Source organism: Streptomyces sp. NPDC029164 (assembly GCF_055563995.1).
Window position 1 is genome coordinate 57499 of record NZ_JBVHWW010000022.1, and the last position, 54523, is coordinate 112021.

Here is a 54523-nt window from a genome sequence, read left to right on the forward strand (position 1 = left end):
CGCGGCCTCCCCCGCGCCCTGGACCCCGTGGTCGCGGCGGCGGGCCGGCTGCTCTTCGGGCGGGTCCTCGCCCGGCTGCTGCGCCCTTGAGGACACGGGCTAGGGTGCCGTGATCACCGCGCCGGTGATCACCACGCGACCGAGGAGAATCCCCGTGGCCACTCCGCCACCGCCGCAGCAGGGCGCCGGAGGCCCGTACAGCCCGGCGGGCCCCCACGTACCGCAGCAGCCGACCGGGGCCGGCGGCCCCGCGTTCACCGGACCGCAGCAGCCGTACGGTGCGTACGCCGCCCACCCGCAGCCGGGCCGGTACGGCTGCACCCTGTGCGGGGCCTGGCCGGCCGCGCCCGCGACCGTACGCGGCCACCAGGGCCTGATCGTGCTGATGCGGTTCCTGAGCCTGCGCGGTCCGTTCTGCCGCGACTGCGGACTCGCCACCTACCGCCGCATGTCCTCGGACACCCTGTGGCAGGGCTGGTGGGGCCCGCTGTCCTTCTTCATCACGCCGGTGACCCTGCTGATGAACCTCGGCCCGCGGGCGGCCTTCCGCAGGCTCGGGCCCCCGGCGGGCGGCTACCGCCCGCCGCTCGACCCGGGCAGGCCGCTGTGGCGCCGGCCCCCGGCGCTGCTCTTCCTCGCACCGGTCCTGCTCGTCTTCCTGGCCGTCCAGGCGCTGCTCGTGATCGGCCTGGTGGTCGACGGCCCGGAGCGGCTCTCCGTGGGGCAGTGCGTACGCAACGAGGGCAGTTGGACCGACCAGGACCTGGAGGTCGTGTCCTGCGGCTCGTCCCGGGCCCAGTACAAGGTCACCGCGCTGCTGGACACCCCCGGCGCGCACTGCGCCCCGCTGGACTACATCGCCGACCCGAAGTACGGCCCCGACGAGTTCACCAGCGCCTGCCTCACGTCGCTGCGCTGAGCCCCTTGCCGGGGGTGCGGGGGCCGGCCCCGCACCCCCGGCCGAGGCCGGCGGCTAGCGGATCGGCATGCCGGAGATCGTGCGGGCGATCACCAGCCGCTGGATCTCACTGGTGCCCTCGAAGATGGTGTAGATGGCGCTGTCCCGGTGCATGCGCTCCACCGGGTACTCGCGGGTGAAGCCGTTGCCGCCGAGGATCTGGACCGCCTGCGCGGTGACCTTCTTGGCGACCTCGCTCGCGAAGAGCTTCGACATCGAGCCCTCGGCCGAGTCGAACGGCCGGCCCGCGACCGCCATCCAGGAGGCCCGCCACACCAGCAGCCGGGCCGCGTCGATCTGCGTGCGCATGTCGGCGAGCTGGAAGGCCACGCCCTGGTTGTCGATGATCGGGCGGCCGAACTGCGTGCGGGTCTTCGCGTAGTCGAGGGCGACCTCGTACGCGGCGCGCGCGGTGCCCACGGCCATCGCGCCGACCGCCGGCCGGGAGGCCTCGAAGGTGGCCATGGCCGCGTTCTTCACGCGCTCCCCGCCGCCGCTGCGGGCGCGCTCGTGGGCCCGCGCGAGGCGCTCGTCCAGCTTCTCCTTGCCGCCGAGCAGGCAGGAACCGGGGATCCGTACGTCCTCCAACACCACCTCGGCGGTGTGCGAGGCGCGGATGCCGTGCTTCTTGAACTTCTGGCCCTGCGACAGCCCGGGGGTGTTCGGCGGCACGATGAAGGAGGCGTGCCCCTTGGTGCCGAGCTCGGGGTCGACGACGGCCACGACGATGTGGACGTTGGCGATGCCGCCGTTGGTCGCCCAGGTCTTGGTGCCGTTGAGCACCCACTCGTCGTTGGCCTGGTCGTAGACCGCGCGGGTGCGCATCGAGCCCACGTCGGAGCCGGCGTCCGGCTCGGAGGAGCAGAAGGCGGCGACCTTCACGTCGTCGGGGGTGCCGTACATCTGCGGGATCCAGGTGCCGATCTGCTCCTCGGTGCCGTTGGCGACGACGCCGATGGCCGCGAGTCCGGTGCCGACGATGGACAGGGCGATGCCCGCGTCCCCCCAGAACAGCTCTTCCATCGCCATCGGGATGCCGAGGCCCGTCGGGTCGAAGAACTGCTGGGCGTAGAAGTCCAGCGAGTAGATGCCGACCTTCGCGGCCTCCTGGATGACGGGCCAGGGAGTCTCTTCGCGCTCGTCCCATTCGGCGGCCGCGGGGCGCATCACATCGGCGGCGAAGCCGTGGATCCAGTCCCGTACCTGCTTCTGGTCGTCGTTCAGCTCCATGGTGAACTCCGCCATGTCCCCTCCACCTGTCTGTACTCGTCCCTGCGGAGGTTACTAGCGGTAACCACCACGAAGCCACAGTCTGTTACCGGCGAGTAAGGCCTGTCAAGCACGGAAGATTCCGACAGCGGCGGCCGCCGATTCGATCCCCGGGGTGTACCGGGTGTTACGTTGCGTGGGCGTCACGCACATCGCAAGGGCGGGGAGAGAAACACGTCATGGAGACCACTCAGCAGACCGGCGAACCGGGAGCGGCCGAACGCCGCAGGCGGGAACTGCTCGAAGCCGCGGACCGGGTCGTGCTCAGGGACGGCCCCAAGGCCTCCATGAACGCCATCGCGGCCGAGGCCGGCATCACCAAGCCCATCCTGTACCGGCACTTCGGGGACAAGGCGGGCCTCTACCAGGCACTCGCCGTACGGCACACGGACGCGCTGCTCGACTCGCTGCGGGCCGCGCTCGACGCCCCCGCAGAGCGGCGCCGCCGGGTGGAGGCGACCCTCGACACGTACCTCGCCGCCATCGAGGCCCGCCCGCAGGTCTACCGCTTCCTCATGCACCCGGCCGAGGACTCCCACAGCGCGGAGCGCGGCTTCGACGTGGGCCTGCACTCGGCGCCGCTGCTGCGCAGGCTCGGCGAGGAACTGGCCAAGGTGATCGGCGAGCGGGTGGACCTCGGCCCCGGCGGCGAACGCCTGGCCCGGGTCTGGGGCCACGGCATCGTCGGCATGATGCACGCGGCCGGCGACTGGTGGCTCGGCGAACGCCCCTGCGAGCGCGCGGAGCTCGTCGCCGGCCTCACCGACCTCCTCTGGGGCCGCCTCTCCTCCGCCGGCAACCGCGTAGACGGCCCGGGCTTCTAGCTGTCAGCCTCGCCAGGCCCCTTTGGGCCTCGGCCGGGCCAATCCAGCCCCTCCGGCGTTTGAGGAGCGGGGTCTGGGGCGGAGCCCCAGGAACCCGGCTCCGCCGGGCACCGGCCTCTGCCCGCCCCTCCCCCAGACTCCGTCCGGGGGGACCCCCCCAAACACCGGCGAGGCTGGGTTTGGCGCAGCCGAAAGGGAGGCGGGGGTGGCGGCTAGCCGGGCGAGGACCAGGGGGCCCTGCGGATGGCGCGCCGCAGGCGACGGGCCCTCAGTCCCGTCACGCGGTCCGCGTACACGGTCCCGTCGAGGTGGTCGCACTCGTGCTGCAGGCAGCGCGCGAAGAACCCCGTACCGACGATCCGCACGGGCGCCCCGCCCGAGGTGACCCCCTCGACGACCGCCCGGTCGAACCGCGGCGTCCCCGCCTCCAGCCCCGGCAGGGACAGGCAGCCCTCGGGCCCGAGGAACTCGTCCCCGTCGGCCTCGACCAGCCTCGGGTTGACGATGTGCCCGACGTGGCGGACGTCCTCGTCGTCGGGGCAGTCGTAGACGAAGACCCGCTGTCCGACGCCAATCTGGTTCGCGGCGAGGCCGACGCCCTCCGCGGCGTACATCGTCGCGAACATGTCCTCGATGAGCCGGTCGAGCTCCGGACCGAATTCGGTGACTTCCGCGCAGGCCGAGTGGAGCACCGGAGTACCCAGCAGGCTCATGGTGCGGACGAGTCCGGTGGTACCGGGAATGGGGCGCTGTCGCATGGCCGTAAGCGTACGACGGGCGACTATATGAGGAGATCCGCGGCGGGGCGGGGGGCGCCGCGGTCAAGGCTGCGGCCTGTACTGGATAGGCTGGGGCCGACCGACGCAAGGAGGACAAGGGACGATGGCAGGCAACACGGAGCCGCTTTCGCCGCGGGCCAAGCTGGCCGTGACGGCGGGCAAGGCCGCGGCGGCGGTGTCGCGGGCCGCGGGACGCGGAAGCGGATCGGTGATCGGTGGCAAGGTCGCACTCAAACTCGACCCCGATCTTCTCGGCGCGCTGGCGCAACACCTCGACGTCGTCCTCGTCTCCGCGACGAACGGCAAGACCACGACGACCCGGCTGATCGCGGAGGCCCTGCGGGCCAGCGGTCCGGTCGTCTCCAACGCCCTCGGCGCCAACATGCCGGCCGGCATCACCTCGGCCCTGGCAGGCGGCTCGGACGCCAAGTACGGCGTCATCGAGGTCGACGAGAAGTACCTGGCCGGAGTGGCCCGGGACGTCACCCCCAAGGTGATCGCCCTGCTCAACCTCTCCCGCGACCAGCTGGACCGCGCCGCCGAGACCCGCATGCTCGCGGAGAAGTGGCGCGAGGGCCTCCAGGGCTCGAAGGCGGTCATCGTCGCGAACTGCGACGACCCGCTGATCGTGTGGTCCGCCTCCTCCTCACAGAACGTGGTGTGGGTCGCGGCCGGCCAGGAGTGGAAGGACGACGCCTGGTCGTGCCCCTCCTGCGGCGGTGTCATGCAGCGCCCGGGCGACGACTGGTTCTGCGGCGAGTGCGGCTTCCGCCGCCCGACGCCGACCTGGGTGCTCTCCGGGGACCACGTGCTGGACCCGCACGGCTCGGCCTGGCCGATCCACCTCCAGCTGCCCGGCCGCGCCAACAAGGCCAACGCCGCCACCTCGGCCGCCGTCGCCGCCGTCTTCGGCGTGCCGCCTCAGGTCGCGCTGGAGCGGATGTACCAGGTGCAGGCCGTCGCCGGCCGCTACGACGTCGTGAGCTTCCAGGGCCGTGAGCTGCGGCTGCTGCTCGCGAAGAACCCGGCGGGCTGGCTCGAAACGTTTTCGCTGATCGACCCGCCGCCGACCCCGGTGATCCTCTCGGTGAACGCGCGCGGCGCCGACGGCACGGACACCTCCTGGCTGTGGGACGTGGACTACCCGCGCCTGGCCGGCCACCCGATCTTCGTGATCGGCGACCGCAAGCTGGACCTCGCGGTCCGCCTCGAGGTCGCGGGCCTGGACTTCCGGGTGTGCGAGACCCTCGACGAGGCCGTGCAGCTCGCGCCGCCCGGCCAGATCGAGCTGATCGCCAACTACACCGCCTTCCAGGACGTCCGCCGCCGCGTCGGCAACTAGGCCCGTCAGAAACGCAGAGGACAAGAGCATGAGCGACAACAGCCTGCGTCTGGTGTGGGTCTACCCCGACCTGCTCAGCACGTACGGAGACCAGGGCAACGCCCTCGTCGTGGAGCGCCGGGCCCGCCAGCGCGGCCTGGACGTGCAGCGCGTGGACGTGCGCAGCGACCAGCCGATCCCCACCTCGGGCGACATCTACCTGATCGGCGGCGGCGAGGACCGGCCGCAGCGCCTCGCCGCGGAGCGGCTGCTGCGCGACGGCGGTCTGGAGCGCGCCGTCTCGAACGGGGCGATCGTCTTCTCCGTCTGCGCCGGGTACCAGATCCTCGGCAAGGAGTTCGTCAACGACCAGGGCCAGCGCCAGGAGGGCCTCGGCCTGCTGGACGTGGTCACCCTGCGCGGTGAGGGCGAGCGGTGCGTCGGCGACGTCCTCGCCGACATCGACCCGCGCCTGGGTCTGCCGCAGCTGACGGGCTTCGAGAACCACCAGGGCGTCACGCACCTCGGCCCGACGGCCAGGCCGTTCGCCCGGGTCACGATGGGCCGCGGCAACGGCACCGGCGACGGCACCGAAGGCGCGTACAACGACACGGTGTTCGGCACCTACATGCACGGTCCCGTGATGGCCCGCAACCCGCAGATCGCGGACCTTCTGCTGAAGCTGGCCCTCGACGTGAACGCCCTGCCGGCCATAGACGACCGGTGGTACGAGGCGCTGCGCGCGGAGCGCATCGCCGCCGCGACGCAGCCCGCGTAGCGCCTGGCGGACCGCTCATCGGGGCGGCCCCGTCATCATGTGTTCGGCCCGGTTTTCCCTAGGGGGAACCGGGCCGACGTGGTTTCGTACGACGAGTACGACCAGCATGTGGAGGATGGTTCAGCCCACTGCTCCACCGCTTGTAGGGTGGCCGTAGTTCCCACCGGACGACGTGGTCCGGTCGTCGGCCCACGTTGCAAAGGTCTCTCCCTGCCATGCGCATTGGTGTGCTCACTTCCGGTGGCGACTGCCCCGGCCTCAACGCCGTCATCCGCTCCGTCGTGCACCGCGCCGTCGTCGACCACGGCGACGAGGTGATCGGCTTCCTCGACGGCTGGAAGGGCCTGCTGGAGGCGGACTACCGCAAGCTCGACCTCGACGCCGTCGCCGGCATCCTGGCCCGCGGTGGCACCATCCTCGGCTCCTCCCGGGTCCAGCCGGCGCACCTGCGCGACGGCGTGGAGCGTGCCCGCGGGCACGTCGCCGACCTCGGCCTCGACGCGATCATCCCGATCGGCGGCGAGGGCACCCTGAAGGCCGCGAACCTGCTGTCGCAGGCCGGACTGCCGATCGTCGGTGTCCCGAAGACCATCGACAACGACATCGCCTCCACCGACGTCACCTTCGGCTTCGACACCGCCGTCGGCGTGGCCACGGAGGCCCTGGACCGGCTGAAGACCACCGCCGAGTCCCACCAGCGCGTGATGGTCGTGGAGGTCATGGGCCGCCACACCGGCTGGATCGCCCTGCACTCGGGCATGGCGGCGGGCGCGCACGCGATCGTCGTACCGGAGCGCCCCTTCGACATCGAGGAGCTGACGGCGATCGTCGGCGAGCGCTTCTCCGCGGGCAAGCGCTTCGCGATCGTCGTGGTCGCCGAGGGCGCCAAGCCGCGCCCCGGGTCGATGGACCTGGAGGAGGGCGGCGTCGACATGTACGGCCACGAGCGGTTCGCCGGCATCGGCAACCGGCTCGCCGTCGAGCTGGAGCACCGCCTGGGCAAGGAGGCCCGGCCGGTGATCCTGGGCCACGTCCAGCGCGGCGGCACGCCCACCGCGTACGACCGGGTCCTCGCCACCCGCTTCGGCTGGCACGCCGTGGAGGCCGCGCACCGCGGCGAGTTCGGCATGCTGACCGCGCTGCGCGGCACGGACATCGAGATGGTGCCGCTCGCCGAGGCGACCTCGACCCTCAAGACGGTGCCGGCCGACCGCTACGACGAGGCCCAGACGGTTCTGTGACCGTATGCCCGTTACGGCCGCCCCCGCGCGCAGGCGCGTGCGGGGGCGGCACTACTGTGGTGGGGCGCCACGGTCAAGGGAGTGAAGAGATGGATCACAGCGGGCACGGCATGGACATGAACATGGACCTGCCGCCCTTCACTCTCGGACGCGGGCTGGAGTTCTCCTTCGACGCCTTCTTCCTGATCGGCTCGCTGGCGGGACTCGCCCTGTACGGGTGGGGGGTGCTGCGGCTGCGCCGGCGCGGGGACGCCTGGCCGCCGGGCCGGACGATCGCCTTCACCGCGGGCGTGCTGACCGTGGTCCTGGTGATGTGCACCAAGCTGAACGACTACGGCATGGTCATGTTCAGCGTGCACATGGTCCAGCACATGGTGATCAGCATGATCACCCCGATCCTGTTGCTGCTGGGCGCCCCGGTGACCCTGGCGCTGCGCGCGCTGCCGCCCGCCCCACGCGGCCACAAGGGCCCGCGCGAGCTGCTGCTGGCGCTGCTGCACAGCCGGTACATGCGGGTGATCACCCACCCCGCCTTCACCATCCCCCTGTTCATCGCGAGCCTCTACGCCCTGTACTTCACCCCGCTCTTCGACTTCCTGATGGGGAGCCGCACCGGGCACATCGCGATGATGGTCCACTTCCTCGCCGTCGGCCTCGTCTTCTTCTGGCCGATCATGGGCGTCGACCCGGGTCCGCACCGTCCCGGGTACGTGATGCGGATGCTGGAGCTCTTCGCCGGCATGCCCTTCCACGCCTTCTTCGGCATCGCCCTGATGATGGCCGGCGAGCCGATGATCAAGACGTACGCGAACCCGGCGGCCTCCCTCGACATCGACCCGCTGCTCGACCAGCAGTGGGGCGGCGGCATCGCCTGGGCCTTCAGCGAGATCCCCTCGGTGCTGGTCCTGATCGCCCTGGTCTACCAGTGGTACCACTCCGAGCAGCGGGCGGCGAAGCGCTCCGACCGGGCCGAGGACCGCAACGGCGACAAGGAGCTGGAGGCGTACAACTCGTATCTCGCCTCGCTCCAAGCGCGTGGCCAGTAGCGGAACAGCCCTGTCGCGCGCGACCATGGGGCATGACCGGATCCGTTAAGGCGATGGCCGTCATGACCTTCGCCGCACTGGTGGCCGTTGCCGCGTACTCCGTGGCCCTCGGCAGCAACGGCTGGCTGTGGTTCGGCTGGGTGGTGCTGGGGCTGCTGACCGCCGGGATGGCCGCCTCGCGCAATGTCTGAGGTTGGTTCCCACCGCCCCCTCCAGCCCGTGACTCACCGTCCGTAAACTGACGGTGACAACGGGATATCGACGGGAGCGGCCTGGTGTTCTACCACTTGCTCAAGCACGTGCTGATCGGTCCTCTGCTGAGGCTGCTGTTCCGGCCCCGGATCGAGGGCCTGGAGAACATCCCGGCGGAGGGTGCCGCGATCGTCGCGGGCAACCACCTGTCCTTCTCCGACCACTTCCTGATGCCCGCGATCCTCAAGCGGCGGATCACCTTCCTCGCGAAGGCCGAGTACTTCACCGGTCCCGGCGTCAAGGGCCGGCTCACCGCCGCCTTCTTCCGCAGCGCCGGGCAGATCCCGGTGGACCGGTCCGGCAAGAACGCCGGGCAGGCGGCCCTGCGCGAGGGGCTGGCGGTGCTGGCCAAGGACGAGCTGCTCGGCATCTACCCCGAGGGGACGCGTTCGCACGACGGGCGGCTCTACAAGGGGAAGGTGGGCGTGGCCGCGATGGCCCTGGGCGCCGGGGTGCCCGTGATCCCCTGCGCGATGGTCGGCACCTTCGAGATCCAGCCGCCCGGGCAGAAGATCCCGAACATCCGCCGGGTGACGATCCGCTTCGGCCGGCCGCTGGACTTCTCCCGGTACGCCGGCATGGAGGGCGAGCGGGCGATCCTGCGCGCGGTCACCGACGAGATCATGTACGCCATCCTCGAACTGTCCGGCCAGGAGTACGTCGACCGGTACGCGGCCGAGGTGAAGGCCGAGGAGGAGGCCGAGCGCAAGAAGGACCAACGGAAGAAGGCCCGGCGCTCCGCGCGCTGAGCCTTCTCCCGTACGGACGGTCCGGTCTAGCGGACGGCCGGCAGCTCCTCACGGGTCGGCCACGCGCTGCCGGTTCCGTGGTCGAGCGACAGCGCGGCGGCCTGGGCCGGGGCGACGGGCGTGGCGTGCGGGGCGCACGTCACGTCCTGCGCGTCGACCTTGCCGGTCAGCAGGTAGGTGTCCACCCGCGTGTTGATGCAGGGGTTCAGCAGGCTGGTGACACCGTGCGAGCCGGCGTTCTGCTCGGTGATCAGACGCGAGCCGGCGAGGCGGCGGTGCAGCTCGACGGCGCCCTTGTACGGCGTGGCCGCGTCCCGCTCGGACTGGACGATCAGGATCGGCGGGACGCGCTTGGCGCCGACCGCGATCGGGGTGCTCTGCTTGGCCTTCCAGGTCGCGCAGGGCAGGTTCATCCAGGCGTTCGACCAGGTCAGGAACGGGTACTTCTCGTGGAGCTTGGAGTTGTCCCGGTCCCACTTGGCCCAGCTGGTGGGCCACTTGGCGTCGGCGCACTCGACCGCCGTGTAGACGGCGTTGCCGTTCTCCGAGGCCGCGTTGCCCTTGGTGTCCGTCATGTCCGGGGCGATGGCGTCGACGAGCGCCTGCTCGTCACCGGCGACGTAGGCGGCCCAGGTCCGGGCGACGGGCACCCAGGAGGAGTCGTAGTACGGGGCGCCCTGGAAGAAGCCGATGAGCTCGGCCGGTCCGACGATCCCGCCGATCGGGTTGGCCTTCGCCTTGTTGCGCAGCTCCTGCCACTTGGCCTCGACCTTGGCGCGGGTGTCGCCGAGGTGGAAGACCGCGTCGTTCTTGGCGACCCAGTCCTGCCAGTCGTTCCAGCGCATCTGGAAGGCGACGTCCTGGCCGAGGTTGGCCTCGTACCAGATGTTGTCCTGCGAGGGGTCGACCACGCTGTCCACGATCATGCGGCGCACGTGGGTCGGGAAGAGGCTCGCGTAGACCCCGCCGAGGTAGGTGCCGTAGGAGACGCCGAGGAAGTTCAGCCTCGCCTCGCCGAGGGCGGCGCGGATCACGTCCATGTCGCGCGCGCTGTTCGGCGTGGTCATGTGCGGCAGCATCTCGCCGCTGCGCTCCTTGCAGCCGTCCGCGTACTCGGCGGCGAGCTTGCGCTGGGCGAGCTTGTCGGCCTCGCCGTCCGGGACCGGGTCGGCCTTGGGGGCCTTCACGAACTCCTGCGGGTCGATGCAGGAGATGGGCGCGGAGTGGCCGACACCGCGGGGGTCGAAGCCGACGAAGTCGTACGCCTTGGAGGCGTTGACCCACAGCGGGCTCTTGGTGGTGACCCGGCGCGGGAAGCGCATGCCGGAACCGCCGGGGCCGCCGGGGTTGTAGACGAGCGCGCCCTGGCGCTCCTGCTGGGTGCCCGTGCTGCCGATCCGGTCGACGGCGATCTCGATGGTCTTGCCGTACGGCTTCGCGTAGTCGAGCGGGACCTTCACCCAGCCGCACTGGATGGGCTTCTCCAGGCCCCAGTCCGCGGGGCAGTCCTTCCAGTCGATCCCGGTACGGGCGGCGCGGGCGGCGGCGATCTGAACCCCCAGCACCTCCGGCAGCTTCGGGCCGTTGTCGGTCGCGGCCGCGGCGGCCGGCGGGGCCAGCAGCAGGCTCGCCGCCAGTGTGCCGGTGATCAGTGTGGCGGCGCTCCCCAGCGTCGCGTTGCGTATCACGTGGTTGTTCCCCCTGCGTCAGGTGCCGCCGTGGGCGGCCGGGTTGGTCGGGGTCGGTCGTCGGCGTGCAGGGGGATCCTGTCGTCTGATCCGGGACCGGCGACAGAGCTCGATCGACTTCTTTGCCAACCCGATAACCGGAAAGGCGTGTACCGCTGAGCGGTGCCTGATTCGTCCCCCGTTCACCCGTGGTACGTGCGGCAGGCCGCGTCGAGCACCTCGCGCAGCCGCAGGGCGTCCGGGGCCAGGGCCGTCACGAGGACCGCCGGCCCGGCCAGCGGCGTCACCACCGCGCACTCCCCCAGCACCCGGGCCGCGGGCGGGTCCCCGGCGAAGTCGGGGTCCACGACGAGGAGCTGGCCGAGCGCCCGGTGGCCGGCCAGTCCCGCCGGGCCGTCCCAGCCGCCGGGCGCACCGGGCCCGCAGGTGAGTTCCTGGTCCAGCAGCGGACGGCCGCCCCGGGTGACGGTGAGCCGGCTGCTCAGCAGGCCCGGGGCCTCCCCCGCGCGTCCGAGCACCTGCTCCTCGCGCAGCAGCAGCCGGGCGGTGGGGGCCAGCGCGACCCGGGTGCGCACCCGCAGTTCGCTGCCGCGCACCGAGACCAGAGGCTCGGGCAGCCACCGCACCGACGCCCCGTCCTCCAGGGTCAGGCGTACGTCGTACCGCGCGGGTTCGCCGCCCCGGCCGGGCAGTGCCAGGGTGGCCGCCGCCGAGGCGAGGGCGAGGCGCGCGCCGGGCCCGGCGGCGGCCTCGACGGTGAGGTGGTCCCCGCCCAGCGGCGCGCTCATCGCGCCGACCAGCATGACCCGGGCCTCGGCCCCGGACCCCCGGGTGCGGCGCAGCGCGAGCGGCCCCTCGCCGGCCAGCAGCGGCAGGGCGGTGCCGCCCCGCCCGTCGGCCACGGCGTGGATCCGGGCGGTGGCCCGGAGGCCCGACGCGGGCACGGGGACGGAGTGCGGGGGGACCCGCGGCGGGGAGAGCGGGGGTGCGCTGGTCACCGTACGGTCCAGGCGGCGAACCGCTCGCGCACCCAGGCGGCCACCGGGGCCACCCCTTCGGGTCCGCGGAGCGACTGGAAGGCGACGGGCAGTTCACCGCGCTGCTCGGCGGCGTCGCGTGCCATCCGGCCGAGGTCGGAGCCGACGTACGGGGCGAGGTCGGTCTTGTTGACGACGAGGAGGTCGGCGGTGGTGACGCCGGGGCCGCCCTTGCGGGGGATGTCGTCCCCGCCGGCCACGTCGATGACGAAGATCTGGGCGTCGACGAGACCGCGGGAGAAGGTGGCGGTGAGGTTGTCCCCGCCGGACTCGACGAGGATCAGGTCCAGTCGGCCGTGCTCCCGGAAGGTGTCCTCCAGTTCCTCGACGGCCTCCAGGTTGGCGGAGATGTCGTCGCGGATGGCGGTGTGCGGGCAGGCTCCGGTCTCGACGGCGGTGATCCGCTCGGGCGGCAGGACGGCCTCGCGGAGCAGGAACTCGGCGTCCTCGCGGGTGTAGATGTCGTTGGTGACGACGGCCATGGACAGTTCGGTGCGCAGCGCGCGGCACAGGGCCGCCACGGTGGCGGTCTTGCCGGAGCCGACGGGCCCGCCGAGTCCGATGCGCAGGGCGCGGCGGGTGCCGTCGGCGCGGAGCGGGGCGGCGCTGTGGGTGTGCCGGTGGGGGTAGGTCACGGCGTGGTCGAGGTGCATGGGGGGGGTGTCTCCTTCGGTGGGTCAGGAAGCGAACAGGCGTACCGGCCAGTCGGCATGGATCTCCGCCGAGATGTCCAGCAGCGGCGAGGAGGCCGCGGGCAGCGCCTCCGGCCCTTCGGTCCGGGCCCGCAGTGCGGCCCCGGCCGCCCGCGCGGAGACCGCGTCGAGTTCGGGGGCGAGCCGGGCCAGGACCCCGCTCGCCTCGAAGGGGTCCAGGCCCAGCAGCCGTACCGTCGCGGTCGCGGGTCCGCCGACGCTCTCGTACGCCGCCACGTGCGCGGCGTCGAGCGGCCCGAGCCCGGCCGCCCGGGCGGTGACGCCGAGCACCACGGGCTGGTGGGCGCCGCGCGGGAAGGCGGCGGCCAGCGCCTCCAGTTCGGGTGCGGGCCAGGTGGCCCGGGCGGCGCGCAGCAGCTGCCGGCCGAGCCTGCGGGCCGCGGTGCGCAGGGCGGGCGAGGGGGTCCGGGCGTCGGCGGCGGCGTCGAGTTCCGCCGGGTCGAGCCCGAGGGCGGCGGCCGCCGCCAGCGCGGCCGCGGTGAGTCCGGCGGTGTGCAGCCGGCCCCGGCAGAACTCCTCCAGGGTGGCGGCGTCGTGGATGCGGCCCGCCTTGCAGGCGGCCTCGGCCCCGCCGGAGTGGGCGTGCCCACCGGCGGGGAAGCGGCCGTCCGCGAGGACGAGCAGGGCGGCGAGGCTCACGGCAGGAGGCCTCTCGTCAGGCTGCACTCCATCAGAAGAGGAAGTACCGCTGGGCCATGGGCAGTTCCGCCGCGGGTGCGGGTTCGACGACCTCCCCGTCGATGGTGACCGTGAAGGTGTCGGCGTCGACCTTGACCCTCGGCATGGCGTCGTTGTTGCGCATGTCGGCCTTGCCGACCTTGCGGGTGCTCTCGATGGCGGTGAACTGCTTGCCGAGTCCGAGGCGTTCGGGCAGCCCGTTGTCGAGGGCGGCCTGTGCGGTGAAGTTCAGCGAGTTCAGGGCGGGGGCGCGCCCGTGGCTGCCGAACATCGGGCGGGGCATGACGGGCTGCGGGGTGGGGATGGAGGCGTTGGCGTCGCCCATCTGCGCGTAGGCGATCTGGCCGCCCTTGATGACGAGTTCGGGTTTGACGCCGAAGAAGGCCGGGTTCCACAGGACCAGGTCGGCGAGTTTGCCGGTCTCGACCGAGCCGATCTCGCGGGCGAGCCCCTGGGCCACGGCGGGGTTGATCGTGTACTTCGCGACGTAGCGGCGGGCCCGCTGGTTGTCGGCGGGTCCGTCGCCGGGGAGGAAGCCGCGCCGCTTCTTCATCACGTGGGCGGTCTGCCAGGTGCGCAGCACGACCTCGCCGACCCGGCCCATGGCCTGGGAGTCGGAGGAGATGATGGAGATGGCCCCGAGGTCGTGCAGGACGTCCTCGGCGGCGATGGTCGAGGGCCGGATGCGGGATTCGGCGAAGGCGAGGTCCTCGGGGACGGCCGGGTTGAGGTGGTGGCAGACCATCAGCATGTCGAGGTGTTCCTCGACGGTGTTGACGGTGTGCGGCCGGGTGGGGTTGGTGGAGCTCGGCAGGATGTTGGGCTCGGAGACCACGGTGATGATGTCGGGGGCGTGCCCGCCGCCCGCGCCTTCGGTGTGGTACGAGTGGATGGTCCGTCCCGCGATGGCCGCGAGGGTGTCGTCGACGAAGCCGGCCTCGTTGAGGGTGTCGGTGTGGATGGCGACCTGGGCGCCGGTCTCGTCGCAAACGCTCAGGCAGGCGTCGATGACGGCCGGGGTGGACCCCCAGTCCTCGTGGATCTTGAATCCAAGGGCGCCGCCGCGCAGTTGGGAGTGCATGGCCTCGCGGGACATGGTGTTGCCCTTGCCGAGGAGGCCGATGTTGACCGGGTAGGCCTCCAGTGCCGCGAACATCCGGGCCAGGTGCCAGGGTCCGGGCGTGACGGTGGTGGCCTTGGTGCCTTCGGCCGGTCCGGTGCCCCCGCCGACGAGGGTGGTGATCCCCGAGGCCAGCGCCGCGTCGATGACCGTCGGGGAGATGAAGTGCACGTGGGCGTCGACGGCGCCGGCGGTGACGATCTTCCCGTTGCCCGCGATGATCTCGGTCTCGGGGCCGATGACGAGTGCCGGGTCGACCCCGTCCATGGTGTCGGGGTTGCCGGCCTTGCCGATGCCGCAGATCCGGCCGTCGCGGATGCCGAGGTCGGCCTTGACGATGCCCCAGTGGTCGAGGACGACGACGCCGGTGATCACGGTGTCGGGGGCGCCCTCCGCCCGGGTGGTGCGGGCCTGGCCCATGGACTCGCGGATCACCTTGCCGCCGCCGAAGACGGCCTCGTCCCCGGCCCGGCCGGGTCCGCCGCTGAGGTCCTGCTCGATCTCGACGAAGAGCTCGGTGTCGGCGAGCCGGATCCGGTCTCCGGCGGTCGGCCCGAAGAGGTCGGCGTACACCTGGCGGGAGATCTCAGCCATCGAGCGGCCCTCCGGTCTGCCCGCGCAGTCCCGGTACGGTGCGCAGGCCCCCCAGCGGTACGAGTTCCACCGCGACCGGGATGCCCGGCTCGAAGCGGACGGCCGTACCGGCGGCGACGTTGAGGCGGAGCCCGCGGGCGGCGGCGCGGTCGAAGTCGAGGCCGGGATTGGCCTCGGCGAAGTGGTAGTGGGAGCCGACCTGGACCGGGCGGTCGGCGGCGTTGAGCACGGTGAGGCGGGTGACGGGGCGGCCCTCGTTGAGGCGCACCGGGCCGTCCCCGTAGGCGATCTCGCCGGGGATCATGCGGGCACTCCTGTTCAGACGATGGGGTCGTGGACGGTGACGAGCTTGGTGCCGTCCGGGAAGGTCGCCTCGACCTGGACGTCGTGGATCATCTCGGGGATCCCCTCCATGACGTCCTCGCGGCGCAGGACGGTGCGGCCTGAGGCCATCAGCTCGGCCACGGTCCGCCCGTCGCGGGCCCCTTCGAGGATGTGGGACGTGATCAGCGCGATCGCCTCGGGGTGGTTGAGCCGGACCCCGCGCGCCCTTCGCTTCTCGGCCACGTCCGCAGCCACGTGGATGAGCAGTCTTTCCTGCTCGTGCGGTGTCAGATGCACTCGTCATCACCAAGTTTCCGGGACAAGATCAACAGCGTGCCGGGGCGACCCTAGCCGCCTTCAACACTTCGTTGACCTGCGCATATCCGAGCCAAGCATGTCTTGCCCAACACAGGAGAAGGCTTTCCGTCCCGACCACCGCCGCTTTACCGGATCATGGGTGATCATTGGCGGTCGAACGTGGCCGCCACGCTAAGGCCCGCGCTTTTCCGCTGCGTTAACCCACGTTTCGGGCAGGCACCCGGTTCAACTCCGCTGCCTCAGGAACCCGGTTCCGTATACGGATTCGCATGCGCCTTCGGCTACGGAATCCCCACCGAGGAGACACATGTTCGTCAATCCCGTCCGGCACATCACCTTCGACGCCCTCGACCCCTACCGGGTCGCCGAGTTCTGGTCCGCGGTGACCGGCTTCCCCATCCACCCCGACGACGTGGAGGGGGACGACGAGATCCTGCTGGAGCCGGGGCGGCCCGGGGTGCCCGGCCTGCTGTTCATCCGGGTGCCGGACGCCAAGTCCGTCAAGAACCGGGTCCACTTGGACATCGAGCCGCCCACCGGCACCCAGGACGAGACCGTCGAGCGGCTGATCGGGCTCGGCGCGAAGCTCGTGGACGACCGCCGCGACGAGGACGGCGTCCTGGGCTGGGTCGTGCTCGCCGACCCCGAGGGCAACGAGCTGTGCATCGAGCGCAGCGCGGTGGAACGCGGCACCGCCTGAGCCCGGTCAGCAGCCGGTCGCGCTCCGCGCCGCCGTCGGCGCCCCGACGGCCCAGGGCAGCGCGATCCACACCGTCTTGCCCCCCTCCTCGGTCGGCGCGACCGAGAGCCGGCCGCCCGCCTCCGCGGCGAGCCAGCGGATGATGACCATGCCCCGGCCGTTGTCCTGCTGGACGGCGGCCGGGAGCCGCTTGGGCCAGCGCGGGTGGCTGTCGGTCACCCCGACGCGCAGCCACTCCTGCCGCTCCAGCCGGATGTCGACGGTGAAGGTGGGCGACTGGCCGAAAGTGTGCTGTACGGCGTTGGTGGCGAGCTCCGAGACGATCAGCCGGACGCTGTCCGCGGTCTCGGCGTCTTCGGGGAGTCCCCATTCGCTCAGCACGTCCGCCACGTAGCGGCGGGCGGCGGCGACCGAGGCGGGATCGCTCGGCAGAGTGACGGATGCTTCCTGGTGGTCTGCCATGGCGACGGTCCCTTTCCCACCGGGGCGGAACCGCCCCGGATCTGTGCTGGACGCCAGAGTGCCACCCATCGTGCCGCCACACCCGCCGTTCCCCCAAGATCTGCATATATCTGTCGCTCGATGCGGTGAACTCTGCTACGGAAGAGCGTATTTGGACGGCAGACTGGTGCGAGCTGTGCCGGTGGAAGGGAGGCGGGTGTGCAGCACGGTCCCGCGGTGCGTCGGCGCAAGCTCGGCGAGGAACTGCGTGCCCTGCGTGACCGGACCGGACTCACCAGTGGTGAGGCCGCCCGGATCATGGGCTGGCACCAGTCGAAAATCAGCCGCATCGAGACAGGCCGCAGCGGTGTGAAGCCGGAGGACATCCGGCTGCTCCTCGACGTCTACGGGGAGGTCGTGAGCCCGGAGCAGCGCGCCCTGCTGGAGGCCCTGTCGGCCTCGGCCGCCGGCCCCGGTCCGGCCGGTGACACCGGGCGGGGCCGCCAGTGGTGGCACGACTACCGGGGGCTGCTGCCGCAGGAGTACCGGGACTTCATCAGCCTGGAGGCGGGCGCCCGGTCGGCCCGCACGGTGGAACTGTCCGTGGTGCCCGGACTGCTGCAGACCTCCGGGTACGCGCGGGCGGTGACCCGGGCCGCGCTGGGCGGGCTGCCGGAGCCGAAGGTGGACGCGCTGGTCGACGTACGGCTGGCGCGGCAGTCGGTGCTGCGGGCCGATCCGCCGCTGGAGCTGAGCGCGGTCCTGGACGAGGCGGTGCTGCGCCGGCAGATCGGCGGGCCCGGGGTGATGGCCGAGCAGTTGCGGCACCTGGTGGAGGTGTCCCGGCTGCCCCAAGTGTGTCTGCAGGTCCTGCCGTTCAGCGTCGGCGGCCATCTCGGCCTGACAGGACCGTTCGTGATTTTTTCATTTCCGGACATCGCTGATCTGGATGTGGTGGTACTCGACCATTTGACGAGTAGCCTCTATCTGGAGCGGAAGGAAGACCTAGAGGCGTACAGCGCCGCGTTCCGCACCATCCAGGAACACGCCCTCCCGCCCCAGGACTCGTCGGATCTCATCAGCAGCCTTGCTGACGACGCGTAAGGAGGCACCCCCGTGTCCGCAACCCCCTTATCCAGCGGCGGACTTCTGATCAGCGCGCGGTGGCGGCGGAGCAGCCGCAGCACCGGAATGAACAACTGCGTGGAAGCGGCCGCCCTCGGCGGCGACCTGCTGGCCGTCCGCGACTCGAAGCGGGCGGACGGCCCGGCCGTGCTCTTCACCGGGCCGGCCTGGAACGGCTTCCTCGCCTCCGTACGGGCGGACGCGCGTAGCTCCGACTAACGGTCCGTGGCTCCGGCGGGCGCGGTCCGAAGGATCGTCCCGACCGCCCGGTTGATCTCCTCCCCCGTGAGATCGGCCCGGGCGGTCAACCGCAGCCGGGAGATGCCGTCCGGCACCGACGGCGGGCGGAAGCACCCCACGGACAGACCTGCCTCGCGGCAGTCGGCGGCCCAGCGCAGTGCCGCCGACGCCGACGGGGCCCGTACCGACACCACGGCCGCGTCCGGCCGGGCCGCGGTCAGGCCGGACGCGGTGAGCCGCCCGTACAGCCGGTCGGCCACCTCGCGGGCGCGGCCCGCCCGCTCCGGTTCCCTCCGGAGCAGGCGCAGGCTCGCCAGCGCCGCGCCCGCGGCGGCCGGGGCCAGCCCGGTGTCGAAGATGAAGGTGCGCGCCGTATTGACCAGGTGCCTGATCACCTTGGCCGGACCGAGTACGGCTCCGCCCTGGCTGCCCAGGGACTTCGAGAGGGTCAGCGTCGCGACCACGTAGGGCGCGCCCGCGAGCCCGGCGGCGTGCAGCGCGCCGCGGCCGCCCTCGCCGAGCACGCCCAGTCCGTGGGCGTCGTCCACGACCAGGGCCGCGCCCTCGTCGCGGCAGGCGGCGGCGTACCCGGCGAGCGGGGCGGCGTCCCCGTCCACGGAGAACACCGAGTCGCTGACCAGCAGCGCCCGTCCGTCGTGCGCGGCGAGCGTCTTGCGCGCGGTGTCCGGGTCGGAGTGCGGGATCACGGCGGTCTCGGCGCGCGAGAGCCGGCAGCCGTCGACGATCGAGGCGTGGTTGCCGGCGTCGGAGACGACCAGCGTCCCCCAGTCGCCCAGCGCGGTGACGGCGGCGAGGTTGGCCGCGTACCCGGAGGAGAGGACCAGCGCGGCCTCGAAACCGCAGAAGTCGGCGAGCTCGCGCTCCAGCTCCGCGTGCAGCTCCGTCGTACCCGTCACCAGACGGGAACCGGTGGCTCCGGCGCCCCAGCGCTCGGCCGCCTCCCGTGCCCCGCGGATCGTCTCGGGGTGCCGGGACAGGCCGAGGTAGTCGTTGCTCGCGAGGTCCAGGAGCGGCGACACCGGCGGCCGCGGGCGGAGCGTGCGCACCAGCCCGGCCTGTTCCCGCGCGCTCTCCGCGGCATCGATCCAGGCGAAGACATCCTCGGGCTCGGGGGTGTGCTGGGGCATCGGCATGTCCTCGTGTTTTGTCGGCAGTCCACAGACCTGCCCGACCCTAGCGGCCGTGACCAGTGCGCCAGGTGTGGTGATACACACACACCCATCCGGCCATGTTGTGCGATCTCTCCTTGGCCGGGATGGGTGCTGTGGTCCAGGATCGGGGGCATGGACCTGCTGAACACCCTGGTGGACAAGGGGCTGCGGCGCGAGCTGCCGACCCGCGAAGAAGCGCTCGCCGTACTGGCGACTTCTGACGACGAACTGCTCGACGTGGTGGCCGCGGCCGGCAAGGTGCGCCGCCAGTGGTTCGGGCGTCGGGTCAAGCTGAACTACCTGGTCAACCTGAAGTCCGGGCTGTGCCCGGAGGACTGCTCCTACTGCTCGCAGCGCCTCGGGTCGAAGGCCGAGATCCTCAAGTACACGTGGCTGAAGCCGGAAGAGGCCTCCCAGGCCGCCGCCGCCGGTGTCGCGGGCGGCGCGAAGCGGGTCTGCCTGGTCGCGAGCGGCCGCGGGCCGACGGACCGGGACGTGGACCGCGTCGGCAGGACCATCGAGGCGATCAAGGAGCAGAACGAGGGCGTCGAGGTCTGCGCGTGCCTCGGCCTGCTCTCGGACGGCCAGGCGGAGCGGCTGCGCGACGCGGGCGCGGATGCCTACAACCACAACCTCAACACGTCCGAGGCGACGTACGGGGCGATCACCAAGACCCACACCTACGCGGACCGGGTCGACACGGTACAGAAGGCGCACGCCGCCGGCCTGTCCGCGTGCTCCGGTCTGATCGCGGGCATGGGCGAGACCGACGAGGACCTGGTCGACGTCGTCTTCTCGCTGCGCGAGCTGGACGCGGACTCGGTCCCGGTCAACTTCCTGATCCCCTTCGAGGGCACCCCGCTGGCCAAGGAGTGGAACCTCACCCCGCAGCGCTGCCTGCGCATCCTGGCGATGGCGCGGTTCGTCTGCCCCGACGTCGAGGTCCGCCTCGCCGGCGGGCGCGAGGTGCACCTGCGCTCGCTGCAGCCGCTGGCCCTGCACGTGGTCAACTCGATCTTCCTGGGCGACTACCTGACCAGTGAGGGCCAGGCCGGCCAGGCCGACCTCGACATGATCGCGGACGCCGGTTTCGAGGTGGAGGGCGCCGGTACGTCGACCCTTCCCGCGCACCGTTCCGACGCGGCGGCCGCGGCCGCCGGCGGGGGCTGCGGCTCGAACGGCGGCGCCCCGGTCTGCGGTTCGGGCGCGGCCCCGGCCGACGACGCCACGGCGGCGGGCTGCGGCTCGGCGTGCGGCGGCTGCGCCGGGCACGGACCCGCCGAGGCGAAGCCCGTACCGGCCCAGGCCGAGGCCGGCGAGGTCCGGCCGGAGCTGGTGGCCGTACGCCGCCGCGGCGCGGGGACGGACATCGCTCCCAATGCCTGACCGGCCCGACCCGCTCGACGCGCCCTCGTCCGGCGCGGAACTGCTCGCACTGGACCGGCAGCACGTCTGGCACCCGTACGGTCCGATGCCCGGCCGGCAGGAGCCGCTGGTCATCGCCTCCGCCTCGGGGGTGCGGCTGCGCCTCGCCGAGCCCGCCCAGGGGGAGGGCCACGAGGAGCTCGTCGACGGCATGTCCTCCTGGTGGTCGGCCATCCACGGCTACAACCACCCGGTGCTCAACGAGGCCGTGACCACGCAGCTGGGCCGGATGTCACACGTGATGTTCGGCGGGCTCACCCATGAGCCCGCCGTCCGGCTCGCCGCGAAGCTCGTCGAGATCACCCCGCCGGGACTGGAACACGTCTTCCTCTGCGACTCGGGCTCGGTGTCCGTCGAGGTCGCGGTCAAGATGTGCCTGCAGTACTGGCGTTCGGTGGGCCGGACGGGCAAGACCCGGCTGCTGACCTGGCGCGGCGGGTACCACGGGGACACCTGGCAGCCGATGGCCGTCTGCGACCCCGAGGGCGGCATGCACGAGCTGTGGCAGGGTCACCTGCCGCGGCAGGTCTTCGCGGACGCGCCGCCCGGCGGTTTCGACACGCCCGTGGACCCGGCGTACGCCGACCACCTGCGGTCCCTGATCGCCGCGCACGCCGACGAACTGGCCGCCGTCATCGTGGAGCCGGTGGTACAGGGCGCGGGCGGGATGCGTTTCCACCACCCCGCCCACCTCCGGGTGCTGCGCGAGCTGTGCGACGAGTACGGCGTCCTCCTCATCCTGGACGAGATCGCGACGGGCTTCGGCCGGACCGGCGCGCTCTTCGCCGCCGACCACGCCGGGATCACCCCGGACGTGATGTGCCTGGGCAAGTCGCTGACCGGCGGCTACCTCACCCTCGCGGCGACCCTGTGCACGGAACGGGTCGCCGACGGGATCTCCCGCGGCGAGGTGCCCGTCCTCGCGCACGGGCCGACCTTCATGGGCAACCCGCTCGCCTCGGCGGTGGCGCTCGCCTCGATCGAACTCCTCCTCGGGCAGGACTGGGCGACCGACGTCAAGCGCATCGAGGCGGGGCTGCGCGAAGGCCTGGCGGCCGCGGCCGGGATCCCCGGCGTACGGGACGTACGCGTCCTCGGCGCCATCGGCGTGGTGCAGCTGGACCACGAGGTCGACGTGGCGGCCGCGACCCGGGCGGCGGTGCGCGAGGGCGTGTGGCTGCGCCCGTTCCGGGACCTGATCTATGTGATGCCGCCGTTCGTCACCGGCGAGGCGGACGTGACCCGTATCTGCCGTGCGGTGTGCGCGGCGGCGCAGGAAGGCTGAGATGTCCGTAGTGATGGTGTCCGGGACGGGCACCGAAATCGGCAAGACGGTGGTCACCTCGGCGATCGCGGCCGCCGCGCTCGCGGCCGGCCGCTCGGTGGCGGTACTCAAGCCCGCGCAGACGGGCGTCGGTCCGCAGGAGCCCGGGGACGCGGCGGAGGCGGTCCGCCTGGCCGGCTCCGCCGTCACCGCGGTGGAACTGGCCCGCTACCCGGAGCCCTTGTCCCCGCACAGGGCGGCCCGCCGCGCGGGGCTGCCGGCCCTCTCCCCGGCGGAGATCGCGGAGGCGGCGCGGCAGTTGTCCGAGACGCACGACCTGGTCCTGGTGGAGGGTGCGGGCGGGCTGCTGGTCCACTTCGACGATGAGGGCAACACCCTGGCCGACGCGGCCCGGCTGCTCGGCGCGCCGACCGTGATCGTCGCCCAGGCCGGCCTCGGAACCCTCAACTCCACCACCCTCACCGCGGAAGCCCTGCGGGCCCGCGACCTGACCCCGCTCGGCGTGGTCGTCGGCAGCTGGCCGCGGGACCCGGACCTGGCGGCCCGCTGCAACCTGGCGGACCTCCCGACGGCCTCGGCCCTGCCCCTCCTGGGCGCGGTCCCCGAGGGCTCGGGCACCCTCTCCCCCGACGAGTTCCGCGCATCGGCCCCCACCTGGCTGGCCCCACCCCTCTCGGGCACCTGGTCGGCGCAGTCCTTCCTCACCACCTGGTCCCCACCGGCCTACACCCTCACGAACGCCTGACCCCCGGGGCCCCGCCGCACAATCCAGCCCCGCCGGCGCAATCCAGCCCCGCCGGCGCTTGAGGCGCCGGGCCGGGGGCGGAACCCCAATCTTCGACCCCGCCGGCACAGTCCAGCCCCGCCGGCGCTTGAGGCGCCGGGCCGGGGGCGGAACCCCAATCTTCGACCCCGCCGGCACAGTCCAGCCCCGCCGGCGTTTGAGGCGCGGGGTCCGGGGCGGAGCCCCGTTCTTTCGGCCGCGCCGGCGTCGGCGGCGCGGGCCCGGGGCCGGCCGAGCCCCGGCATTCGGACCGCGAGGGATGAGGCCCTGCCGACCGGGCACGCTGGAGGTACCCGAACATCCGCCCCCGGGAGGTCCGTCATGCCGCGCCCCCGCCCCACCCCGCCCCACGACCCCGTCCACCACCCGGTCTTCGCCCGCTTCTACGCCCGCGCGAGCAAAGCCGCCGAGACCCGCGCCGGCATCGCCCCCCTCCGCCGCGAGCTGCTGCACGGCGTCTCCGGCCGCGTCATCGAGATCGGCGCCGGCAACGGCCTGAACTTCCCGCACTACCCCCGCGCCGTCTCCGAGGTCGTCGCCGTCGAACCGGAGCGCACCCTCCGCCGCCTCGCGTCCTCCGCCGCGCTCCGCTGCGAGGTCCCCGTGGACGTCGTACCCGGCGCCGCGGAGGCCCTCCCGGTCAAGAGCGAGGCCTTCGACGCCGCCGTCGCCTCGCTGGTGCTGTGCACCGTACGGGACCTGCCCCGCTCCCTCGCCGAACTGCACCGAGTCCTGCGCCCCGGCGCCGAGCTGCGCTTCTTCGAGCACGGCCGCGCGCCCGGCCCCGCCATGGCGGCCGTCCAGCGCGCCCTGGACCGGACCGTCTGGCCCCACCTCTTCGGCGGCTGCCACACCGCGCGCGACCCGCTCGCCGCCATCGAGGCCGCCGGTTTCCGGATCGTCTCGCACCGCCGCCTGCGGCTGCCCGAGCGCGGTCCGGCCCTGCCGACCTCCTACTGCGTCATCGGGTCGGCCCGCCGAGCGGCTTGACCCAGCGCTTCCACTGGTCCTGGGGTCCGTAGCCCGCGGCCTCCCAGGCCAGGTGGGCGCGCGCGTTGCGGACGAGCACCATCGCGTCCGCCCGCCGCCCGCCGAGCGCCACGAAGCGCTCCTCGGCGGCGGCCAGCAGCGCGGTCCCGATCCCCTGGCGCCGGTGGCCGGGGTGCACCGCGAGCCGGTACAGGTGACAGCGCCAGCCGTCGAACCCCGCGATCACCGTGCCGACGAGCTCTCCGTCGCGCCGCGCGATCAGCAGCGACTGCGGATCGCGGTCGTGGAGGCGCTCGACCCCGGCGAGGTCGTCGCTGATACTCGTTCCCTCGGCGGCGGCCTTCCAGAAGTCCAGCACGGGGCCGAGGTCGGCGGCCGACGCGGGTCCGATCCGAAGATCACTCATGTCCGGATCCCATCATCCGCCCGCGCTCCGCCAAAAGAATGATCCGCTCTCTTTGCCCGTCCTTTACCATGTGGGAAAAGGTCCCTCTTGAGTGAAAGGTGTGAGCGTCCGCCCATGGGCGAGCCTCCCAGTCCCCGACACAAGCGTCCGCGACACCGCGCGGTCCCCCTCCTCCTGGCCGATCATGGGACGGAGGTGATCGACCGATGACCGAGGTGCTCCTGCTCGTCGTGGCACTGCTGCTCTGCGTCGCCTGCGGAGTCTTCGTCGCGGCCGAGTTCTCGCTGACGACCGTGGAACGGAGCGAGCTCGAGCGGGCCGTCGAGCGCGGTGAGCGCGGGGCCGACAGCGCCCTGGCCGCCGTCCGCACCCTGACGTTCCAGCTCTCCGGCGCCCAGCTCGGCATCACCGTGACCGGTCTGGTCATCGGCATGATCTCCAAGCCGTCCATCTCCACCCTGCTCAAGGGCCCGTTCGAGGCGATGGGCCTGTCCGCCGGCGCCGCCTCCTCCACCGCCCTGGTCCTCGGCACCGTCCTGTCGACCGTGGTGCTGATGGTCGTCGGCGAGCTGGTGCCCAAGAACTGGGCGATCTCCTCCCCGCTGGCGATCGCCAAGCGCGTGGCGACCGCGCAGCGCGTGTTCAGCCGGGCCTTCAAGCCCCTGATCAGCCACCTCAACACCACCGCGAACCACATGGTGCGCCGTCTCGGCATGGAGCCGGCCGAGGAGCTGGCCTCCGCGCGGACTCCGCAGGAGCTGGTCGCCCTGGCGCGCCACTCCGCGAAGCAGGGCGCCCTGGAGAAGGACACCGCCGAGCTGTTCGTGCGGACCCTGAACCTGGCCGACCTGACCGCGGAGAACGTGATGACCCCGCGCGTCCAGGTCACCGCCCTCGACGTGCAGGCCACCGCCGAGGACGTGGCGAACGCGACGCTCGCCACCGGCCTGTCCCGTTTCCCGGTCTACCGGGGAAGCCTCGACACCGTGGTCGGCACCGTCCACATCAAGGACGTGCTGGCGCTGCCTGCCGAGGAGCGCCGCCGCCGTCCGGTGTCGCAGCTGCTGCGCGAGCCCCTGCTCGTACCGGAGTCGCTGACGGTGGACCGGCTGCTGGACCGGCTGTCCGGCAAGCAGACGATGGCCGTGGTGATCGACGAGTACGGCGGCACGGCCGGTGTGGCCACGCTGGAGGACATCGTCGAGGAGGTCGTCGGCGAGGTCCGCGACGAGCACGACCCGCACGAGACCCCGGACCTGGCCCCGGCCGGTACGGACGACTCCGGGCGCCTCGTCTACTCCGCCGACGGAGCCGCGCGCACCGACCAGCTCCGGCGGATCGGCCTGCGGGTGCCGGACGGTCCGTACGAGACCCTGGCCGGTCTGATAGCGACCGAGCTGGGCCGGATCCCGGCCGTCGGCGACCAGCTGGACCTGGACGGCTGGCACCTGGACGTGGTGGACGCCGGCGGACGCCGGGCGGCGCGGGTGCTGCTGCACGCCCCGGCCGAGCGCGCCGGCGGAACGGAGGAGGCCCGATGACCGTCATCCAGCTGCTGATCGGGCTGGCGAGCCTGGTCGTCAACGCCTTCTTCGTCGGCGCGGAGTTCGCGCTGATCTCGGTCCGGCGCAGCCAGATCGAGCCGTACGCCGAGCAGGGCGACCGGCGTGCCCGCGCCGTCCTGTGGGGCCTGGAGCACGTGTCGGCGCTGATGGCGGCGGCGCAGCTGGGCATCACGCTGTGCACCCTGGTGCTGGGTGTGGTGGCCGAGCCGGCCATCGCGCACCTGCTGACCCCGCTGTTCGACCTCGTCGGGGTACCCGACGGGCTGACGCACGCGATCTCCTTCGCGGTGGCGCTGTCGCTGGCGACGTACCTGCACATGCTCTTCGGCGAAATGGTGCCGAAGAACGTGGCGCTGTCCGAGCCGGTGCGCACCGCGCTGCTGCTGGGACCGCCGCTGGTGACCCTCACCAGGGCGCTGCGGCCGGTGATCTTCGCGATCAACGCCTTCGCCAACGTCCTGCTGCGACTGCTGCGGGTGGAGGTGAGGGACGAGATCGCGGCGAGCTTCTCGGACGACGAGCTGGCACGGATGGTGAAGGACTCCAGTGACGCGGGTCTGCTCGACGACCGGGCGAGCGAGCGCCTGCACGACGCCCTGGAACTGGGCCGGCGGCCGGTGACGGATGTGGTGCTGCCGGCGGGCCAGGTGGTCTCGGCCCGCGTGGGCATCACCCCCGCCGGCCTGGAGCGACTGTCGGCCGAGTCCGGGTACTCCCGGTTCCCGGTGATCGACGAACAGGACGGGATCCTGGGCTACCTGCACGTGAAGGACGCCCTGGACGCGGACGGGGACGCACGGAACGAGCCGTTCCCGGTGTCGGTGCTGCGGCCGATCGCCCAGGTGCGGGCGGAGACCCCGCTGGACGACGTACTGACCGCCATGCGCCGCAGCCGTACGCACCTGGCGGCGGTGCTCGGGGCGGAGGGTGCCATGACGGGCCTGGTGACGATGGAGGACGTGCTGCGGGAGCTGTTCGGCAGGCCCGCGTCCGCCTGATCCGTGGGGGGGGTGTGGTCCCCGGCCCTGCGGGGCCGGGGTACCGCGCGGTAACATCACTCCGCCATGGAGATGAATGCCTCTTACACCAGTTTCGTCGCGATCGGCGACTCCTTCACCGAGGGCATGTCGGACCTGCTGCCGGACGGCTCCTACCGGGGCTGGGCCGATCTGCTGGCCGCCCGCCTCGCCGCGCGCGAGCCGGGCTTCCGCTACGCCAACCTCGCGGTCCGCGGGAAGCTGATCGGGCAGATCGCCGAGGACCAGGCCCCGGTGGCGGCGGCGATGGGCGCCGACGTGGTGACCCTGGTGGGCGGTCTGAACGACGCGCTGCGCCCCAAGGTGGACATGGGCCGGGTCCGCGGCCACCTGGAGGCGGCGGTGGACACCCTCGCGCCGTCCTGCAAGCACCTCGTCCTCATGCGTTCTCCGGGGCGCAACGGACCGGTGATGGAACGCTTCCGGCCCCGCATGGAGGAGCTCTTCATCATCATCGAGGAGCTCGCCGCCCGGCACGGCGCCCTGGTGGTCGACCTGTACGGGGCTTCCGTGCTCGGCGATCAGCGGATGTGGGACGTGGACCGGCTGCACCTGACGGCGGAGGGGCACCGCCGGGTGGCCGAGGCCGTCTGGCAGACCCTGGGCCTGCCCGCCGAGGAGGACTGGCGCACGGAACTGCCCGTGGCCGCGCCCCCCGGCTGGACCGTGCGCCGGTCCCAGGACATGAGCTTCGCCCGGCAGCACCTGATCCCCTGGATCGGCCGCCGTCTGACGGGCCGCTCCTCCGGGGACGGCCGCCCGGCCAAGCGCCCGGAGCTGCTGCCGTACGGGGACGCACCGCTCTCGTAGCAAGCCACAATCGCGAGCGGGGGCCCTACCTGCGTAAACGCACAGCGGCAGCCCAAGTAGAATCCCTCCACGTGACTGCCAAGCCCCGCATCCCCAATGTCCTGGCCGGCCGCTACGCCTCCGCGGAGCTCGCCGTCCTGTGGTCCCCCGAGTACAAGGTGACGCTGGAGCGGCGGCTGTGGCTCGCCGTGCTGCGCGCCCAGAAGGACCTCGGTATCGAGGTCCCCGACGCGGCCCTCGCCGACTACGAGCGCGTCCTGGAGACCGTCGACCTCGCCTCCATCGCCGAGCGCGAGAAGGTCACCCGGCACGACGTGAAGGCCCGCATCGAGGAGTTCAACGCCCTCGCCGGTCACGAGCACGTCCACAAGGGCATGACCTCGCGCGACCTCACCGAGAACGTCGAGCAGCTGCAGATCCGGCTCTCGCTGGAGCTGGCCCGCGACCGCACGGTGGCGGTCCTCGCCCGCCTCGGCAAGCTGGCCGGCGAGCACGCCGAGCTGGTCATGGCCGGCCGCTCCCACAACGTGGCCGCGCAGGCCACCACCCTGGGCAAGCGGTTCGCCACCGCGGCCGACGAGCTGCTCGTCGCCTACGACCGCCTGGAGAACCTCCTCGGCCGCTACCCGCTGCGCGGGATCAAGGGCCCGGTGGGCACCGCCCAGGACATGCTGGACCTGCTCGGCGGCGACGCCGCCAAGCTCGCCGACCTGGAGCAGCGGATCGCCGCCCACCTCGGCTTCGCCCAGGCCTTCACCTCGGTCGGCCAGGTCTACCCGCGCTCGCTCGACTACGACGTGGTCACCGCGCTCGTGCAGCTGGCCGCCGCCCCCTCGTCGATCGCCAAGACGATCCGCCTGATGGCCGGCCACGAGCTGGTCACCGAGGGCTTCAAGCCCGGCCAGGTCGGCTCTTCCGCGATGCCGCACAAGATGAACACCCGCTCTTGCGAGCGCGTGAACGGCCTGATGGTCATCCTGCGCGGCTACGCCTCGATGACCGGCGAGCTGGCCGGTGACCAGTGGAACGAGGGCGACGTCTCCTGCTCCGTGGTCCGCCGGGTCGCCCTGCCGGACGCGTTCTTCGCCTTCGACGGCCTGCTGGAGACCTTCCTGACGGTCCTTGACGAGTTCGGCGCCTTCCCGGCCGTCGTCGCCCGCGAACTGGACCGCTACCTGCCCTTCCTCGCGACCACCAAGGTCCTGATGGGCGCGGTGCGGGCCGGCGTCGGCCGCGAGGCCGCCCACGAGGTCATCAAGGAGCACGCGGTGGCCTCCGCGCTCGCCATGCGCGAGCAGGGCGCCGAGCGCAACGAGCTGCTGGACAAGCTGGCCGCCGACGAGCGGATGCCGCTGGACCGGGCCCAGCTCGACGCCCTCATGGCCGACAAGCTGTCCTTCACCGGCGCCGCCGGTGACCAGGTCGCGACCGTGGTCTCCCGGATCGAGGCGATCGCCAAGCAGCACCCGGAGGCCGCCGGGTACGCGCCGGGGTCGATCCTCTGACCCCCGAAGAGCTGACCGCCGCCCGTGACCGCGTCCTCCCGGACGTGGTCGCGGGCGGTCTGCGTGTGCTGTTCTGCGGGATCAACCCCGGCCTCCTCTCCGCCGCGACGGGCCACCACTTCGCCCGCCCCGGCAACCGCTTCTGGCCCGTCCTGCACCTCTCGGGCTTCACCCCCCGCCGGCTGGCTCCGGCGGAGCAGGAGGAACTCCTCACCTACCGCCTCGGCATCACCAACGTCGTGGCCCGGGCCACCGCCCGCGCGGACGAACTGAGCGCCGAGGAGTTCCGCGAGGGCGGCCGCATCCTGACGGCCAAGGTGGAACTCCTGCGCCCCCAGTGGCTGGCGGTGGTCGGAGTGACGGCCTACCGCACCGCCTTCGGCGAGCGGAAGGCGCAGATCGGTCCCCAGGAGCGAACCATCGGCTCCACCCGCATCTGGGCCCTCCCCAACCCGAGCGGCCTCAACGCCCACTGGACCGCCGAGTCCATGGCCCAGGAGTACGCCCGCCTCCGCGCCGCCGCCGAGACTCCCGAGTTCCCGGACCGCTAGGGCGGGTCGATCACGGTGACCCCTGCCATCAGCAGGTAGGGGTCCCCCTCGGCCCGCTGCGCCACGTAGGCCACCAGCCACTGCTCCCCGGCCCGCCACAGGTGCACGTGGTCGGTGCTGTTGCTCAGCTCGTCCCACGGCTCCGGTATCTCCTCCCCGTCGAGCCCCCGTCCCAGCAGCGACCCGACGCTGAAGACCTGCGGATCTCCCCACCGGTCGGAGAGCGACTGGGTGAGCGCCCCGTACTCGGCGTTGATCTGGTCGGCCGCCTCGGTACGGCCCGCACCGCCGTCCTCCCAGAAGTCCGCGGTTCTGCCGACCGGGACGAGGTGGTAACCCGGGCCGCTGCTCTGCCCGCCGGACCAGACCGGCTCGGTGGGGAACTCCCGCACCCGGAGCCGGTCGATCATGTCGAGATGCTCTGCCGTGGTCATACCGTCAGTATCCCGACCACCACTGACAACTGGCCTGGCGTCATGCGTCCCGGCGCCGCACCGAGACCCACCCGGCGACGACCGCGGCCGCCGCCCACAGCGCCATCACACCGAGTCCCGTCCAGGGCCCGACGAGGTCACCGGCCTCCATCCGCATCATCATCTGCCCGGCCCGGTCCGGCAGGAGCTGGGCCGCGCCCTCGGCACGGGCTCCGATGACGAAGGACACCAGCAGCACGAAGGGTATGAGCAGGCTGAGCACGACCGCCGCGCTCCGCAGGACGGCCGTCAGCCCAGCCGCGAACAGCGTCATGAGCGTCAGGTACATCCCGCAGCCGAACACGGACCGGAGAGTGCCCGGGTCGCCCAGCTCCATGGCGTACGGCCCCATGAACACCTGGCCGGCCACGAAGGTGAAGAAGGCGGTGATCTGCCCCATCACGCATGCGAGTGCCCCCACCATGGCCATCTTCGACAGGTAGAAGCGGGTGCGGTTCGGCACGGCGGCCAGCGAGGTGCGCAGGGCTCCGTTGTGGAACTCGGCGGACAGCGCGTTCGCCCCGAAGGCGATCGCCGCTATCTGGCCGAAGTTGAGCCCGTAGTAGGCCGCGAGCAGCCTGTCGTCACCCATGCTGCCCTCTTCGGACTGGCCTATCGCCGCGGCGGTGAGCGCCTGGATCCCGGCGGTGGCGACGAAGATGGCGAGGTAGGCCCCTATGGTGCCGCGGAGGGACCGCAGCTTGATCCATTCCGAGTGCAGGACGGGCAGGGTGGGCACAGCGGAGCTCATGGCGAACCTCCTGAGTGGGTAAGGGGAGGGAAGGATCAGCGGGTTGCGGTGAACTGGGCGTGGTCGGCGGTGAGGTCCAGGTAGGCCTGCTCCAGCGAGGCCCGGTCGTCGGCGAGTTCCAGCACGGGCACGCCTTCCCGGGCTGCCAGGCTGCCGACCTGGTCGGCCTGTATGCCCTCGACGGTCCACCGCCCGTTCTCCCCGGTCACCAGCTCGAAGCCGTCCCGGGCCAGCGCGGCCCGCAGCCGAACCGGGTCGGAGGTGCGCAGGCGCACCCTCGGGGTGCTGCGGGCGTCGATGAACTCCTCCATCGAGGTGTCGGCGAGCAGCCTGCCGTTGCCGAGCACGACCAGGTGGTCGGCGAGTGCCGAGGTCTCCGACATCAGATGACTGGAGACGAGGACGGTGCGTCCCTCGGCGGCCAGACCTCGCATCAGCTCGCGGATCCAGATGATGCCTTCGGGGTCGAGGCCGTTGGCCGGCTCGTCCAGCAGCAGCACCCCGGGGTCGCCCAGCAGCGCGGCGGCTATGCCCAGGCGCTGGCGCATGCCGAGCGAGAAGGACTTGACCCTCCGCCCGGCCACGGAGGCTATCCCGGCCTGCTCCAGGACCTCGTCGACCCTCCGCATCGGGATCCGGTCGGCCGCCGCGAGGAACCGCAGGTGGTTTCGGGCGGTGCGGCCGCCGTGGGCCGCCTGCGCGTCCAGCAGCGCGCCCACCCGGTGCAGCGGGTCGGGGAAGTCGGTGAACCGCCGCCCGCCGATGGTGGCCGTACCGGACGTGGCCCGGTCCAGGCCCAGCAGCAGGCGCATCGTGGTGGACTTGCCGGCGCCGTTGGGTCCGAGGAAGCCGGTGACCCGTCCGGGCAGGACGTCGAAAGTGAGGCCGTCCACCGCACGGTGGGTGCCGTATGCCTTGGTGAGTTCTCGGATCTCGATGCTGTTCATGGCTCAAGATTCGCCGCCGGCCCCACCCGCCTTCCTCCCCCATGCGAGGGTGCCGTCTCCCCCACGTGGGGGAGACGCCCGCGCGGCGCCGGCTGTCACGATGAATGCATGTACCGACTGCTCCGAGCCCCGCTCCAACCGGTGACCTACTCACGCTGGTTGCACCTCTGCGTGCCCATCCTGCTGGTGGCCCTCTGGATGTTCATAGGGCCGGAGAAGCCGTGGGTTCCGTTGCTCATCGCGATTCCGCTCGGGCTGGTCCCCTGGGTGCGGCTGGTCGAGGGGCTGCAGGCGCGGTTCCTGCTCACCCCGCACGACTGGGACCGCTCCGAGGGCACCATCAGCGCGGTCCCCTCCAAGCGGTGGAACGACCGGTGGCGGACCCTGCTCTGGCTGGAGGTGCGGCTCGTCCTCGCGGGAGGCGCCTGGGTCCCGACCGTGTGGCTCCCGGCCATGACGGTCGAGCTGGTCTCGATCGCGATCGGGCATCCGCTGGGCGGGGACCTCATGCTTCCCTTCGTGCCCCCTCGGTGGGCCGCCGCGTTGCTGGTGCCGGTGCCGCTGGTCCTGCTCATCGTCATAGTGGTCCTGCTCGGGGAGCTGATCACCGCGATCGCCCAGCGGCTGCTGGGGCCTTCGGCCGCCGAGCGGCTCACCGCGCTGGAGGCCCGGACGGAACAACTGCTGGAGCGGAACCGGATCGCACGCGAACTGCACGACTCCATCGGGCACGCGCTGACGGTGGCGGTGGTGCAGGCGGGAGCCGCCCGGGCGGCCGGCGACCCGGAGTTCACGGACCGGGCGCTGTGCGCGATCGAGGAGACGGGCCGGGCCGCGCTGGAGGATCTGGAACGGGTGCTGGGAGTCCTGCGGGAGTCGGGGCAGCCGCCGTCGCAGCGGCCGACGCTCGTGGAGGCGGACCGGCTGCTGGAGTCGGCCCGGGCCTCCGGGGCGGCGGTGGACGCGCAACTGACCGGCCCGCTGGACAAGTTGCCGGGTCCGGTCACCCGGGAGGGGTACCGGATCCTTCAGGAAGCGCTCACGAACGTCCTGCGTCACTGCGGTCCGGTGCCCGTCCGGGTGAGGATCGAGATGGCCGGGGGCCGGCTGGACCTGGAGGTGTCGAACCCGCTGCCGACGGGGCCGGCCCTGACGCAGGGCAGCGGGAGCGGGCTGCGCGGGATGCGGGAGCGGGCCGCGTTGCTCGGCGGGGAGGCCGAGACCGGTCCGTACGAGGGCAGTTGGAGGGTGCGCGCCCGGCTTCCGCTGGAGCGAATACGCTGACCGGATGCCGGTTACCGTACTGCTCGTCGATGACGAACCCCTGGTGCGCGCGGGTCTGCGCGCCGTCCTGGACTCCCAGCCCGACATCGAAGTGGTGGGCGAGGCCGCGGACGGGGCCTCCGTGGTCCCGCTCGTCCGGCAGCTCAGGCCGGACGTGGTGGCGATGGACGTGCGGATGCCGCTGCTCGACGGGATCGAGGCGACCCGTGCGGTCCTGCGGACGGTGGACTCCCCGCCGAAGATCCTCGTGGTCACCACCTTCGAGAACGACGAGTACGTCTACCAGGCGCTGCGGGCCGGAGCCGACGGGTTCCTGCTGAAGCGGGCCCGTCCCTCGGAGATCGTGCACGCGGTGCGGCTGGTGGCGGAGGGCGAGACGCTGCTCTTCCCGGCCGCGGTGCGGGCCCTGGCCGCGGAGTACGGGAACCGGAAGGCCCGGGCGGTGCTGGAGCGGGCCGCGCTGACCGAGCGGGAGGAGGCGGTGCTGCGGCTCATGGCGCGGGGGCTCACCAACGTGGAGATCGCGGCCGACCTGATCATCGGCACGGAGACGGTCAAGTCCCACGTCAGCGCGATCCTGGCGAAACTGGGGGCGCGGGACCGCACCCAGGCCGTGATCATGGCGTACGAGTCGGGGTTCGTCTCGCCGGCCTGAGGAAGAGCTGATTCCGGCCGATGGGGGGCCGCTTCTCGCCGCCGCACCGGGGGCGCAGTACGATCCGGCTGACAAGCTCGCTAGCTGGGAGGACACACGTTGGGGCAGCTGACCGGCGGGGACCCCTCTCTGCTCCGGCGGATCAATTCCGCCGTCGTGCTGCGCGCGCTGCGCACGGCCGGATCGCCGACCCTCACCGACCTCACACGGCTGACCGGGCTCTCCCGGCCGACCGTCGAAGGTGTCGTGGAGGGGCTGATCGGGACCGGGCTCGTCGTCGAGGCCGATGCGGAGGAAGGCGCGCGACGCCAAGGACGGCCGGCCAGGCGGTTCCGCTTCCGGGCCGAGGCGGGGCACCTGCTGGGCATCGAGATCGGTTCGCACCGGATCGCGGTGCTGCTGTCCGGACTGGACGGCCGCGTCATCGGCGCGGGCACCAAGGAGGTCGCGGAGGACGCGTCCGCGGACGAACGGCTCGAGCGGGTGCGGGCGGCCGTAGCCGATCTGCTGCGCCGCGCCGGCGTCCCGCGGGACTCCCTGCGGGCGGTCGGGGTCGGCAGCCCCGGGATCGTCGAGGCGGACGGCACGGTCCGCCTCGGCACGGCGCTGCCCGGCTGGACCGGGCTGCCGCTCGGGGAGCGGCTGCGCCGCTCGTTCCGCTGCCCCGTGCACGTGGAGAACGACGCCAACGCGGCGGCGGTCGCCGAGCACTGGAAGGGCGCCGCGCGGGACACCGGCGACATGGTGTTCGTGATGGCCGGGCTCAGTCCCGGTGCCGGCTCGCTGATCGGCGGCCGGCTGCACCGGGGCTTCGGCGGGGCGGCCGGTGAGATCGGCGCCCTGCACCTGCTGGGCCGCGAGGTCACGCCCGAGCGGCTGCTGTCGACCACCGGCGAGCCCCTGCACCCCCTGGACGAGCCTGCCGTCGCCGAGGTCTTCGCGATGGCCAGGCGGGGCGACGAGCGCGCGGTGGCCGCCGTGGAGCGGTTCCTGCAGCGGCTGGTCCACGATGTGGCGGCGCTGGTCCTGGCGATGGACCCGGAGCTGGTGGTCGTCGGCGGATGGGCAGCCGGGCTCGACGGAGTCCTGGAGCCCCTGCGCCGGGAGCTGGAACGCTACTGCCTGCGCCCGCCGCGGGTGGCCCTCTCCCTGCTCGGCGAGGCCGCGGTGGCGACGGGCGCCCTGCGCCTCGCGCTGGACCACGTCGAGGAAGAGCTCTTCGCCGTGGAGAAGACGGTCACGGCCCACCGCTGACCGCCGCTCCCCGGTCCCGCCGAGGCCGGCCGGGCCGTGCCGGCCCGGACCCGGTCCCGGCCCGCGGGGTCAGGAGGCGACGCGGGGTTCGTGGGTGATCTCGACGTTGCCCGAGTCGCCGAAGGTGAGGCGACAGGTGTCGGCGCGGTAGGTGGCCACCGAGACGGCGGCCGTACCGGCGGCGGTGAAGTAGCGGGTGGTGACCAGGAGGACCGGGGCGCCGGGCAGGCGGTCCAGTTCCTTGGCGTCGTCGGCGCGCGCGGAGCCGAGCTCCACCGAGCGGTCCTGGCCGTCGAGGACCAGCCGCTGCAGTTCGCGCAGAACGGCGCGGGCACGGGCCGGTCCGGACGGGGCCTCGATCGCGGGGAGTCCGGGCACCGAGGCGGCCGGAACGTAGAGCAGCTCGGCGGCGACGGCCTGGCCCTGCGCGACCCGGGTGCGGCGCACCGTGTGCACCGGCTGCTCGGCGGCGAAATCCCCACCGGTGCCGAGGAGCTTGAGCACCGCGGCGGGCGGCAGGCTCTCGGCCGCGTCCACCGGCTCCCAGCCTTCGGCGCCGTCGCCGGGCCAGCTGTGCTGCGCGGTGCCGACGGCGACGCCCAGGCGCGGCGGGGCGACGGTGGTGCCGACGCCGCGGCGGCGCTGCAGCCGGCCTTCCAGCTCAAGCTGCTCCAGCGCCTGACGCAGGGTCGCACGGGCGACGCCGAAACGGGCGGCGAGTTCACGCTCGTTGGGAAGCACCTCACCGACCGCGAAGTCCTGGTCGAGCGCCTCGCTGAGGACGGTCTTGAGGTGCCAGTACTTCGGCTCCGGCGCCGTTTCGAGCTGCGTGGTCCCCACCCTGACTCCTCCTGCCGTCGCTGCACTCGCCGTGTGTTCCAGCGGCAGTTCCGCGCCTTTGTTTATTAAAGGTTCCTGCACTATCCCTGCGACGATAGGACGGCGCACCCCCTTGGTCAAGACCAATGGTCATCCCTTTGCCGGGCAGATCGGGCATACGTATCAAGCCGTTCACGGGATGTTCTCGTGTGCTCCGAAGGCTTGTAGTCAAGGGCTACCGGACGGTAATCATGGCGGTAGGCCCTACTGACAGCCTGTCTCGCACGCGTCCCACCGACGAGGAGCAGCAGCATGACCGCCACGGTCTCCTTCACGTTCGACTCGCCGCTCGGCCCCCGCACCACCACCGTCGCCTACGAGCGCAAGGGCTCCGGCGAACCGCTTCTCCTGCTGCACGGCATCGGCCACCACCTCCAGGCCTGGCAGCCGGTGACCGACATCCTGGCCGCCGAGCACGAGGTGATCGCCGTCGACCTGCCGGGCTTCGGCGCCTCGGAGCCGCTGCCGCAGGGGGTTCCGTACACCCTGGGGACCGTGGCCCCCGCGCTCGGGGCGCTCTGCGCGGCCCTCGGCGTCGAGCGCCCGCACGTCGCGGGCAACTCGCTCGGCGGGCTGCTCGCCCTCGAAATGGGCCGGAACAAGCTCGTCCGCTCCGTCACCGCCCTGTCCCCCGCCGGGTTCTGGACGGAGGGCGAGCGCCGCTACGCCTTCGCCGCCCTCCTCGCGATGCGGGCCGGCGCCAAAGCCCTGCCCCTGCCCGCGGTACGGCGGCTCTCGCGCAACGCCGCCGGCCGGGCCGCGCTCACCGGCACCATCTACGCCCGCCCGTCCCGCCGTTCGCCCGAGGCCGTGGTCGCCGAGACGCTCGCCCTGCGCGATGCCACCGGTTTCGAGGAGACGTTGGCCGCCGGCGGTTCCGTACGGTTCACCGAGGACGTGCCCGGCCTGCCGGTCACCATCGCCTGGGGGACGCACGACCGCCTGCTGCTGCGCCGCCAGGGCGTGCGCGCCAAGCACACCGTCCCCGACGCCCGGCTGGTCCGGCTCCCCGGTTGCGGCCACGTCCCGATGAACGACGATCCGGCGCTCGTCTCGCGGGTGATCCTGGACACGGCCCGCCGCGCGAGCCTCGTGACGGCCTGAGCGGCTGCCGGGGGACCGCCCGCGGCGCCTCCCGACAGGCCGGGCGAGGACCAGGCGAGGGCCCCGCGGGAGGCGGTACGAAGTACCGGGCGGCCGAACGGATGAGCGGCTGACGGCTGTTCATCCCAGGTTCGCGTGGGCGACGCGGCCGGGCCGGGGTGCGGCGGCACGCTGGTCCGACCCGTCCTCGCCGGCCCCTGGAGACGCACCAATGGCATCGATGCCGCACACCCGACGGACCCTCATCGGGGGTTCCCTCGCCCTGTCCTCCGCGCTGTTCACCGCTCCGGCACTCGCCGCCCCCGCCTTCGCCCGCTCCGGCCGGCCGAAGGCGCTCTGGGGCGTCCAGTCCGGCGAGATCACCGCCCACTCGGCCACCGTCTGGACCCGTTCCGACCGCCTCGCGCGGATGTACGTCGAGACCTCCCCGAGCGAGGCGTTCCGCTACGCCGTACGCCGTCACCGCGGCCCGCTGCTCGGCCCGTCGAGCGACTTCACCGGGACCACCGTCCTGCGCGACCTCCCGCCCGGCCAGCAGATCCACTACCGCGTCGTCCTGGCGGACCCCGACGACCCCCGCCGCACCGCCGAGCCCGTCCACGGGACCTTCCGCACCACGCCGGTCTCCCGCCGCCACGACGTGCGCTTCCTCTGGTCCGGGGACCTGGCGGGCCAGGGCTGGGGCATCAACCCCGACCTCGGCGGCTACCGCGTCTTCGACGAGATGCGGCTGCGCAACCCCGACTTCTTCCTCTTCAGCGGAGACACGATCTACGCCGACGGGCCGATCAAGGAGTCCGTGCCCCTGCGCGACGGCGGCCTCTGGCGCAATGTGACCACCGAGGAGAAGGCGAAGGTCGCCGAGACGCTCGCCGAGTTCCGCGGGAACTTCCGCTACAACCTGCTCGATCGCAACCTCACCGCCTTCAACGCCCAGGTTCCCGTCCTCGCCCAGTGGGACGACCACGAGGTGCGCAACAACTGGTACCCGGGCCAGCTGATCGACGACCCCCGCTACACCGTCAAGGAGGCAGACACCCTCGCCGCCCGCGCCCGCCAGGCCTTCGGCGAGTACTTCCCCGTCACCGACCTGCGCGGCGGCCGCGCCGAGGGCCGGATGTACCGGGTGATGCGGTACGGCCCGCTGCTCGACGTCTTCGTGCTCGACATGCGCACGTACCGTGACGCCAACTCCCCCAACACCCGGACCGAGGACCCCGTCGGCATCCTCGGCCCCGAGCAGCTGGCCTGGCTCAAGCGCGAGCTCTCCCGCTCCCGCGCCACCTGGAAGGTCATCGCCGCCGACATGCCGCTCGGCATCGTCGTCCCCGACGGGGCCACGAACTTCGAGGCCGTCGCCCAGGGCGACCCGGGCGCCCCGCTGGGCCGCGAGCTCCAGATCGCCGAACTCCTCCGCCACATCAAGCACCAGCGCATCACCGGCACCATCTGGCTCACCGCCGACGTGCACTACACCGCCGCGAACCACTACGCGCCCGAACGGGCCGCCTTCACCGACTTCGCACCGTTCTGGGAGTTCGTGTCCGGCCCGATCGGCGCCGGCGGCTTCCCGGCCGGACGGCTCGACGCCACCTTCGGCCCGGAGACGGCGTACGTCCAGTCGGCCCCCTTCGCCAACATGTCGCCGTCGGAGAACCCTCCGTACTACGGCGAGGTCGACATCGACGGCGGCAGCGGGGAGCTCACGGTCCGGCTGCGCCGCAAGGGCGGCGGCGTACTGTTCACCAGGACGCTCCAGCCCGGCCGCGTGGGCCAGTAGGGCCGGACCCGGCGGGCGCCGCGCCCACCTTCGTTTCCGGAAATGGCCCGGAAAACTGGATGAAATCGGCCAGATGGACACTTAACCAGTCGGTCACAGATCGTTCGTGATCACGCAACACCCCTGGGCCACAGTGGTGTGCATGACTGACCGTAGCCTCGCCTCCGCCCAGCGTCCCCACCGCCACCACTGGCGCCGCGACCTCGTCGAACTCGCCGCCCTGTTCTGCGCCGTCGCGGTCGCCGACGCCATCGCCAATCTCGTCGCGCACGGTCCGAGGGGCCCGATCCTGCTGGTCGCCTCGGCCGTCGCACTCCTGGTGACAGCCGCGTTCCACACCTGGTGGGCACGGCGGCACAGCCATGCGCCGCCGCCCCGGAGCACAGTGCCCGGTGCTACGACGCCGCCCGCGGCCGCGGCCTCCGGCCCGAGTGCCCCGGCGACCGCCACCACCAGCCTGTGGCGGATGCGCACGACCGTACGGGACGAGCCCGGCTCCCTGGCAGCCGTCTGCACCGCGCTCGCCCGCAGCGGCGTCGACATCCTGACCCTCCAGACTCACCCGCTGCCCGAGGGCGGCACGGTCGACGAGTTCCTGCTGCGCGCCCCGCAGCAGGTGACCTCCGCCGATCTCACCCGCGCCATCTCCGGGGCCGGCGGCCACAGCACCTGGATCGAGCGCGCCGACGCCCACGACCTCGTCGACACCCCGACCCGCGTCCTCGGGCTGGCCACCCGCACCGCCCTCGACGCCGCCGAGCTCCCCCTCGCGCTGCGCCAGCTGCTCGGCCGCTGCACCATCCACTCGATCCCGGCGACCACCCTCTCCGGCCGCCCCAACCTCGGCGCGGACGCGCCCGTCGAAGGGGTCCTGGAGGCCACCGTCATGCGGCTGCGCGACCCCTCCGGCGGCGCGATCACCGTGGAGCGGCCCTACCTGCCCTTCACCCCGACCGAGTTCGCGAGGGCCCGCGCCCTGGTCGAGCTCGACGCCCGGCTGGGCCCCCGCGTCCCGCGCAGCCAGGACGTGCTGACCCTGCCCGAGGGCAACGAGATCACCGTGCGCCGCGCCGACGGCTCCGACCAGGCGGCGGCCCGCGCCATGCACGACCGCTGCTCCGATCGCACCCTCGGGCTGCGCTACCACGGGCCGGTCGCCGACGCCGACCGCTACCTCGGCCACCTGCTGAGCCCCCGCTTCGGCCGCACCCTCGCCGCCACCACCGCCTCCGGGAAGCTCGTCGCCCTCGGCCACCTGCTGTGGGACGGCGACGAGACCGAGGTCGCCCTGCTCATCGAGGACGACTGGCAGCGCCGCGGCATCGGCTCCGAGCTGCTGCGCCGGCTCATCTCGATGGCCGTCGAGGCCGGCTGCGACAGCGTGTACGCCGTCACGCGGGCCGCCAACACCGGCATGGTCGCCGCCATGCGCGGCCTCGGCCTCCCCCTCGACTACCAGATCGAGGAGGGCACCCTGGTGATCACCGCCCGGCTCGACGCCACCCCGGTCAGCTCGCGCCTGCCCTACGAGCTCCCCCGCGAGCTGCCGCACGACCAGCAGGCCGCCGCGCGCCGCCCGCACTGAGGTCCCGTCGCGCCGCCCGCACCGAGCGCCCGGACCGGCCCGCGGACCCCGCCGCGGTCCGGTCCGGTCCGGATCGCCGGAAGCCCGTACGAACCGCCCGTAACGGGACGTCCGGCAATCGGATGGACAGCGTCCGCGGTCCTTCGGATCCGGCCGGAATCGGGGCGCGCCGGCATCCCCCCGCCCCTCCAGCGCGACGCGAACTCACTTGCGCCAAAGGGGGGTTGATTTCCTCCCGTACGCCCCGCAGGACCGACCCCGGTCCACGTCGGAAGGCTGACGGCAATCTGTGATGACGGAAGCCCGTCGCACATACGAAGATGGCCGCATGTCAGAGATCCTCCAGAACGGCAACGCACCTCGACTGCCCCGCCAGGTGGCCGACGCGTACGTCGATGCCCTCATCGCCCTCGACCCGATCACGGGCACCTATCTCGGTGTCGCCGCGAGCTCCACCAAGCTTCCGGACTTCTCGCCGGCGGGTCGCGCGGCCGTCGCCGAGCTGGCCCGCGACACGCTCGCCCGCCTCGACGCCGCCGAAGCGCTGCCGGGTGCCGAGAGCGACGCCGAGCGCCGCTGCGCCCGCCTGCTGCGCGAGCGCCTCACCGCCGAGCTCGCCGTCCACGAGGCCGACGAGCACCTGAGCGCCGTCAGCAACATCCACGGTCCCGCTCACGAAGTCCGTGAGGTCTTCACCCTGACCCCCTCCGACACCGACGAGGACTGGGCGGCGATCGCCGAGCGCCTGCGCGCCGTCCCGGCCGCCTTCGCCGGCTACCGCGAGAGCCTGGGGCTCGGCCTGGAGCGCGGCCTGTACGGCGGCCCGCGCGCCACCGCGACCATGATCGGCCAGCTCGGCGCGTGGGCCGGTGAGGGCGGCGAGGGCCACGAGGGCGGTGCCTTCTTCGCGGAGTTCGTCTCCGCCGGCCCGGACACCCTGCGCTCCGAGCTGGACGCTGCCGCCGCCGGCGCCACCGCGGCCGTCGTCGAACTGCGCGACTGGATGAGCGCGGTGTACGCCCCGGCCGTCGAGGGCCAGCCGGACACGGTGGGCCGCGAGCGCTACGCCCGCTGGTCGCGCTACTTCAACGGCACGGACCTCGATCTGGACGAGGCCTACGCCTACGGCTGGGCGGAGTACCACCGGCTGCTCGCCGAGATGAAGACCGAGGCGGCCAAGATCCTCCCGGGCGTCGGCCCCTGGGAGGCGCTGAAGCACCTGGACGAGCACGGTACCCACATCGAGGGCGTGGACGAGGTCCAGGCCTGGCTGCAGGGCCTGATGGACGAGGCCATCGAGAACCTCGACGGCACCCACTTCGAACTCGCCGAGCGCGTCCGCAAGGTGGAGTCCCGGATCGCCCCGCCGGGCGGCCCCGCGGCCCCGTACTACTCCTCCCCCTCGGAGGACTTCTCCCGCCCGGGCCGCACCTGGCTGCCCACCATGGGACAGACCCGCTTCCCGGTGTACGACCTGGTCTCCACCTGGTACCACGAGGGCGTGCCGGGCCACCACCTGCAGCTCGCGCAGTGGACGCACGTGGCGGACCAGCTCTCCCGCTACCAGGCCACCGTGGGCTGGGTCAGCGCCAACTGCGAGGGCTGGGCCCTGTACGCGGAGCGGCTGATGGACGAGCTGGGCTACCTGAAGGACGCCGAGCAGCGCCTGGGTTACCTGGACTGCCAGATGATGCGCGCGGCGCGGGTCATCGTGGACATCGGCATGCACGTGGGGCTGCGGATCCCGGACGACTCGCCGTTCCACCCGGGCGAGAACTGGACGGTCGACCTGGCGCAGGAGTTCTTCGGCCTGCACAGCGGCCGGCCGGCCGACTTCATCGAGAGCGAGCTGACCCGCTACCTGTCGATGCCGGGGCAGGCGATCGGCTACAAGCTGGGCGAGCGCGCCTGGTTGCTGGGCCGCGAGAACGCGCGGGCCGCGCACGGCGAGTCCTTCGACCTGAAGGCCTGGCACATGGCGGCGCTGTCGCAGGGCTCGCTGGGGCTGGACGACCTGGTGGACGAGCTGTCGAAGCTCTGACGGCGCGGCCGGTGCCGCCCGGCGCGAACGGCTGACGGGCCGCTTGTCTCCCCCGGGGGACGAGCGGCCCGTCCGCGTGGGACAGCACGACGTCCTCGTCAAGCGCTCACGCCTCGTAAAGCGCTCACGCCTCGTAAGGCGCTCACGTCAGCAGCCGCAGTCGTCCGAGTCGGTGGGCGCGGTCAGCGGGTCGGCCTCGGCGCGCTGCTGGTTGCCCTGCCAGGTCTCGACCTCGAAGCCCTCGCGGATCCAGTACTCGATGCCGCCGAGCATCTCCTTGACCTGGAAGCCGAGTTCGGCGAGGGCGAGGGCGGAGCGGGTGCCGCCGTTGCAGCCGGGGCCCCAGCAGTACGTCACCACCGGGACGTTCCTGTCCAGGAGCCGCTCGGCCTGCTCGGGGATGAGGGCCGTGGGCAGGTGGACGGCGCCGGGCACGTGGGCCTGGTCCCACGACGGGGTGGAGCGGGAGTCGACGAGCTGGAAGCCGAGTTCGGCGCCCGTCTCGCGGTGGGCCTTGAAGGCGCTCGCGACGTCCGAGACGTCCGCGTGGAAGGCCAGGCTCGCGGCGAAGTACGCGGCGGCCGCGGCCGGGGAGGCCGGGGGCACCCGGAGCACGGGGTTGGCGGAGGCGGTGGCGGAGGCAGCGGCGGAGGCGGTGGCGGAGGCAGCGGCGGAGGCGGTGGCGGTGTTCTTCGTCGTCGTCATGGCAATAAATCTACGATTTGTTGATCACCCCCGGAAGCGACTTTCCCCGGCCCTTTGCTTGCCCTGCCGGGGAATCCCCTGCTAGACCGGCCCCATGACCGACTATTCCCCTGACGCCACCGACTGGCGCATCCTCGAAGCCCTCCAGCGGGACGGCCGCGCCAGTTTCACCGAGCTCGCCCGGTCCGTGTCCATGTCCGCGAGCGCGGTCACCGAGCGGGTCCGACGGCTGGAGGAGACCGGCATCATCACCGGCTACACGGCGGTGGTGGACCCGGAGAAGCTCGGCAAGTCGATCCTCGCCCTGGTGCGGCTGCGCTATCCGCACGGCAATTACAAGCCCTTCCACGACTTCCTGGAGGCCACCCCGGAGATCCTGGAGGCCCACCACGTCACGGGCGACGACTGCTTCGTCCTCAAGGTCGCGACCCGCTCGATGGGGCACCTGGAGGAGGTCACGGGCCGGATCTCGGGGCTCGGTTCGGTGACGACGAGCGTCGTCTACTCCTCTCCGCTGCCCCGGCGGCCGCTCAGTCCGTGAATGCCGCCGTGCGGTGGCGCACCACGGAGCCGCCGCGCTGCTTGACGATCTCCAGCTGGGCCTGGACCCGGGTGCGCAGGTCGGCGACGTGGCTGACGATGCCGACGCTGCGGTCCCGCTCGCGCAGCGAGTCCAGTACGTCGAGCACCTCGTCCAGCGCCTGGTCGTCGAGGCTGCCGAAGCCCTCGTCGATGAAGAGGGTGTCGAGGCGCATGCCGCCCGCCTCGTCGGTGACCACGTCGGCGAGGCCCAGCGCGAGGGCGAGCGAGGCGAAGAAGGTCTCGCCGCCCGACAGGGTGGCGGTGTCCCGCTCGCTGCCCGTCCAGGCGTCGACCACGTGCAGCCCGAGGCCGGAGCGCCCGCGTCCGCTCGCCCGCGCGTCGGAGTGGACCAGGGTGTAGCGGCCGCCGGACATGCGCAGCAGCCGTACCGTCGCGGCGGCGGCCACCTGCTCCAGCCGGGCGGCCAGCACGTAGGCCTCCAGCCGCATCTTGCGCTCGTTGTCGGCGGAGGTGCCCGCGGTGAGTCCGGCCAGCCGGGCGACGCGGTCGTACGCCTCCCGCAGCGGGCCGAGTGCGCGCAGTTCCTGCTCGGCCTGCCGGGAGAGCCGGTCCAGCTCCGTGCAGCGCACCCGGGCCGCGTCGGCGGCCGACCCCGCCGTACGGAGCCTCGCCGCGGTCTGGGCCGCGTACGCCTCGGCCCGCTCCGGTTCGGCCGGGGGCCGTGCCGCCGCTTCGGCGGCGCCCGTTTCGCCGCGGCGGTCGGCGAGGAGGGCCTCCTCCGTCTGCCAGGCGTCCAGCCGGTGTTGCAGCGCGGTGCGTTCGTACTCGGGGAGCACCGCGTCGGCGGCGGCCTCGATCGTGTCGAAGCCGGCCTTGAAGGCGGCGTCGGCGAGCTGGTCGTCGGCCTCCTTCAGCCGGGTGGCGGTGCCCTCGGCACGGCGCAGCGCCCCGGCGGCGGCCGAGACCATCCGGACCCGGTCCTCCAGGGTGCGCGCGCGGGCGGCGACGGTTGGCGCGCCGTCCCGTACGAGGGTCAGTTCGGCCTCCAGGGAGGCCTGTTCCCGGTCCAGGGCCTCGCGGCGGGAGGCCCGGGCGGCGGCCCGGGTCTCGGCGCCCTGCCGCTCCGCGCTGCGCGTGGCGTGCTCCCGTTCGGCGCGGGCGAGCTGTTCCCGGGCGGAGTGCAGTCCGGCGGCCGCGGCGTGGGCGGCGGCGTGCCGCGCGCTCAGGTCCGAGGTGAGGGCGAGGATTTCGGCGGTGGTGGCGTCCCCGGCGGCGGCCGCGGCCTCGGCGCGGGCCTCCCGGGCGGCGGCGAGCCGGCGTTCGACGGCGGCCCTGGCCTGCTCGGCCCGCTCGAAGAGGCCGTGGGCGGCGTCCTCGGCGGCGCGGTCCACGTGGCCGGGGGCCGGGCGGGCCGGAGCGGGGTGTTCCGCGGACCCGCACACGGTGCAGGCCTCCCCCGCCACCAGGGCCTCGGCGAGTTCGGCGGCGATCCCGCGCAGCCGGGCCTCCTTGAGCTCCAGCCAGCGCTCCCGGGCGGCGGCCGACTCCTCGCGCAGGGTGAGCAGTTCGGCCTCGGCACGCTCCGCGTCCGCGGCGAGCTCGTCCCTGCGGCGGGCGGCGCCCAGGTGCATCCGGGCGGGTTCCAGCCGGCCCGCGAGCTGCTCGGCCAGGGTGGCGGCCTGCTGGGCGGCGTCCGCGCGCTCCTGCAGGGCGGTCCGGGTCGCCCCCCAGCGCTCCAGCCACTCGGCGGACTCCTGGTGCTGTTCCTCGGCGGCCCGGGATTCCCGTTCCAGGTCGGCCCGCTCGCGGCCGATCTCGGAGCTGCGCTGTTCGGCCCGCTGGGCGGCGCCGAGTGCGCCGAGGTCCTCGCGCAGCCGCTGTTCCACGGCGGCGAGCTGCTCGGTGCCCGCCTCCTTCAGCTGCGGCGGGAGTTCCGCGCGGGTGGCGGCCTCCGCGTGCGCGGCGGCGAGGTGCGCGGCGGAGGCGGCGCCGCGCAGTTCCAGGGCGGGGGCGACCAAGGCGCCGCGCCGGGCCCGGTCCAGCAGGTCGCGCACCCGCTCCCGCTCGGGCTCGGCCGCGGCGAGCAGGGCGGCCCGGCGGACGGTCTCCGCGTGCCGGCGCTGGAGCCTGTCGAGCTCGCGCGCGTCCTCGGCGGCCCGCCGGGCGGCGTGGTGGCGGCTCTCGACGGCGGCGAGCGCGTACTCGGCGACGTCCAGCCGCTCCCGGGCGGAGCAGCGGGCGACGGCCGCCCACGCGCGGACCGCGCCGGCGAGCCCGGGATCCCCGGGCTGGTGTCCGGGCAGCGGCCAGGCCCGCAGGTCGGCGCTGTCCCCGGCGGCCTGGGCGAGCCGCTGCGCGGTGTGCAGGACCTTCTCGTCGCCGGCCCGGACCTTGGCCTCGGCGGCCCGGCGGCGCTCCCCGAGCAGGGCCTCGACGGCGGCGAAGCGGCGGGTGTCGAAGAGGCGGCCGAGGAGCCGGCCACGGGCGGCCTCGTCGGCCCGCAGGAACTTCGCGAACTCCCCCTGCGGCAGGAGGACGACCTGGCAGAACTGCTCGCGGCTCATGCCGAGCAGCTGCTCGATCTCCTCGCCGATCTCCTGGTGGGAGCGGCTGAGCGGCTCCCAGCCCTCGCCGGTGTGCTCGCGCAGCCGGCTCTGGGCCTTGTCCTTGGTGGTGCCGGTGCCGCGCTTCTTGGGGCGGTCCTGTTCGGGGCGCCGGGTGATCTCCAGCCGGCGGCCGCCCGCGGTGAGTTCGAGGGTGACCTCGGTGGGGGTCCCGGCGGACGCGTGGTCGCTGCGCAGGCTGGTGCCGGGGGCCTGGCGGGGGCCGGGCACGGAGCCGTAGAGCGCGTAGCAGACGGCGTCGAGCACGGAGGTCTTGCCGGCTCCGGTGGGCCCGTGCAGCAGGAAGATGCCGGCGCCGGACAGCGCGTCGAAGTCGATCTCCTGGGGCTCGGCGAAGGGCCCGAAGGCGGTGACGGCCAGCCGGTGCAGCCTCATCGGTGGGTCTCCTGACGGCTGTCGTCGGCCCGTACGTCGTCGAAGGCGCCCTGGAGGACGGCCCGTTCGGCCTCGTCCGCCCGGCCTCCGCCGCGCACGTGGGCGACGAAGTCCTCGGCGATCTCCTGGTCGCTGCGGCCCCGCAGCCGCTGGGCGTAGGAGGAGCCGGACTCCTCCTCGCGGCCCTCGGGGTCGAAGGCGAGGCTCAGGGTGTGCGGGAAGCGGGCGGCGAGCCGGGCCATGGGGTCGTCGGGGCGTACCGGGTCGGTGAGGGTGGCCTCGACCCAGGCGTCCTCGTGCACCGCGTGCGCCTGGTCCGCCAGCAGGTCGTCGAGGCGTCCGCGCAGCCGCGCGAGGGCGCGCGGTACGGGGGTGTCGATGCGCTCGGCGCCGCCGATCTCACCGTCCGCGCCCAGTTCGATCAGCCACATGGTCTTGCGGTGGTGGACTTCCGAGAAGGAGTAGGCGAGCGGGGAACCGGAGTAGCGGACCCGTTCGTTGATGGTCTGGCAGCCGTGGAGGTGGCCGAGGGCGGCGTAGTCCACCCCGTCGAAGACGGAGGCGGGCACGGCCTCGACCCCGCCGACGGTGATGTCGCGCTCGCTGTCGCTGGACTGCCCGCCGGTGACGAAGGCGTGTGCCAGGACGACGGAGCGGGTGCCGGGCGCGCGGGCGGCCAGGTCGGCCCGGATCCGGTCCATGGCCGCGCCCAGTACCGCCTCGTGGCTGACCTTGTCCGCGCTGAACTCGTCCTTCACCAGGGCCGGTTCCAGGTAGGGCAGCCCGTAGAGCGCCACCTCGCCGTGTACGTCGGCCAGTACGACGGGCTCGGCGCAGCCGGCCGGGTCGGTCCGCAGGTGGATCCCGGCGCGGTCGATCAGTCCGGCGCCGACGCCGAGCCGGCGCGCGGAGTCGTGGTTGCCGGAGATCATCACGGTGGGCACGCCGAGGTCGGCGAGCCGGTGCAGGGTCCGGTCGAACAGCTCGACGGCGGGCAGCGGGGGCACGGCCCGGTCGTAGACGTCACCGGCGACGAGGACGGCGTCGACCTCGCGCTCGCGGACGGTCTCGACGAGGTGGTCGACGAAGGCGGCCTGGGCGCCGAGCAGGTTCACCCGGTGGAAGGCCCGGCCGAGGTGCCAGTCCGAGGTGTGCAGGAACTTCACTCGCCGGCCCCGCCGCGCATGCCGTCTCCCCCTGGTCGTCTCCCGCTCGCTGAACCCCTCTACGCTAACCCGTCCCCGGGGGCGCTCAGGGCGCGTACGTCTCTCCGCCGAGGGTGAGACCGGCGGTGCCCGCCGTGCTGTCGGCGAGCCAGGCCTCGAAGGCGGGCAGGTCCGTCTCCGGGAGGGCGACCTCGATCTCCACCGCGGAGCCGTAGCGCAGGTCCACCACGGCCCGGCCGGTGGCGCGCAGGTCGTTCTGGGTCTTGCCGGCCCGCTGGTGGTCGACGGTGACGGTGGCCAGCCGGTAGCGGCGCCGGGTGACGGTGCCGAGCTCGTCGAGCGCCTCGCCGACGACTCCGCCGTAGGCCCTGATCAGGCCGCCGGCGCCGAGTTTCACGCCGCCGTAGTAGCGGGTGACCACGGCGACGGCGTAGCGGATGTCGCGGCGCATGAGCATCTGCAGCATCGGGACCCCGGCGGTGCCGCCGGGCTCGCCGTCGTCGCTGGCCTTCTGGACGGAGGCGTCGGCGCCGATCACGTAGGCGAAGCAGTTGTGCGTGGCGGTGGGGTGCTCCTTGCGGACGCGTGCGACGAACTCCTGCGCCTCCTGCTCGGTCGCGGCGGGCGCGAGCGAGCACAGGAACCGCGAACGGTTGATCTCGGACTCGTGCACGCCCTCGCGGGCCACCGTCGCGTACTGGTCTGCCTTCACCGCTCCACCCTACGGGGAATCGGACATGTGTCCTTTCGGTTGATCAGGCTGAACGGCAACGGCAGCAGACGCGAACGACGGACGAGAACCACAGGAGGCGGCGCCCGTGTACGGCGACCCGGCAACCATCCGCAAGATCCTCACCGAGCTCGGCGACACCTGGGCCGTGGTGGGCCTGTCGAACAACCAGGACCGGGCGGCCTACGGGGTGGCGCGCGTGCTCCAGCGGTTCGGCAAGCGCGTGGTCCCCGTCCACCCCAAGGCCGAGACGGTGCACGGCGAGCGCGGGTACGCCTCGCTGGCGGAGATCCCGTTCAAGGTGGACGTGGTGGACGTCTTCGTGAACAGCGAGCTGGCCGGCCCGGTGGCCGACCAGGCGGCCGCCGTCGGCGCCGAGGCCGTCTGGTTCCAGCTCGGCGTGATCGACGAGGCCGCCTTCGAGCGCACGCGCGCGGCCGGGCTGAGCATGGTCATGGACCGCTGCCCGGCGATCGAGATCCCCGCGCTCTAGGCTCCGGAGGGACGGACGGGCGGGATGGAGACGGCCATCGTCATCTCCATCGGCCCGGGCCCCTCGTTGCGGTAGGCGTGCGGCAGGTTCGCCTCGAAGGAGACGGCCCCGCCCGCGGGGACCGCGTACCGCTCGCCGTCCACTTCGAGGGTCAGCTCCCCCTCCGTGACGTGCAGCATCTCGAAGGCGCCGGCCGGGTGCGGGTCCGAGGCGGTCCCGTCGCCGGGCTCCAGCCGGTAGATCCACATCTCCACCGGACCGCGCCTGTCGTCGCCGAGCAGCATGCTCGCGCCGCTGCCCGCCTGGGATGACCACATCCGCACCCCCTGCCCGGGCAGCACCACGCGCACCTGCGGGGTGTGGTCGTGGTCGAGCAGCGTGGTGATGCTGACGCCGAGGGCGTCGGCCAGCTTGACGGTGGTCCCGACGCTGGGATTGGTACGGGCCTGCTCGATCTGGATGATCATCCCGCGGCTCACTCCCGCGCGGGCCGCCAGGGCCTCCAGGGTGAAGCCGCGCTCCGCGCGCCACCGCTTGAGGTTGCGGGCGAGTGCCTGGGTGAGCTCTTCGAGATCGGACACGGACCCCCACTCCATTTCGTCCAAGATATTGGATGCCACAGTCCAGTAAACTGAACTATCGTGCGGTGTATTCGATGCTGCACTCCACCGTTCACTGCACTGTACTGCGAGGCCCCGCATGACCGCCCTCTTCGCCCTGGCCACAGCCGTGTTGTGGGGCCTCGCCGACTTCGGCGGCGGGCTGCTGACCCGCCGGATACCGGCGCTCACGGTGGTCGTCGTCTCGCAGATCGTCGCCGTCCTCGTGCTCGGCGCGGTGGTGCTCGGCACCGGCGCCTGGCGGGAGGCCGGACCGCAGCTGTGGTTCGCGGTGGGCGCCGGCCTGGTCGGGCCGGTGGCGATGCTCAGCTTCTACAAGGCGCTCGCCCTCGGCCCGATGGGCGTGGTCTCCCCGCTGGGCTCCCTCGGCGTGGTCGTTCCCGTCACCGCGGGTCTGGTGCTGGGCGAGCGGCCCGGCCTCGGCCAGTTCGCGGGCATCGCGGTGGCCGTCGTCGGCATCGTCCTCGCCGGCGGTCCGGAGCTGCGCGGGGCGCCCGTCCAGCGGCAGGCCGTCGTCCTCACCCTGGTCGCGGCCTTCGGGTTCGGCGCGGTGATGGCCCTGATCGCGCAGGCGTCCGCCACCCTCACCGGGCTGTTCCTCGCGCTGTTCGTCCAGCGGGTCACCAATGTCACCGTGGGCGGCGCCGCCCTGTGGGCGCAGTCCCGGCGCGGCGTCCCGGCCCTGCCGGCGGGCACCGGCCCGCGGATCCTGTGGGGGCTGCTGCCCGCCCTGGCCTTCGTCGGCCTCGCGGACGTCGCGGCGAACGGCACGTACTCCCTCGCCGCCCAGAACGGCCCGGTCACGCTGGCCGCCGTCCTGTCCTCGCTCTACCCGGTGGTCACCGCGCTCGCCGCCTTCGCCGTGCTCAAGGAGCGGCTGCGCGGCATCCAGGCGGCGGGCGCCGGCCTGGCCCTGGCGGGAACGGTCCTCCTGGCCGCGGGCTGACCGGTCCCGGACCCCCGAAGAGAGGGCCTACGCCGGCTCGACCTGCGCCTGCTCGACCTGCGCCTGCTCAGCCTCCGCCAGCCGGGCCAGCCCGCGCAGCTGCTCCGGGGTCATCCCGTCCGGGATCGGCACCGGCGCCGGCGTGCGCAGCGGCGGCTGCCAGCCCGTCTCCGGCTCCCAGCGCCGTACGATGCGCGCCGGCGCCCCCGCCACCACGGCGTGGTCCGGCACCTCGCCCCGTACGACGGCCCCCGCGGCCACCACGACGTTGCGGCCCAGCCGCGCGCCCGGCAGGATCACCGCGCCGGTGCCGAGCCAGCACCCCGGGCCGATCTCCACGGGTGCGCTGCGCGGCCACTGCCGGCCGACGGGCTCGTGCGGGTCGTCGTAGCTGTGGTTCGTGGACGTGATGTAGACCCCGGGACCGCAGAAGGTGTTCGACTGGATGGTGATCCGGGCGTCGGCGATGACATGGCTGCCCCGACCGATGACGACCCCGTCGCCGAGCACCAGCATCGGCTCCGCGCCCAGGTCGAGGTCCGGCATCATCCCGGCGGTGAGGGTGACCTGCTCGCCGATGATGCAGTGCCCGCCGAGCCGGATCCAGGCCTCGCCGAAGATCGTGCCCTGCGGGAAGGCCAGCCGGGTGCCTTCGCCGATCGCCCCGAACCGCAGGGGCCCGGGGGTCTGCGCGGTGACAGCGCCGGCCCGCTGCATCCAGCGCCAGCCGGTGTGGACCGCGGCGCTCGCCAGCCGGCGGCGCAGGGCCGTCAGAGATGAGAACGTGTTCTGCTTTTTCGGCACCCGGCCACGGTAGTGCGCCGGGCGGCGGTCGTCCGGACCACCATCCTGTGATCTTCACCCCATCGCCGGGACGCGGGGCCGCGTGCCCTACGGTGCTGTTGGCGCGGCACCCGGACGACAGACGACAGACACACGGCAGAGGAAGACAACATGACGCACCAGGCGGCCCAGGCACTCGTGGCGGGTGTCGGCGGCAAGAACCCGGACATCGACCCGACGGCCTTCACCGCGCCCACCTCGGTCGTGGTCGGCGACGTCACCCTCGCCGCCGGCGCGAGCATCTGGTACTCGGCGGTGCTGCGCGCCGACTGCGGCCCGATCACGCTCGGCGCCGACAGCAACGTGCAGGACAACTGCACGGTCCACGTGGACCCGGGCTTCCCCGTCTCGATCGGCGAGCGGGTCTCCATCGGCCACAACGCCGTCGTGCACGGCTGCACCGTCGAGGACGACTGCCTGATCGGCATGGGCGCGACCGTGCTGAACGGCGCGGTCATCGGTGCCGGTTCGCTGGTCGCCGCGCAGGCGCTGGTCCCGCAGGGCATGGTCGTGCCGCCGGGCTCGCTGGTGGCGGGCGTCCCCGCCAAGGTGCGCCGCGAGCTGTCCGAGGAGGAGCGCGAGCACATCCGCATCAACGCCCTGATGTACGTGGAGCTGGCCAAGCAGCACCGCGACTCGGTCACCGTGGAGGGCCAGTAGGCCGTCTCTCTCGGATCCAGCGGGCTTCCCACACGGCCCGGAGTGCGGACAGGACGGCCACGTACTCCGGGTCGCGGTCGCGCCGGCCGTACTTGATGCCGCCGTCCACGTTGCGCTTGCGGCCCGCCATCGCGCCGAGCACGGTCTGCTTCGTGACCGCGGCGCCGCGCGCGAGCAGCTGCTCCACCATCGCGGAGTATCCGCAGGCGGCCGCCCAGTCGAGGGCGGTACTGCCCTTCATCCGCCCCTCGATGTCGGCGCCCCGCTCCAGCAGGAGATCCACGGTGTCCCGGTGCCCGCCCTCCACGGTGGCCGCGAGGATCAGCGGCACGTGGTGGAGCTTCCCCTCCGGACCGTCCGGGTCGACGCCGGCGTCGAGGAGGGCCCCTGCGACGTCCGTGTGCCCGTTCATCGCCGCCAGCGACAGCAGCCCCGACTCGTAGTACGGGCCGGCGACGAGCCGGGGGTCGGCGCCCGCGGCAAGGAGCAGCCGCACGATGTCCGCGTGCCCCGCGCACACCGCCAGGTCCAGCGCCCTGCGGCCGCCTTGGACCCAGTCGTCGACCTCGGCTCCCTCGGCCAGCAGGCGCCGCACCAGGTCCGTGTCCCCGGCCTCGGCGGCGCGTCCGAGCCCGTTCGCCAGCGCGTGGTAGTGGTCTTCCCGGCCCTCGTCCGACCAGTCCGGCTCCGGGCGCCCCGCCGCCGTCACTCGCCGACCGTCGCCCGCGCCTCCGACTGCGCGGGGACCTCGACCCCGGGCGCGCCCGCCTCGGCGGCCGCCTTCTTCATCCGGCTGCGCACCACCAGGGTCACCACGAGGCCGAACACCACGGCGAGGCCCAGGGCCAGCCAGGAGAACCGCTTCAGCCACGGCTCGGCGACGATGCCGACCGTGTAGATGACGGCGGTGGTGCCGCCCGCCCAGAGGATCCCGCCGAAGACGTTGGCGATCAGGAACTTCCAGTACGGCATGTGCAGCACGCCCGCCAGCGGGCCCGCGAAGATCCTCAGCAGCGCCACGAACCGGCCGAAGAAGACGGCCCACACGCCCCACTTCTCGAAGGAGCGTTCCGCCAGCGCCACCTGCTGCGGTCCGAAGTGCTTGGGGAAGCGCCGGCCCAGTTTCTCCAGCAGCGGCTTGCCGCCGCGGCGGCCGATCGCGTAGCCGATCGAGTCGCCCACGATCGCCCCGGTGATCGCGCAGAGCCCCAGGATCACGGGGTCGATCTCGCCGTGCTGTGAGGCCAGCAGCGCCGAGCTGACCAGGATGATCTCGCCCGGCAGCGGGATGCCGAGGCTCTCCAGCCCGATGACCAGACCCACCAGGAGATAGATGCTGACCGCCGGAATCGTCTCCAGCCATTCCTGGATGTGCACCGGTACGTCCTCCCGTGTCGTCGCCGGCGCGCCCGCTGTGACACGCCGAACGGGCAGCCTATCGGCTCCCCACCACCACCTTTGACCTCAGTGGCAGCTCGCGGGAGGAACGGCCCGCGAACACCTCTCGGCGGCCGGAACCCAGCACCCAGGTGTGCCGCTCCGGGTCCCAGGACGACAGTGCCCGGGCGTCGACGTCGACGGTGACCCGCTGCGCCTCGCCGGGCGCCAGGGTGAGCCGCCGGTAGCCGGCCAGTGCGCGCACCGGCTGGTCGAGCCGGAGCTCCGGGGACGGGCCGACGTACACCTGGGCCACCTCGGTGCCCTTGCGGCGGCCGGTGTTGCGGACGGTGAACTCCGCGCGCACCCCGCCGCGCTCCGGCCGGACCGTGAGCCTCTCGTAGTGCCAGGTCGTGTACGAGAGCCCGTGCCCGAAGGGGAACAGCGGCGCCACCTGCTGCGCGTCGTACCAGCGGTGTCCGACGTGGATGCCCTCGGCGTACTCCTGCCGGCCGCCCACGCCCGGGTAGCGCAGCGGGTCGCCGCCGACCGGGGTCGCCCGTTCGTCGGCCGGGAAGGTCTGGGTGAGGCGGCCGCCCGGGTCCACGTCGCCGAAGAGGACGTCGGCGGTGGCGCCCGCGCCCTCCTGGCCCGGGTAGTACATCTGGAGGACCGCCCCGGTACGGGCGAGCCACGGCATGGTCGTGGCGGAGGAGGTGTTGAGCACCACGGTCGTACGGGGGTTCGCCGCGGCCACCGCCTCGATCAGCCGCTCCTGCCCGCCGGGGAGGGCCAGGGAGGTCCGGTCCCGGCCCTCGGTGGCGTCCTCGTAGGCGAACAGGACCACGCTGCGCGCCGATTCCGCGGTCCGCACGGCCTCGGCGAGGTCCGCGGCCCGGATCGCCCCGGTGATGTGCCGGAGCCGGAAGCGCTGGCCCGCGTCCCCGCCCCGGGCGGTCACGG

57 protein-coding genes (2 of these 57 running past the window's edge) are annotated in these 54523 nt (G+C 73.0%); 32 read left to right on the forward strand and 25 right to left on the reverse strand.

The window, feature by feature from the left end; translation table 11 throughout:
- Both ACZ4VT_RS21775 and ACZ4VT_RS21780 read left to right on the forward strand, forming a co-directional pair.
- On the forward strand, positions 1–90 hold the end of the coding sequence (locus ACZ4VT_RS21775) for an SRPBCC family protein (protein WP_467951848.1). 348 nt of this gene lie to the left of the window's left edge; the window shows 90 of its 438 coding nt (coding positions 349–438); its start codon lies beyond the left edge, outside the window; its stop codon occupies positions 88–90.
- Positions 91–154: 64 nt separating this feature from the next.
- Positions 155–919 (forward strand): LppU/SCO3897 family protein, encoded by a 765-nt coding sequence (locus tag ACZ4VT_RS21780; RefSeq protein ID WP_467951850.1) that lies wholly within the window; start codon positions 155–157, stop codon positions 917–919.
- A 54-nt stretch (positions 920–973) separates the two neighbouring features.
- On the opposite strand, the gene ACZ4VT_RS21785 is transcribed toward ACZ4VT_RS21780, so the two are convergent.
- On the reverse strand, positions 974–2203 hold the full coding sequence (locus ACZ4VT_RS21785) for an acyl-CoA dehydrogenase family protein (protein ID WP_467951852.1): 1230 nt from the start codon (positions 2201–2203) through the stop codon (positions 974–976).
- A gap of 203 nt (positions 2204–2406) precedes the next feature.
- Here ACZ4VT_RS21785 and ACZ4VT_RS21790 point away from each other — a divergent pair, with 203 nt between their 5' ends.
- Positions 2407–3051, forward strand: coding sequence for a TetR/AcrR family transcriptional regulator (locus ACZ4VT_RS21790; RefSeq protein ID WP_467951854.1), 645 nt, complete (start codon positions 2407–2409; stop codon positions 3049–3051).
- A gap of 212 nt (positions 3052–3263) precedes the next feature.
- Here ACZ4VT_RS21790 and def read toward each other — a convergent pair whose 3' ends face one another.
- Positions 3264–3809, reverse strand: a complete 546-nt coding sequence (def, locus tag ACZ4VT_RS21795) for a peptide deformylase (RefSeq protein WP_467951856.1) — start codon at positions 3807–3809, stop codon at positions 3264–3266.
- Positions 3810–3933: 124 nt separating this feature from the next.
- Between def and ACZ4VT_RS21800 the strand changes: the two genes are divergently transcribed.
- The 6 genes from ACZ4VT_RS21800 (at position 3934) to ACZ4VT_RS21825 (ending at position 9217) form a co-directional block, all read left to right on the forward strand.
- Complete coding sequence (locus ACZ4VT_RS21800) at positions 3934–5172, forward strand: MurT ligase domain-containing protein (protein WP_361757403.1); 1239 nt, start codon at positions 3934–3936, stop codon at positions 5170–5172.
- A gap of 28 nt (positions 5173–5200) precedes the next feature.
- Entirely contained in the window at positions 5201–5929 is a 729-nt protein-coding gene (locus ACZ4VT_RS21805) for a type 1 glutamine amidotransferase (RefSeq protein ID WP_362807281.1), read from the forward strand.
- Positions 5930–6144: 215 nt separating this feature from the next.
- Positions 6145–7170, forward strand: a complete 1026-nt coding sequence (locus ACZ4VT_RS21810) for a 6-phosphofructokinase (RefSeq protein WP_030711550.1) — start codon at positions 6145–6147, stop codon at positions 7168–7170.
- An 89-nt stretch (positions 7171–7259) separates the two neighbouring features.
- A complete protein-coding gene (locus ACZ4VT_RS21815) occupies positions 7260–8216 on the forward strand; it encodes a cytochrome c oxidase assembly protein (RefSeq protein ID WP_467951858.1) in 957 nt (318 codons plus the stop codon).
- 32 nt (positions 8217–8248) lie between these two features.
- Positions 8249–8407 (forward strand): hypothetical protein, encoded by a 159-nt coding sequence (locus tag ACZ4VT_RS21820; protein ID WP_327261325.1) that lies wholly within the window; start codon positions 8249–8251, stop codon positions 8405–8407.
- An 84-nt stretch (positions 8408–8491) separates the two neighbouring features.
- The gene (locus tag ACZ4VT_RS21825; RefSeq protein WP_362807275.1) at positions 8492–9217 is read left to right on the forward strand and encodes a lysophospholipid acyltransferase family protein; all 726 of its coding nucleotides are present in this window, start codon (positions 8492–8494) and stop codon (positions 9215–9217) included.
- A gap of 26 nt (positions 9218–9243) precedes the next feature.
- Here ACZ4VT_RS21825 and ACZ4VT_RS21830 read toward each other — a convergent pair whose 3' ends face one another.
- The 7 genes from ACZ4VT_RS21830 to ACZ4VT_RS21860 all read right to left on the reverse strand — a co-directional run bounded on the left by ACZ4VT_RS21830 (position 9244) and on the right by ACZ4VT_RS21860 (position 15668).
- Entirely contained in the window at positions 9244–10905 is a 1662-nt protein-coding gene (locus tag ACZ4VT_RS21830; RefSeq protein ID WP_467951860.1) for an alpha/beta hydrolase, read from the reverse strand.
- 182 nt (positions 10906–11087) lie between these two features.
- Positions 11088–11849 carry an urease accessory protein UreD gene (locus ACZ4VT_RS21835; RefSeq protein WP_467951980.1) on the reverse strand — a complete coding sequence of 254 codons (762 nt, stop codon included), beginning with the start codon at positions 11847–11849 and terminating at the stop codon, positions 11088–11090.
- 50 nt (positions 11850–11899) lie between these two features.
- Positions 11900–12595 (reverse strand): urease accessory protein UreG, encoded by a 696-nt coding sequence (gene ureG / locus ACZ4VT_RS21840; RefSeq protein WP_467951862.1) that lies wholly within the window; start codon positions 12593–12595, stop codon positions 11900–11902.
- A gap of 24 nt (positions 12596–12619) precedes the next feature.
- Complete coding sequence (locus ACZ4VT_RS21845; RefSeq protein ID WP_467951865.1) at positions 12620–13294, reverse strand: urease accessory protein UreF; 675 nt, start codon at positions 13292–13294, stop codon at positions 12620–12622.
- 31 nt (positions 13295–13325) lie between these two features.
- Positions 13326–15047, reverse strand: coding sequence for an urease subunit alpha (locus tag ACZ4VT_RS21850; RefSeq protein WP_467951867.1), 1722 nt, complete (start codon positions 15045–15047; stop codon positions 13326–13328).
- Positions 15040–15351: an urease subunit beta gene (locus ACZ4VT_RS21855; RefSeq protein WP_467951869.1), complete on the reverse strand. Its 312-nt coding sequence runs from the start codon at positions 15349–15351 to the stop codon at positions 15040–15042. Before ACZ4VT_RS21855 ends, ACZ4VT_RS21850 begins: the two co-directional genes overlap by 8 nt.
- 14 nt (positions 15352–15365) lie before the next feature.
- The gene (locus ACZ4VT_RS21860) at positions 15366–15668 is read right to left on the reverse strand and encodes an urease subunit gamma (protein ID WP_361757431.1); all 303 of its coding nucleotides are present in this window, start codon (positions 15666–15668) and stop codon (positions 15366–15368) included.
- A 328-nt stretch (positions 15669–15996) separates the two neighbouring features.
- Here ACZ4VT_RS21860 and ACZ4VT_RS21865 point away from each other — a divergent pair, with 328 nt between their 5' ends.
- Positions 15997–16389 (forward strand): VOC family protein, encoded by a 393-nt coding sequence (locus tag ACZ4VT_RS21865; protein WP_467951871.1) that lies wholly within the window; start codon positions 15997–15999, stop codon positions 16387–16389.
- Between the two features lie 6 nt (positions 16390–16395).
- Here the strand turns inward: ACZ4VT_RS21865 and ACZ4VT_RS21870 are convergent, their stop codons facing one another.
- Positions 16396–16851 carry an ATP-binding protein gene (locus tag ACZ4VT_RS21870; RefSeq protein ID WP_467951872.1) on the reverse strand — a complete coding sequence of 152 codons (456 nt, stop codon included), beginning with the start codon at positions 16849–16851 and terminating at the stop codon, positions 16396–16398.
- Between the two features lie 198 nt (positions 16852–17049).
- On the opposite strand from ACZ4VT_RS21870, the gene ACZ4VT_RS21875 reads away from it, so the two are divergent.
- Complete coding sequence (locus ACZ4VT_RS21875) at positions 17050–17934, forward strand: helix-turn-helix domain-containing protein (protein ID WP_362807252.1); 885 nt, start codon at positions 17050–17052, stop codon at positions 17932–17934.
- A gap of 12 nt (positions 17935–17946) precedes the next feature.
- Complete coding sequence (locus ACZ4VT_RS21880) at positions 17947–18174, forward strand: DUF397 domain-containing protein (protein ID WP_467951874.1); 228 nt, start codon at positions 17947–17949, stop codon at positions 18172–18174.
- Here ACZ4VT_RS21880 and ACZ4VT_RS21885 read toward each other — a convergent pair.
- Complete coding sequence (locus tag ACZ4VT_RS21885; RefSeq protein ID WP_467951876.1) at positions 18171–19343, reverse strand: 8-amino-7-oxononanoate synthase; 1173 nt, start codon at positions 19341–19343, stop codon at positions 18171–18173. The two genes, ACZ4VT_RS21880 and ACZ4VT_RS21885, sit on opposite strands and share 4 nt — an antisense overlap.
- Before the next feature lie 156 nt (positions 19344–19499).
- On the opposite strand from ACZ4VT_RS21885, the gene bioB reads away from it, so the two are divergent.
- The 4 genes from bioB to ACZ4VT_RS21905 all read left to right on the forward strand — a co-directional run bounded on the left by bioB (position 19500) and on the right by ACZ4VT_RS21905 (position 23851).
- Positions 19500–20753 (forward strand): biotin synthase BioB, encoded by a 1254-nt coding sequence (bioB, locus tag ACZ4VT_RS21890; RefSeq protein WP_467951877.1) that lies wholly within the window; start codon positions 19500–19502, stop codon positions 20751–20753.
- A complete protein-coding gene (locus ACZ4VT_RS21895) occupies positions 20746–22077 on the forward strand; it encodes an adenosylmethionine--8-amino-7-oxononanoate transaminase (protein WP_467951878.1) in 1332 nt (443 codons plus the stop codon). Before bioB ends, ACZ4VT_RS21895 begins: the two co-directional genes overlap by 8 nt.
- Before the next feature lies 1 nt (position 22078).
- The gene (gene bioD, locus ACZ4VT_RS21900; RefSeq protein ID WP_467951880.1) at positions 22079–22822 is read left to right on the forward strand and encodes a dethiobiotin synthase; all 744 of its coding nucleotides are present in this window, start codon (positions 22079–22081) and stop codon (positions 22820–22822) included.
- A 360-nt stretch (positions 22823–23182) separates the two neighbouring features.
- Positions 23183–23851 carry a class I SAM-dependent methyltransferase gene (locus ACZ4VT_RS21905; protein ID WP_467951882.1) on the forward strand — a complete coding sequence of 223 codons (669 nt, stop codon included), beginning with the start codon at positions 23183–23185 and terminating at the stop codon, positions 23849–23851.
- Here the strand turns inward: ACZ4VT_RS21905 and ACZ4VT_RS21910 are convergent.
- Positions 23823–24257 (reverse strand): GNAT family N-acetyltransferase, encoded by a 435-nt coding sequence (locus ACZ4VT_RS21910; protein WP_467951883.1) that lies wholly within the window; start codon positions 24255–24257, stop codon positions 23823–23825. The two genes, ACZ4VT_RS21905 and ACZ4VT_RS21910, sit on opposite strands and share 29 nt — an antisense overlap.
- Positions 24258–24463: 206 nt before the next feature.
- On the opposite strand from ACZ4VT_RS21910, the gene ACZ4VT_RS21915 reads away from it, so the two are divergent.
- The 5 genes from ACZ4VT_RS21915 (at position 24464) to mug (ending at position 29725) form a co-directional block, all read left to right on the forward strand.
- A complete protein-coding gene (locus ACZ4VT_RS21915) occupies positions 24464–25798 on the forward strand; it encodes a hemolysin family protein (RefSeq protein WP_467951885.1) in 1335 nt (444 codons plus the stop codon).
- Positions 25795–26820, forward strand: a complete 1026-nt coding sequence (locus ACZ4VT_RS21920) for a hemolysin family protein (RefSeq protein WP_467951886.1) — start codon at positions 25795–25797, stop codon at positions 26818–26820. Before ACZ4VT_RS21915 ends, ACZ4VT_RS21920 begins: the two co-directional genes overlap by 4 nt.
- 66 nt (positions 26821–26886) lie before the next feature.
- Positions 26887–27669 carry an SGNH/GDSL hydrolase family protein gene (locus ACZ4VT_RS21925; RefSeq protein ID WP_467951888.1) on the forward strand — a complete coding sequence of 261 codons (783 nt, stop codon included), beginning with the start codon at positions 26887–26889 and terminating at the stop codon, positions 27667–27669.
- Between the two features lie 71 nt (positions 27670–27740).
- Entirely contained in the window at positions 27741–29174 is a 1434-nt protein-coding gene (gene purB / locus ACZ4VT_RS21930) for an adenylosuccinate lyase (protein WP_351294002.1), read from the forward strand.
- A complete protein-coding gene (gene mug, locus ACZ4VT_RS21935) occupies positions 29171–29725 on the forward strand; it encodes a G/U mismatch-specific DNA glycosylase (protein ID WP_467951982.1) in 555 nt (184 codons plus the stop codon). The genes purB and mug overlap by 4 nt, the downstream gene beginning before the upstream one ends.
- Here mug and ACZ4VT_RS21940 read toward each other — a convergent pair.
- The 3 genes from ACZ4VT_RS21940 to ACZ4VT_RS21950 are packed head-to-tail and all read right to left on the reverse strand — an operon-like array spanning position 29722 to position 31896.
- On the reverse strand, positions 29722–30159 hold the full coding sequence (locus tag ACZ4VT_RS21940) for a hypothetical protein (protein WP_467951890.1): 438 nt from the start codon (positions 30157–30159) through the stop codon (positions 29722–29724). The two genes, mug and ACZ4VT_RS21940, sit on opposite strands and share 4 nt — an antisense overlap.
- Before the next feature lie 40 nt (positions 30160–30199).
- On the reverse strand, positions 30200–30949 hold the full coding sequence (locus ACZ4VT_RS21945) for an ABC transporter permease (protein WP_467951892.1): 750 nt from the start codon (positions 30947–30949) through the stop codon (positions 30200–30202).
- 35 nt (positions 30950–30984) lie between these two features.
- Complete coding sequence (locus ACZ4VT_RS21950; protein ID WP_467951893.1) at positions 30985–31896, reverse strand: ABC transporter ATP-binding protein; 912 nt, start codon at positions 31894–31896, stop codon at positions 30985–30987.
- Positions 31897–32004: 108 nt separating this feature from the next.
- Between ACZ4VT_RS21950 and ACZ4VT_RS21955 the strand changes: the two genes are divergently transcribed.
- The 3 genes from ACZ4VT_RS21955 to ACZ4VT_RS21965 all read left to right on the forward strand — a co-directional run bounded on the left by ACZ4VT_RS21955 (position 32005) and on the right by ACZ4VT_RS21965 (position 35089).
- A complete protein-coding gene (locus tag ACZ4VT_RS21955) occupies positions 32005–33180 on the forward strand; it encodes a sensor histidine kinase (protein ID WP_467951894.1) in 1176 nt (391 codons plus the stop codon).
- Between the two features lie 4 nt (positions 33181–33184).
- Positions 33185–33835 carry a response regulator transcription factor gene (locus ACZ4VT_RS21960; protein ID WP_351593790.1) on the forward strand — a complete coding sequence of 217 codons (651 nt, stop codon included), beginning with the start codon at positions 33185–33187 and terminating at the stop codon, positions 33833–33835.
- Positions 33836–33934: 99 nt separating this feature from the next.
- Positions 33935–35089 (forward strand): ROK family transcriptional regulator, encoded by a 1155-nt coding sequence (locus tag ACZ4VT_RS21965; RefSeq protein WP_467951896.1) that lies wholly within the window; start codon positions 33935–33937, stop codon positions 35087–35089.
- A gap of 69 nt (positions 35090–35158) precedes the next feature.
- On the opposite strand, the gene ACZ4VT_RS21970 is transcribed toward ACZ4VT_RS21965, so the two are convergent.
- Positions 35159–35929 carry a GntR family transcriptional regulator gene (locus ACZ4VT_RS21970; protein ID WP_467951898.1) on the reverse strand — a complete coding sequence of 257 codons (771 nt, stop codon included), beginning with the start codon at positions 35927–35929 and terminating at the stop codon, positions 35159–35161.
- Positions 35930–36220: 291 nt separating this feature from the next.
- On the opposite strand from ACZ4VT_RS21970, the gene ACZ4VT_RS21975 reads away from it, so the two are divergent.
- From ACZ4VT_RS21975 to ACZ4VT_RS21990, 4 genes are all read left to right on the forward strand, one after another.
- Positions 36221–37072 (forward strand): alpha/beta fold hydrolase, encoded by an 852-nt coding sequence (locus tag ACZ4VT_RS21975; RefSeq protein WP_467951900.1) that lies wholly within the window; start codon positions 36221–36223, stop codon positions 37070–37072.
- A 220-nt stretch (positions 37073–37292) separates the two neighbouring features.
- Complete coding sequence (locus tag ACZ4VT_RS21980) at positions 37293–38852, forward strand: alkaline phosphatase D family protein (RefSeq protein ID WP_467951902.1); 1560 nt, start codon at positions 37293–37295, stop codon at positions 38850–38852.
- A 142-nt stretch (positions 38853–38994) separates the two neighbouring features.
- Positions 38995–40437, forward strand: coding sequence for a GNAT family N-acetyltransferase (locus ACZ4VT_RS21985; RefSeq protein WP_467951903.1), 1443 nt, complete (start codon positions 38995–38997; stop codon positions 40435–40437).
- Between the two features lie 328 nt (positions 40438–40765).
- Positions 40766–42478: a DUF885 domain-containing protein gene (locus tag ACZ4VT_RS21990; protein ID WP_467951905.1), complete on the forward strand. Its 1713-nt coding sequence runs from the start codon at positions 40766–40768 to the stop codon at positions 42476–42478.
- Between the two features lie 147 nt (positions 42479–42625).
- On the opposite strand, the gene ACZ4VT_RS21995 is transcribed toward ACZ4VT_RS21990, so the two are convergent.
- A complete protein-coding gene (locus tag ACZ4VT_RS21995; RefSeq protein ID WP_467951906.1) occupies positions 42626–43183 on the reverse strand; it encodes a rhodanese-like domain-containing protein in 558 nt (185 codons plus the stop codon).
- 94 nt (positions 43184–43277) lie between these two features.
- On the opposite strand from ACZ4VT_RS21995, the gene ACZ4VT_RS22000 reads away from it, so the two are divergent.
- Positions 43278–43724: an Lrp/AsnC family transcriptional regulator gene (locus tag ACZ4VT_RS22000; protein ID WP_467951908.1), complete on the forward strand. Its 447-nt coding sequence runs from the start codon at positions 43278–43280 to the stop codon at positions 43722–43724.
- On the opposite strand, the gene ACZ4VT_RS22005 is transcribed toward ACZ4VT_RS22000, so the two are convergent.
- The 3 genes from ACZ4VT_RS22005 to ACZ4VT_RS22015 all read right to left on the reverse strand — a co-directional run bounded on the left by ACZ4VT_RS22005 (position 43714) and on the right by ACZ4VT_RS22015 (position 48603).
- Complete coding sequence (locus ACZ4VT_RS22005) at positions 43714–46725, reverse strand: AAA family ATPase (protein WP_467951910.1); 3012 nt, start codon at positions 46723–46725, stop codon at positions 43714–43716. The two genes, ACZ4VT_RS22000 and ACZ4VT_RS22005, sit on opposite strands and share 11 nt — an antisense overlap.
- Entirely contained in the window at positions 46722–47891 is a 1170-nt protein-coding gene (locus ACZ4VT_RS22010) for an exonuclease SbcCD subunit D (RefSeq protein WP_362807189.1), read from the reverse strand. Before ACZ4VT_RS22010 ends, ACZ4VT_RS22005 begins: the two co-directional genes overlap by 4 nt.
- Before the next feature lie 85 nt (positions 47892–47976).
- On the reverse strand, positions 47977–48603 hold the full coding sequence (locus tag ACZ4VT_RS22015) for a YigZ family protein (RefSeq protein WP_467951913.1): 627 nt from the start codon (positions 48601–48603) through the stop codon (positions 47977–47979).
- A 106-nt stretch (positions 48604–48709) separates the two neighbouring features.
- Between ACZ4VT_RS22015 and ACZ4VT_RS22020 the strand changes: the two genes are divergently transcribed.
- A complete protein-coding gene (locus tag ACZ4VT_RS22020) occupies positions 48710–49114 on the forward strand; it encodes a CoA-binding protein (RefSeq protein WP_467951915.1) in 405 nt (134 codons plus the stop codon).
- On the opposite strand, the gene ACZ4VT_RS22025 is transcribed toward ACZ4VT_RS22020, so the two are convergent.
- The gene (locus ACZ4VT_RS22025; protein ID WP_467951916.1) at positions 49111–49695 is read right to left on the reverse strand and encodes a helix-turn-helix domain-containing protein; all 585 of its coding nucleotides are present in this window, start codon (positions 49693–49695) and stop codon (positions 49111–49113) included. The two genes, ACZ4VT_RS22020 and ACZ4VT_RS22025, sit on opposite strands and share 4 nt — an antisense overlap.
- Before the next feature lie 118 nt (positions 49696–49813).
- Between ACZ4VT_RS22025 and ACZ4VT_RS22030 the strand changes: the two genes are divergently transcribed.
- A complete protein-coding gene (locus tag ACZ4VT_RS22030) occupies positions 49814–50680 on the forward strand; it encodes an EamA family transporter (RefSeq protein WP_467951918.1) in 867 nt (288 codons plus the stop codon).
- Positions 50681–50707: 27 nt separating this feature from the next.
- Here the strand turns inward: ACZ4VT_RS22030 and ACZ4VT_RS22035 are convergent, their stop codons facing one another.
- Positions 50708–51484 (reverse strand): acyltransferase, encoded by a 777-nt coding sequence (locus ACZ4VT_RS22035; protein ID WP_467951920.1) that lies wholly within the window; start codon positions 51482–51484, stop codon positions 50708–50710.
- 150 nt (positions 51485–51634) lie between these two features.
- Between ACZ4VT_RS22035 and ACZ4VT_RS22040 the strand changes: the two genes are divergently transcribed.
- Positions 51635–52183 carry a gamma carbonic anhydrase family protein gene (locus ACZ4VT_RS22040; protein WP_467951921.1) on the forward strand — a complete coding sequence of 183 codons (549 nt, stop codon included), beginning with the start codon at positions 51635–51637 and terminating at the stop codon, positions 52181–52183.
- Here the strand turns inward: ACZ4VT_RS22040 and ACZ4VT_RS22045 are convergent.
- The 3 genes in view from ACZ4VT_RS22045 to ACZ4VT_RS22055 are tightly spaced (at most 58 nt apart) and all read right to left on the reverse strand, a layout consistent with a single transcriptional unit that may run on beyond the window.
- Entirely contained in the window at positions 52164–52892 is a 729-nt protein-coding gene (locus ACZ4VT_RS22045; RefSeq protein WP_467951923.1) for an ankyrin repeat domain-containing protein, read from the reverse strand. The genes ACZ4VT_RS22040 and ACZ4VT_RS22045 overlap by 20 nt on opposite strands.
- Positions 52889–53560 (reverse strand): DedA family protein, encoded by a 672-nt coding sequence (locus tag ACZ4VT_RS22050; protein WP_467951925.1) that lies wholly within the window; start codon positions 53558–53560, stop codon positions 52889–52891. The genes ACZ4VT_RS22045 and ACZ4VT_RS22050 overlap by 4 nt, the downstream gene beginning before the upstream one ends.
- A 58-nt stretch (positions 53561–53618) precedes the next feature.
- Positions 53619–54523, reverse strand: the 3' end of a protein-coding gene (locus tag ACZ4VT_RS22055; RefSeq protein ID WP_467951927.1) for a beta-glucosidase. 1624 nt of this gene lie beyond the right edge of the window; the window shows 905 of its 2529 coding nt (coding positions 1625–2529); its start codon lies off the right edge, out of view — the gene reads right to left on this strand; the stop codon is at positions 53619–53621.

What these genes read in the sequence shown, in the direction of transcription:
- ACZ4VT_RS21865 (WP_467951871.1), top strand. Translation starts at nt 15,997, where the DNA reads ATGTTCGTCAATCCCGTCCGGCACATCACCTTCGACGCCCTCGACCCC.
- ACZ4VT_RS22005 (WP_467951910.1), bottom strand. Translation starts at nt 46,725, where the DNA reads ATGAGGCTGCACCGGCTGGCCGTCACCGCCTTCGGGCCCTTCGCCGAG.
- ACZ4VT_RS21980 (WP_467951902.1), top strand. Translation starts at nt 37,293, where the DNA reads ATGCCGCACACCCGACGGACCCTCATCGGGGGTTCCCTCGCCCTGTCC.
- ACZ4VT_RS21820 (WP_327261325.1), top strand. Translation starts at nt 8,249, where the DNA reads ATGACCGGATCCGTTAAGGCGATGGCCGTCATGACCTTCGCCGCACTG.
- bioB (WP_467951877.1), top strand. Translation starts at nt 19,500, where the DNA reads ATGGACCTGCTGAACACCCTGGTGGACAAGGGGCTGCGGCGCGAGCTG.
- ACZ4VT_RS22030 (WP_467951918.1), top strand. Translation starts at nt 49,814, where the DNA reads ATGACCGCCCTCTTCGCCCTGGCCACAGCCGTGTTGTGGGGCCTCGCC.
- ACZ4VT_RS21950 (WP_467951893.1), bottom strand. Translation starts at nt 31,896, where the DNA reads ATGAACAGCATCGAGATCCGAGAACTCACCAAGGCATACGGCACCCAC.
- ACZ4VT_RS21910 (WP_467951883.1), bottom strand. Translation starts at nt 24,257, where the DNA reads ATGAGTGATCTTCGGATCGGACCCGCGTCGGCCGCCGACCTCGGCCCC.
- ACZ4VT_RS21895 (WP_467951878.1), top strand. Translation starts at nt 20,746, where the DNA reads ATGCCTGACCGGCCCGACCCGCTCGACGCGCCCTCGTCCGGCGCGGAA.
- ACZ4VT_RS21855 (WP_467951869.1), bottom strand. Translation starts at nt 15,351, where the DNA reads ATGATCCCCGGCGAGATCGCCTACGGGGACGGCCCGGTGCGCCTCAAC.
- bioD (WP_467951880.1), top strand. Translation starts at nt 22,079, where the DNA reads ATGTCCGTAGTGATGGTGTCCGGGACGGGCACCGAAATCGGCAAGACG.
- ACZ4VT_RS21905 (WP_467951882.1), top strand. Translation starts at nt 23,183, where the DNA reads ATGCCGCGCCCCCGCCCCACCCCGCCCCACGACCCCGTCCACCACCCG.
- ACZ4VT_RS21850 (WP_467951867.1), bottom strand. Translation starts at nt 15,047, where the DNA reads ATGGCTGAGATCTCCCGCCAGGTGTACGCCGACCTCTTCGGGCCGACC.
- ACZ4VT_RS21920 (WP_467951886.1), top strand. Translation starts at nt 25,795, where the DNA reads ATGACCGTCATCCAGCTGCTGATCGGGCTGGCGAGCCTGGTCGTCAAC.
- ACZ4VT_RS22040 (WP_467951921.1), top strand. Translation starts at nt 51,635, where the DNA reads ATGACGCACCAGGCGGCCCAGGCACTCGTGGCGGGTGTCGGCGGCAAG.
- ACZ4VT_RS21940 (WP_467951890.1), bottom strand. Translation starts at nt 30,159, where the DNA reads ATGACCACGGCAGAGCATCTCGACATGATCGACCGGCTCCGGGTGCGG.
- ACZ4VT_RS21885 (WP_467951876.1), bottom strand. Translation starts at nt 19,343, where the DNA reads ATGCCCCAGCACACCCCCGAGCCCGAGGATGTCTTCGCCTGGATCGAT.
- ACZ4VT_RS21785 (WP_467951852.1), bottom strand. Translation starts at nt 2,203, where the DNA reads ATGGCGGAGTTCACCATGGAGCTGAACGACGACCAGAAGCAGGTACGG.
- ACZ4VT_RS21805 (WP_362807281.1), top strand. Translation starts at nt 5,201, where the DNA reads ATGAGCGACAACAGCCTGCGTCTGGTGTGGGTCTACCCCGACCTGCTC.
- ACZ4VT_RS21990 (WP_467951905.1), top strand. Translation starts at nt 40,766, where the DNA reads ATGTCAGAGATCCTCCAGAACGGCAACGCACCTCGACTGCCCCGCCAG.
- ACZ4VT_RS21995 (WP_467951906.1), bottom strand. Translation starts at nt 43,183, where the DNA reads ATGACGACGACGAAGAACACCGCCACCGCCTCCGCCGCTGCCTCCGCC.
- ACZ4VT_RS21915 (WP_467951885.1), top strand. Translation starts at nt 24,464, where the DNA reads ATGACCGAGGTGCTCCTGCTCGTCGTGGCACTGCTGCTCTGCGTCGCC.
- ACZ4VT_RS21955 (WP_467951894.1), top strand. Translation starts at nt 32,005, where the DNA reads ATGTACCGACTGCTCCGAGCCCCGCTCCAACCGGTGACCTACTCACGC.
- ACZ4VT_RS21985 (WP_467951903.1), top strand. Translation starts at nt 38,995, where the DNA reads ATGACTGACCGTAGCCTCGCCTCCGCCCAGCGTCCCCACCGCCACCAC.
- ACZ4VT_RS21810 (WP_030711550.1), top strand. Translation starts at nt 6,145, where the DNA reads ATGCGCATTGGTGTGCTCACTTCCGGTGGCGACTGCCCCGGCCTCAAC.
- def (WP_467951856.1), bottom strand. Translation starts at nt 3,809, where the DNA reads ATGCGACAGCGCCCCATTCCCGGTACCACCGGACTCGTCCGCACCATG.
- ureG (WP_467951862.1), bottom strand. Translation starts at nt 12,595, where the DNA reads ATGCACCTCGACCACGCCGTGACCTACCCCCACCGGCACACCCACAGC.
- ACZ4VT_RS21790 (WP_467951854.1), top strand. Translation starts at nt 2,407, where the DNA reads ATGGAGACCACTCAGCAGACCGGCGAACCGGGAGCGGCCGAACGCCGC.
- ACZ4VT_RS21815 (WP_467951858.1), top strand. Translation starts at nt 7,260, where the DNA reads ATGGATCACAGCGGGCACGGCATGGACATGAACATGGACCTGCCGCCC.
- ACZ4VT_RS21945 (WP_467951892.1), bottom strand. Translation starts at nt 30,949, where the DNA reads ATGAGCTCCGCTGTGCCCACCCTGCCCGTCCTGCACTCGGAATGGATC.
- ACZ4VT_RS21800 (WP_361757403.1), top strand. Translation starts at nt 3,934, where the DNA reads ATGGCAGGCAACACGGAGCCGCTTTCGCCGCGGGCCAAGCTGGCCGTG.
- ACZ4VT_RS21960 (WP_351593790.1), top strand. Translation starts at nt 33,185, where the DNA reads ATGCCGGTTACCGTACTGCTCGTCGATGACGAACCCCTGGTGCGCGCG.
- ACZ4VT_RS21925 (WP_467951888.1), top strand. Translation starts at nt 26,887, where the DNA reads ATGGAGATGAATGCCTCTTACACCAGTTTCGTCGCGATCGGCGACTCC.
- ACZ4VT_RS21870 (WP_467951872.1), bottom strand. Translation starts at nt 16,851, where the DNA reads ATGGCAGACCACCAGGAAGCATCCGTCACTCTGCCGAGCGATCCCGCC.
- ACZ4VT_RS22000 (WP_467951908.1), top strand. Translation starts at nt 43,278, where the DNA reads ATGACCGACTATTCCCCTGACGCCACCGACTGGCGCATCCTCGAAGCC.
- ACZ4VT_RS21975 (WP_467951900.1), top strand. Translation starts at nt 36,221, where the DNA reads ATGACCGCCACGGTCTCCTTCACGTTCGACTCGCCGCTCGGCCCCCGC.